This is a genomic window from Pseudonocardia zijingensis (assembly GCF_042657305.1).
Classification (GTDB): Bacteria; Actinomycetota; Actinomycetes; order Mycobacteriales; family Pseudonocardiaceae; genus Pseudonocardia; species Pseudonocardia zijingensis.
The window spans coordinates 1-56,364 of record NZ_JBHSKO010000005.1 but is presented as its reverse complement, the minus strand read 5'-3'; the positions used below and the strand labels follow the sequence as shown (position 1 = coordinate 56,364).

The window sequence follows — 56,364 nt, the reverse complement described above, 5'->3', positions numbered from 1 at the left end:
TGCCGCGCGGCGGCGTCCATCCGGCCGAAACCCAGCCCGACCTCCACGACCGGTCGCCGGGACGGCGCATCGGCGCGGGCGGACTGCGAGGTGTGCACGCACCCATAGTGCCCGGCGCTGGCTCTGGCCGGGGCCGGTGGTACTCCACCGGCCCCGGCCACGTTCGTGGTGCGGCCGCTCGTCGAGGGAGGAGTGCCCCCTCGGGCGCCGCACCACCGGCGCTCCCGGTGCCCCGGCGCGGCGCGACGAGCCGCGTCAACGGGGCGATCCGGTCGCCGGCAGGCGGTCCTACAGCAGCGAGGACCGCATTCCGACCGCCAGAGCACCGGCGGGCCGCTGGGCGCCCGGGTGCGGATTCCGGTCGGCGCGCCACCGCAGCGCATCGGCAGCGGCGTGGAGGATCGTGTCGGCTTCCGGGATCCGGTAGCCGGTGAGCGCGGGGGCCACCCGCCAGTGCACCCAGCCGTCGAGCACCTCCGACGGCGGGGCGAGGACGGCGGCACCGCCGGTGTGCAGGACGACACCCTCGACGTCGCGCAGCTCCAGGGGGAGCTGGGCGCCCGGGGTGACGGGGAACCACCACGAGCCGGTGGGGGTGGCCGCGACCGGCACCACCGACCCGGTGTCCCTCAGGTGCGCGCAGACCTGGCGGCCCACCGCGGCAGGCACCTCGACGACGTCCAGCGCGGTGCCGGTGACGAGCAGCAGCGTGGTGGGCGACGCCGCCACCACCGGCCATCCGTGGTCATCGAACTCGTGCGCTGCCGCGCGGAGCTCCGCGCCGTACACCACGCGGTAGCTGTCCCAGCCCGACATCGTGATGACCTCCGTACCGCTCGTTCTCGCGTGCTTCGTGCCGCACTCCTGTGAGGCACAACACCGAGCATGACGGGCCGGGAACGGGTATTGGGGCCTTCAGCGACGATCGAGCCGAGTGCCGAGACGAGCGGGGAGCAGCGCTGAGGATGTGCTCACTCACGCCCGGTGAACGGCGGGCGACCGGTTGGCGACCGGGGATCGACGGCCGGTGGCGACACCGTCACGGAGACGAGAACCGGTCGTCGCCGCCGCGGTCCGCCCAGCGGCACCCCCCGAACACAACGGTGCCGGTGCCCCGAGGGGACACCGGCACCGGTCGTGCAGGTACGGCTCGCTCAGATGGGGCGAACCGTGTCGGCCTGCGGACCCTTCGCGCCCTGGCTCGACTGGAACTCGACGCGCTGGTTCTCCTCGAGGGTGCGGAACCCGTCGGACTGGATCGCCGAGTAGTGGACGAAGACGTCCGGACCGTTGTCGTCCGTGGCGATGAAGCCGAAGCCCTTCTCGGCGTTGAACCACTTGACGGTGCCCTGCGGCATACCTGTTCTCCATACGTGTAGCGGACCCTGCCGGCTGTGTGCCGACCGGGGGATGCACGGGACCGCCGCTGGACGAAGAGGATGCCCTCGTACGTCTGCGAAGCCCACCGTCACTCTCCACGGACGCTTCACAACGATCGAGGAAGACACGACTGCAACCGCCGCAAAACCTACCACGACGCCTGCTCCGAACGCGGGAATCCAGGTCAGGACGGACGGTCATCCCCGCCGTTGTCGTACCGTTATCCGATCCGTCCGCCGGAGTCGCCGTCGAGGGAGTCCAGTGTCCACTGCCGCACCACACCGGCCCGCCCCGCTGGTCGAAGGCCGCAAGACCGCCGCCGAACAGGGCCTCGTGATCGCGTTCATGATCGTGCCGCTGCTCGCGCTGGCCGCGGCCGTGCCGCTGGCCTGGGGATGGGGCCTCACGTGGGTGGACGTGGTGCTGGCCGTGGTCTTCTACTTCCTCACCGGCCTCGGCGTCACGGTCGGCTTCCACCGCTACTTCACGCACGGGTCCTTCAAGGCGAACCGGCCGCTGCGCGTCGCGCTGGCGGTGATCGGTAGCACCGCCTTCCAGGGCGGCGTCATCGGCTGGGTGGCCGACCACCGCCGCCACCACGCGTTCTCCGACAAGGAGGGCGACCCGCACTCGCCGTGGCTGTTCGGCACCGGGCCCGCGGCGATGATCAAGGGCTTCTGGCACTCGCACATGGGCTGGATCCTCGGCCGCGACCGCACCAACGCCCGCCGCTTCGCCCCCGACCTGCTCGCCGACCGCGACATCGTGGCCGTCGACCGGCTCTTCCTCCCCCTCACGCTGGCCAGCCTCCTGGTGCCCGCGCTGATCGGCGGCCTCGTCTCCCTCTCGTGGTGGGGCGCGTTCACGGCGCTGTTCTGGGCCGGGCTGGTGCGGGTGGCCGTGCTGCACCACGTCACGTGGTCGATCAACTCGATCTGCCACATGTTCGGCGACCGCCCCTTCGCCGCCCGCGACCGCTCCGCGAACGTCTGGTGGCTCGCCGTGCTCTCGTTCGGCGAGTCGTGGCACAACCTCCACCACGCCGACCCGACCTGCGCCCGCCACGGCGTGCGTCGCGGGCAGGTGGACATCTCGGCCGGGGTCATCTGGGCGTTCGAACGGCTCGGCTGGGCGCACTCGGTGCGCTGGCCCACCACCCGCCGGCTGGAGCGCCTCGCCCGCTGACCGCACCACCGAGGGCACCCGCTGACGGAGCGTCACCGATGCGGGCGGATCGCTGCACGCCGTGTGACACCTGACCGGCCGGTGCGCCCGCGGCGCGTATTCCACGCGATCGAGCGGCGGAGCGCTCGGCGTGTCGACCAGCGGGTTCCCAACCGGCGCGACGCGTCCCCCGGTCGACTGTCCCGCCCCCCTGTCGGGTGCACCCGATCCGGTGCCCGCGATCACCGAGCGTCGGAGACCGCGGTCCACGGCCGGGGGTCGGTTCACTTCTTCCTCTGGTGTCACACCAGCCCCAGACGCATCATTCCGGGCGTTCTGTCCAACCGATCTGGGGAGACTCCGATGCCGAGTCGGAACGCAAGAACCCTGTCGATCGCCGCGATGACCGCCGGGATGCTCGCTGCCGGCCTCGGGACCTCGACGGCCTACGCAATGGCGCCGCTGCCGCCCGACGACACCGCGCCGGGCACCGTGGCCACCGCGCCGGCCCAGGGAGCACCCGTGCAGCCCGACGCCGCGGCACAGCTCCCGCTGCCGCCCCTCCCGGCACCGCTCCCGGAGCCACCCGCGCTCCCGCAGGCGCCGGGCGTCCCCGCGCTCCCCGGCGTCCCCGCCCCGCCCGAGGACCCCGCCCTGCCCACCCCGCCGCTCCCCCTGCCGAGCGCCCCTGCGCTCCCCGTGCCGCTCCCGAGCGCGCCACCCCTTCCCGCGGCGCCGCCCCTCCCGGCGACGCCGCCGCTCCCCCTCGGTGCCGTGAGCCCGCAGGGCGAACCGTCCACGGGGGAACCGACGACCGAGGAGCCGTCGGACGACAGCACCGACGAGCCCGACGACAGCGCCACGACCCCCGACCCGGACGACGACCCGGCGAGCTCGGCCACCGACGGCTGAGCCGCAGCGGCCGGCGTGGGGGCGGCGCGCGGCACCGCCCCCACGGGCCGGACTCAGGAGTGGTGGCGGCGCGGCGCGGGGCGCACGGCCCCGCTCGGCACGGCGTGCAGGCCCATGCGCACCGTGTTGCGCCCGGCCCGCTTCGCCGCGTACATGGCCGTGTCGGCCACCTCGAGCAGCTGGGAGAGGTCGGCGCCGTCGGCGGGGAAGGACGCCCCGCCGATCGAGACCGTGAGGTCGTCGACCACGACGGTGCCGTCGGCGTCGGGGACCTCCACCCGGATGCCGGCCACCCGCCCGCGGATCCGCTCCGCCACGGTGACCGCCGCGATCCGCCCGTCGTCGCCGTCGGTACTCGGCAGCAGCACGACGAACTCCTCGCCACCGAACCGCCCGACCAGGTCGTCGTCGCGCACCTCGGCGCGCACGGCCGCCGCCACCGCCGCGAGCACGTGGTCGCCCACGAGGTGGCCGTACCGGTCGTTGACGAGCTTGAAGTGGTCGAGGTCGAGAACGAGGAGCCCGGCGTGGTCGGCGGTGCGCTCGGCACGGCGCAGCGCCCGTGCCGCGCGCACGTGCCACGCCGCGGCGTTGAGCAGGCCCGTCTTCCCGTCGACGCTCGCGGCCTCCTCGAGCTGCCGCACCAGGACGGTGCGGTGCAGCACGATCAGCGGGGGCAGCACCAGCACTGCGTAGGCCGGACCGAGCGCGCCCATAGCGCCCGCGGCCAGCGCCCCCATGGACAGCGTGGCGAACTCCAGCACGGCTTCGTCGCCGCGGGTGAGGACGTGCAGGAACGTGGCGAGGTCGCGGTTGGGGCCGCTCAGCACGATGACGGCGACGACCAGCACCATGTTGACGGCCGCGTAGGCCAGCACCGCCGCCACCACGAGGGCGAGCCCCGGGAAGCTCTTGAACAGGGCATCCCGGTCGACCAGCCCGGTGACCGCCGACGCGGCCTGCACCGCGAGCACCACGGTGGCGGTGCTGAAGATCGCGCGGTGCGGGGGGATCCCGCCGCGCCAGACCCGGGCGTAGAGGTGCGCGTAGATGCCGAGCACCACGGCGCTCGCCGCCGCGCCGGGGAGCAGCGCGGCGGCCGCGAACGTCCAGACGGAACTGAGGTCGATGTGGGGTGACTCGTCGGACCGGTGCCGCATGCGCTCGACGCCCAGCGACGCCTCGGTGCTGAGGATCCCCGCCCCGATGAGCACGGCCATGACGAGCGCCCAGTCGTGCGGGAGCTGGGTGAGCCCCTGCGGGATGGAACTGGCCGTTGTGACCGCGGCGAGCAGCTCGACGACGAGGAGCACCGCGAGGACCGGGGCCGGGAGTGTCCAGACGGCCCATCGAGTCACCCCGCGTCGCGGCACTCGCATAACCCCCTGAAAGCCTTTCACCGCGGCCGTCGTCGCAGTCGGTTGTCCCCCATCCGGGCGGATGGTAGCCGGACGGCGACCCTACGTCATCGGTCGGCTGGCGTGCACCACCCGCCGGGCGATGGATGTCCACTCCGCGTGGCAGGCGGTGTGCTCCGCGGCGGGGACCCGCGCGGTGCGCACACCCACCGCTGAGGTGAGCCTAACCGAGTGGACCGGGCCGACCAGGGGGCGTGTGACGCCGGTCATAACCCGCACGGCCCAGTGTTCGGCGCCGCCCGGACAGGACCGGCCGCGGGGGCTAGGGTCGCCGCGTGATGAAGCCCGCGGGCGACGAACTCCGCCCCATCGGCGGCGGCGAGGCCACCGCCGGGTACCCACCACCGGAGCAGCTGATCGACGTCCGGCGGGTCGACCGGCCCGACGCCGTGGTGGTGGACGTCGACGGTGCGGTCGACGTCCTCACCGCACCCCGGCTGCGCACCGTGCTCGTGGCCGCACTGGACAGCCCTGGCGAACGCCCGGTGGTCGTGGACCTCACCCGGGTGCGGTTCTTCGGGTCGCCGGGCCTCCAGGTGCTCGCGGAGTCCGCCCGCGAAGCGTCCACGAGGGCGGGTTTCCAGCCGCTGCGCCTGGCGGTCGACAGCAACCGTCCGGTGCTGCGGCCGATCGAGCTCACCGGCTTCGACGCCATCCTCGCGCTGTACTCCGATGTCGAGGAGGCGGTGAGGGGTACGTCGCCCGGTTGACGGGTAGTGAACACGCGACCGCCGATCCCGGCCGAAGGACTGAATGACGTGAAGCCGCCGTCCGAGCAGGAGGAGCGGCCTGGTGGTACCTCTCGGCCCCATACCGGCGGAGCGGGTCCACCAGCAGCCGACGTACTCCGCTTCGAACTGGCCCCCGAGCTGGTGGCCCCGTCGATCGCGCGTGACCGGTTCGACCGGTGGCTGATCGCGCTGCGCTGGCCGGACGCGCAGCGCGACGACCTGGTCCTGGCGCTGAGCGAGGCGGTGAGCAACAGCATCGAGCACGGCTACGGGATCCGCGCCGACGCGCCCGGCCTCGGGGTCGGAGAGGTGGCGGTGACGGCACACGTGCTGGTGGAGGCCGACGGCCTGCGCCGCATCGTGCTCGTGGTGCGCGACAGCGGCGTCTGGCGCGAACCGGTCGTGCCGGCGCGGTTCCGCGGCCACGGGCTCAGCATCATCCGCGCCTGCGCCGACCGTTTGAGCATCGACGGCACCGACGACGGCACCACGCTCACGCTCACCACCCGCACCGCGCCGGCACCGCTCGACGCCGCCTGAGCCCCGGCCCCGGCCCCAAACGCCAGCAAGGTGGCTTTACTGGCCTATTGCGCCAGTAAAGCCACCTTGCCGGCTTCGGGTGATCGTGGTGGTGGCCAGGGGCGGGGTCGAACCGCCGACCTACCGCTTTTCAGGCGGTCGCTCGTACCAACTGAGCTACCTGGCCGAAGACCGGTGCAACCACACCGGGAGCGACGCGACCCAGACGGGACTCGAACCCGCGACCTTCGCCGTGACAGGGCGACGCGCTAACCAACTGCGCCACTGGGCCTTGCTGTTTCAGTTGTACCGCTGCCCAACCGTACCCCCAACGGGATTCGAACCCGCGCTGCCGCCTTGAAAGGGCGGAGTCCTAGGCCGCTAGACGATGGGGGCTTGGACCGAGGTCCCCGCCCGCAACGGCTGTCCGTTGGGAGCGGGACAAGCATAGGACAGGTCCGCCGCATCCCCGAACCCGGGGGGTGCACCACCCGTCCGGGACCGCTCCGATGCAGGTCGGAGCGGTCTCGGACGGTGGAGCTCAGCGCGTGACGGGCGGGGGCAGATCCGGGTTGGCCGAGATCAGCCCGAGCATGTCGAGGAGCTGGCGCAGATCCTCGGAGTCGGCCGAGTTGCGGGCCACCACGAGACGAGCGCGGTGCAGCTGCTCCTCGGAGACGCGGTACGCGTCGGCCGCAGTGCGCTGGTTGGGGATCGAGCCACTCGACGTGAACCGCTCCCCCTCGAGTTCCGTCCGTGCGCTACCGATGGTCATCGACGCCTCCCCGTGCGGTCGCCCAGCTCGATTCGACCGAGCGGGGGCGCGCATCCCGCGGACCGCACCGTCCACCGGAAACCGGTTGCCATCACCCGTCCCGGGATCCCCACCCGGAGCGGAACGCCCCGCAGCCACCCCCGTGGCCGTGACCGGCACGTTACCTAAACGGGGCACCCCGTGCACCCCTCTTCCCGGGTGAGGGTGCCCGATCCGACGTTCACGCAGCGCGAAGCGCCGCGCGTACGCTGCCGGGCATGCCGCCCCCCGATCGGTCCCGCTCCCGCCACCGCGCACCCGCGCCGCCGCGGCGCGAGCCCGCGCAGGAGCTGCCGGAGCCCGACCGCGAGCTCGACTCCTACCTCGCCGCCCTGAGCGGTGCGAACGACGAGCACTCCACCGAGCTCACCGGACGGTTCGGGTCCGCGCAGGTGTTCCAGCTCCGCCTGCCGGCGCTGCGGATCGAGCAGCTGCGCCGGATCGCGGCCGACCGCGGTGTCTCGCCGGGAGCGCTCGCCGTGGACTGGGTGATCGAACGGCTCGACCGCGAGGACACGCCGACCGGCCCGCTCCCCGTCGTCACCGACGACGACGAGCAGCCCAAGCGCCGCCTGCTGCCCCGGCTCGGGCGCCGCTGAGCCGCCAGGCGCTCAGCGGTTGGCCACCAGCACGCGGGCCGGCGGGTCACCCGCGAGGCACGGGCTGCCGGTGAGCTGCGTGGTGTCGACGACGGCGGCCAGCGCGTGGTACCCGGCGGCGGACAGGTGCAGCCCGTCGCCCGCGTCGAACTCGGGGGCGAGCCGGGCGGGGTTCGCGGGGTCGGCCACGGCCGCGGCGAAGTCGAAGACGCCGTCGGCGTAAGCGCCGCCGTGCTCGCGCACCCAGGCGTTGATCTCGGCGCGCGCGGCGACGGCGGCCGGGGTGCCGTGCGGGCCCGCCAGCGACGGGGTCACCGTGGTCAGGAACACCCGCTTGCCCGCCGCCCGGGCGTGCTCGGCGTAGCGCTGCAGCCCGGCGACGACGTCTGCGCCGCTGCGGCCCGCCGCGAGGTCGTTCGTGCCGATGTGCAGGACGACGTCGGTGGCGCCGCTCGCCGCGGTCACGTCGCGGTCGAACCTGCTGAGCGGCACGTCGCCCTGCTGCGGCCCGTCGTCGGCGAGGAGCCGGTTGCCGGAGATGCCTGCGCCCAGCACCGCCATCCGCGTGGCACCGCCCGCGTCGGCCAGGCGGCCCGAGAGGACGTCGGGCCAGGTCTGCCCGGGCAGCGCGCCCATGCCGTCGGTGATCGAGTCGCCGACGGCCACCACCGCGTTGACCGGTCGCGGCGCGAACACGTCGACGCCGGTGAGCACCACGGACGACGGCATCCGCTCACCGAAGGCGCCCGCGTCGCCGAAGGTGGCGTCGCCGCGCCCGGACAGGTAGGAGTTCTGCATCGCGACGTGCTGGGTGAGCACGGGCGGCACGACGGGCAGGAACAGGCTCACCGCGAGCGGCCCACCCGCCTCGGCCACCAGCGGGACGGCGTCGCTCACGACCTCGCCACCCGCGGGGATCACGACGGCCTGCTGCCCGCCGAACGGGACCGGCCGCGCCGTGCCGAGCACCAGCCCGGCTGCACCGTCGGAGCGGGCGGCGGTGACGGCACCGACGGCCAGCGGAGTGCTCCCGTGCGCGTTCGACAGCCGCAGCCGCACCTGCGATCCGGTGACCTGCGGGTGCACGACCATCCGCACCGTGGCCCCGCCGAGGCCGGGCAGAGCGGGCCCGGGCTGGGCGGCGGCCTGCCACGCGCTGATCCAGGTGGGCCGGCAACCGTCGGCCGCGGCGGCGACGGGCCGGTACGACTCACCGGTGGCGACCGCCAGGCCGACGGAGCAGCTCAGCGCCACGAGCACGGCGAGCACCGACGGCAGCCTCCCGGTGCCCCACCCGGGTCCGTTCCCGATCACCGTGTCCTCCTCCGTCGCGAGCCGTGATTGGCCGACTACGCAACGTGGAACGACCGGGACACACGAAAGGTAGTCGGCCGAACGGGTGGTCACGCTACGTTGCGTCCACCTCGGGGTACCCCGTCGTCCCCGATCGAGCGCGGCTCCGCCACCCGGCCAGGTGCCCCGCGCGCAGGCCTGCGATCCGCTCCGCGCGCGGCTTACTGTGACGGGCGAGTCGAGGCGAGGAGGCCATCGGATGGGTGAGTACGAGGACGTATTCCGGGCCAGCACGGACGACCCGGAGAAGTTCTGGCTGGACGCGGCGCAGGCGATCGACTGGCACGTGATGCCCACCCGCGCCCTCGACGCCTCCCGCGCGCCGTTCTACCGCTGGTTCCCCGACGGCGAGCTGAACGTCTGCCACAACGCCCTCGACCGGCACGTCGACGCGGGCCGCGGCGACCAGGCGGCCCTGATCTACGACTCGCCCGTCACCGGCACGCAGCGCACCTACACCTACGCGGCGCTGCGCGACGAGGTGGCGCGGTTCGCGGGCGTGCTCGCCGGCCTCGGCGTCGGGCGCGGCGACCGCGTGGTGATCTACATGCCGATGGTGCCGGAGGCCGCCATCGCCATGCTCGCGTGCGCGCGGATCGGCGCCGTGCACTCGGTGGTCTTCGGCGGGTTCGCCCCCAAGGAGCTGGCCGTGCGCATCGACGACGCGGCGCCCACCGTGATCGTGTCCGCGTCGTGCGGCATCGAGGGCAAGCGGGTGATCGAGTACAAGCCGCTGCTCGACGCCGCCGTCGAGCTCGCCGAGCGCAAGCCGGCGAAGCGGGTGATCCTGCAGCGCCCGCAGGCCGAGGCGGCCATGGGTCCCGACGACGTCGACTGGGCCGAGGCGATGGCGTCCGCCACCCCGGCCGATTGCGTGCCGGTCAAGGCCACCGACCCGCTCTACATCCTCTACACCTCGGGCACCACCGGGAAGCCGAAGGGCGTGGTGCGCGACAGCGGCGGCCACGCGGTGGCGCTGCGCTGGACGATGCCCCACGTCTACGACGTCGACGCGGGCGAGACGATGTTCACGGCGTCCGACGTCGGGTGGGTCGTCGGGCACTCCTACATCGTCTACGCGCCGCTCTTCACCGGGGCCACCACCGTGCTCTACGAGGGCAAACCGGTCGGCACCCCGGACGCGGGGCAGTTCTGGCGCGTGGTCTCCGAGCACGGCGTGAAGAGCCTGTTCACCGCACCGACCGCGTTCCGGGCGATCAAGAAGGAGGACCCGGACGGCGAGTTCACGCGCAAGTACGACATCTCCTGCCTGAAGTACCTGTTCCTCGCCGGTGAGCGCCTCGACCCGGAGACGCAGCGCTGGGCGTCCGACCTGCTCGGCATCCCGGTGATCGACCACTGGTGGCAGACCGAGACCGGGTGGCCGATCGTCGCCAACCCGGCGGGCATCGAGCTGCTGCCGATCAAGCCGGGCTCGCCCACGAAGCCGCTCCCGGGCTGGGACGTGCAGGTCCTCGACACCTCCGGCGCACAGGCGCCCGCAGGCACCGACGGCGCGATCGTCGTGAAGCTGCCGATGCCGCCGGGAGCGCTGCCCACGCTCTGGAACGACGACGACCGCTTCGTGGCCTCCTACCTGTCCGCGTTCGACGGCTACTACCTCACCGGCGACGGCGGGCGCCTCGACGAGGACGGCTACGTCTACGTGATGGGCCGCACCGACGACGTGATCAACGTGGCCGGGCACCGCCTGTCTACGGGCGGGATGGAGGAGGTGCTCGCCTCCCACCCGGACGTCGCCGAGTGCGCCGTCATCGGCGTGGCCGACGCCCTCAAGGGGCAGGTGCCCCGCGGTTTCGTCGTGCTCAAGGCCGGGGTCGAGCGGGACCAGGACGAGCTGCGCGCCGAGCTCGTGCAGCTGGTGCGCGAGCAGGTCGGCGCCGTGGCGAGCCTCCGCGACGTCGCGGTCGTGGCGGCCCTGCCCAAGACCCGCTCCGGGAAGATCCTGCGCAAGACGATGCGCGGGATCGCCGACGGGGCCGACGAGCCGGTCCCCAGCACGATCGACGACGCCTCGGTCCTCGACGCGCTGCGTCCGGTGCTGCGCCGCGAGTAGCAGCGGGCACCGCCGTTCGACGGCTGCGACAGGGCAAGATGGAGCAATTCGTAGTCGTTCGGTAACGCGGGGTGGCGACGCGGAGACAAGCGGGCAGGCCGACGCTCCCCCACGGCGGCCGCTCCCCGTCCCCGAGAGGACCGCTCCATGCCCGCTGCCCGCCGCGCCCGCCTGTCCGCCGTCGCCGCCGCGGGCAGCGGCGTGCTCGTCGTGGCGATGGCCGGCGCCGCGCTGGCCGCGGGCCCGCGGGTGGACGTGGACTGCGCCGACGTCGAGCGCTGCCCCGCGGCCACGCCGGCCGTGCGCCCCGTCGACGCGGGCGCCCCCGTCACCACCCCCGCCGTCGCCGACGAGGAGGACGGGCCCGGCTGCGCCGGCGGCGACGAGGCCGCCTGCGAGGACCGGGCCGGCACCGGGAGCCGGCAGGTCGCCGTGCACCCGGCGAGCGGGGCGGGCACCGCCGAGGCCGGCCGCCGGTGACCCGGTGGGCCCGCTGGTGAGGGTCGCCTGACTATCCACGGCCGCGGCGGTCGAGGACGATGGGGCGCATGAAGGTCGCCGTCGACTTCGATCTCTGCGAGTCCAACGCCGTCTGCATGGGCATCGTCCCCGAGGTGTTCGAGGTACGGGAGGACGACTTCCTCTACATCCTCGACGAGAACCCGCCGGAGTCCATGCGCCCCCGGCTCGAGCAGGCCGTGGCCTCCTGCCCCCGGGCGGCCATCAGCCTCGTGGAGGACGACTCCTAGCCGAGGGGTCAGGTCCTCGAGCCGCCGCCGTATCGGTGCCCATTGCTGCCGCAACAGCCATGGGCAACCGATGACGCGCGCGCGATCTGCCCACTCGCACGCCAGTGCCGACCCACCAACCCCGGTGTGCGGCTCAGACCGATCACCCGTCGCCAGACCGGCGTCGAGCTCGCCACCACTCGCCGAGCCGAACCACACGGTGGCGCCACGCGCAGCGACGTGCTGCTCAACCGCCCCTGACCAGCCCGAGCAGCACACCACAGCTCCCCGCACGACACAGGTGCGCTGCTCAGGTCGATCACGAGCGCCACCGGACCTCGAGCCGCACCACACGGTCGCCACCCCCGCAGCAACGTGCTGCTCGCGCCACCACACGCCCGACCTGGTACGCAGGAGCCAGGGTCGCCCGCCACTCCGATGTACGACTCGGACCGACCACCCGCCGCCGCCCCGGGGCCTCGCCCGCGATCACGACCGAGCCGCACCACACCGTCGCCGCACCCGCAGCAACGTGCTGATCAACCACCCCTGACCAGCCTGAGCAGCACACCACAGCTCCCCCATGGGCCCCGGTGTGCGGCTCGATCCGATCACGCGGGCGCACCGCGCCCACCGATCGGCTAGGGCTGAACCGCCCGCACGGAGAACATCAGCGGGAGGCGCGGGGCGCCGTTCGGCAGGCCGAACCAGCCGTCGCCGAGGTCGGTCATCCCGGGGAACCGGCGCCAGCAGCTGACGTCGTGCTCGACGAACGCGGTGAGCCGCAGCCCCGCCGACAGGACGGCGTCGAGCACCTCGTCGAGCCCGTGGGCCCACTCGTAGCTGACGGTGCTCCCGGACAGCGCCCCCCGGCCGGCGTAGGTGTCGGGTGAGTCGTAGCGCTCGGGGCCCGCGCCGAGGTAGTTGCCGTCCAGGAGCAGGCCGTGCTCCGGCTGGGGGTCGGCCGCGGCGAGCAGCAGCGGGTGGAAGTCGATCGCGTAGAGCACGCCGCCGGGGCGGAGCAGCTCGGCCACCACCCGCGCCCACCGGTGGAGGTCGGGCAGCCAGCACAGCGCGCCCTTGCCGGTGTAGACGACGTCGAACCGGCGGCCACCGAGTGCCTCGACCGCCGCGTACACGTCGCTCTCGACGTACTCGACGTCCACCCCGCACTCGGCGGCCAGCTCGCGGGCGGCGGCGACGGAGGCGCCGGACAGGTCGAGCCCGACGGCCCGCGCCCCGTGCCGCGCGAGGCAGATGGTGTCGGTGCCGATGTGGCACTGGAGGTGGAGCACGTCGCGGCCGGCCACGTCGATCGCGGCGTACTCGAAGCCGGCGAGGCGCTGCCCACCGCGGCGCAGGTGGTCGAGGTCGTAGCCGCGCAGGTGGACGGGCACCCGGGCGTCCCAGTTGGCCCGGTTCGCCTCGATCATCTCGGGGATGGACGCCACGATCGCCAGTATCGATCACCGCGAAACCGGGTTTCGGCGGTTGTCGTGCCGCCCGGCAGCACCGAGGATCTCCTACGACGCGCAAGGAGGCGAGATGACCGCCGTCTGGCACACCCCTTTGACTCCGCTGACGTTCCTGCAGCGCTCGGCGGAGGTGTTCCCCGACCGCACCGCCATCGTCCACGGCGACCGCAGGCACACCTACGCCGAGTTCGCCGCCGAGGCCACGCGGGTGGCGCACGCGCTGCGCGGTTCCGGGATCGGGCCCGGCGACCGGGTGGCCTACCTGCTGCCCAACATCCCCGAGATGCTGGTGGCCCACTTCGCGGTGCCGCTGGCGGGCGCCGTGCTCGTGGCGATCAACACCCGGCTGGCCACCGAGGAGATCCGCTACATCCTCGACCACTCGGGCGCGAAGCTGCTGGTGGTGGACGCCACGCTCTACCCGGCGGTGGCGCCGCTCGCGCGCACGCTGGAGACGGTCGACGAGATCATCACGGTGATCGATCCAGCGCAGCCGGGCGACGGCACCGGCAGCGGCGTCACCTACGACGACCTGCTGGCGCGCGGCAACGACGAGCCGCTGGCGTGGGAGGTCGCCGACGAGACGAGCTGCATCTCGATCAACTACACGTCGGGCACGACCGGGCGGCCAAAGGGCGTCCAGTACTCCCACCGCGGCGCGTACCTCAACTCGTTCGGCGAGGTGGTGCACTCGGGGCACACGTTCGACAGCGTCTACCTGTGGACGCTGCCGATGTTCCACTGCAACGGCTGGTGCACGCCGTGGGCGATCACGGCGGTGGGCGGCACGCACGTGTGCCTGCGCGAGGTGCGCGGCGACGTCATCTGGCAGCTGATCCGGGAGCACGGGGTCACGCACCTGAACGGGGCGCCCACCGTGGTCACCACGATCCTGCGCGCGCCGGAGGCGAGCGAGCTCGAACGGCCGATCACGATCACCACGGCGGGGGCGCCGCCGAGCCCCACCACGATCGGGCACGCCGAGCAGATGGGGTTCCGGATCGTGCACGTCTACGGGCTCACCGAGACCTACGGCCCGTACTCGGTGAACCAGTACCAGCGCGCGTGGGACGCGCTGTCGGTCGAGGAGCGCGCGGCGAAGCAGGCGCGCCAGGGCGTCGGGATGGTCTGTGCCGACAAGCTGCGCGTGGTGGACGAGCGGATGAACGACGTCCCCGCCGACGGCACCACGATGGGCGAGGTCGTGATGCGCGGCAACAACGTCATGCTCGGCTACTACCAGGACCCGGTGGCCACCGAGAAGGCGTTCGCGGGCGGCTGGTTCCACTCCGGTGACCTGGGGGTGCTGCACCCCGACGGCTACGTCGAGCTGCGCGACCGCGCCAAGGACGTGATCATCTCGGGTGGGGAGAACATCTCGACGATCGAGGTCGAGCAGGCCGTCGTGTCCCACCCCGCGGTGCTGGAGGCGGCCGTCATCGGGGTGCCGGACGAGCAGTGGGGCGAGCGGCCGAAGGCGTTCGTCGTACTCGCCGAAGGCAAGACCGCCACCCCCGACGAGCTGATCGAGCACGTGAGGTCCCGCATCGCCCGGTACAAGGCGCCGAAGGTCGTGGAGCTGGTGGAGCAGCTGCCGAAGACGTCCACGGGCAAGGTGCAGAAGTTCGAGCTGCGCGAGAAGGAGTGGTCCGGACACGCGTCCCGCATCCGCGGCTGATCGCGACGTCGTGATGCTCACAACGGGCGCGGGCACCCTAACCCCTTAGCATTGCTCATATGGCTCGTGCCGCGCGGGCGGCCGTCGGCGCCGTCACGACGACCACGGCATCCGTGCTGCCGGTGTTCCTCACCGGCGCGCTGACCGTGCAGATCTCGGCCGAGCTGGGGTTCGACCCGGCCGGTCTCGGCGTCGTCGTGGCGCTCTACTTCGGGATCAGCGCGGTGGCGTCGCTGCCGTGCGGCTGGCTGGTGGAGCGCTTCGGCGCCGGGCCGACGAGCAGGCTCGCGTTGCTCGGCACGGCGTGCGCGATGGGGTCGATCGCGCTGTTCGCCCGCTCCTACGCGGGGCTGGTGGTCATGCTGCTGTGCTGCGCCTGGTGCAACGTGCTGGCCCAGCTCTCGTCGAACCTGACGCTCGCGCGCCACGTGCCGGCCACGCGACTCGGGTTCTCCTTCGGGATCAAGCAGGCCGCCATCCCGATCGCCACGCTGCTCTCGGGCGCCGCGGTGCCCGGGATCGCCCTGACGATCGGCTGGCGGTGGGCCTACCTCATCGCCACGGGGTTGGCGCTCGGTGCGCTGCTGCTCACCCCGCGCGGGTCCGACGGGCGGGGACGGGCCTCCGCGGCGTCGGGCGAGCGGGCCACCGGGGCGCTGAGCGTCATCGGCCTCGCCGCCGGCCTGGGCGCGGGCGCCGCCTCCGCGCTCGGGATCTTCCTCGTGGCCGCCGCGGTCGACCGCGGCGTGGACGCGGGCCTCGCCGGGCTCACGCTCACGCTGGGCAGTGTCGTCGGGCTGACGTTGCGGCTCGTCAACGGGTGGCTCGCCGACCGGCGCTCGGGCGGGCACATCGCCGTGGTGGCAGGGAGCCTCATGGCCGGCGCGGTGGGGCTCGTGCTGCTGGCGGTGCCCGGCCCGCCCGCGCTGGTGGCCGGCACCGTGCTGGCGTTCGGGCTGGGCTGGTCGTGGCCGGGCCTGCTGCAGTTCGCGGTGGTGCGCCTGCACCCGGAGGCGCCCGCAGCGGCCACCTCGATCGTGCAGGTCGGGGTCTACGGCGGCGGGTTCGCCGGGCCCATCGCGTTCGGGTTCGTCGCCGCCCACGCCTCGTTCACCGCGGCGTGGCTCATGGGGGCGGCCTCGATGCTGGTGGCCGGGGTGCTCATGGTGGTGGGCAGGCGGATGCTCGTGGCCCACCGGGAGGCCGTCACAGCCGCGCGATGAGCGCGATGGCGTCGAACGGCGCGTGCACCTTGGCGTCGTTGTCGAAGTACACGTACACGTCCCGGCCCCCGGGGACGGTGGCCGCGGCAGGCGCCACGGTGAACTCGCCGGTGGGTGCTTCCCCGCCCCGCCACGCCCGCACCTTCGCGGCCCACTCGTCGAGCGCGTCCGCGGTGTAGCCGCTGGTGTAGAGCTCGGTGGCACCGTGTAGCCGGACGTAGACGAAGTCGGCGGTGACGTCCTCCAGGTGCGGCCACGTGCCTGCCGTGTCGGCCACCACGAGCGCCACGCCCTGCGCCCGCAACAGCTCCACGAACTCGGCCCGGCAGAACGACGGGTGGCGCACCTCGAGCGCGTGCCGCAGGGGGCGATCGGCGTCGACCTCGGTGTACGAGCGCCCGTCGAGGCGCTCGTCGTGCCCGGCTGCGAGCTGGGCCGCCGCGCCCGTGCTGCGCGGCAGCATCCGCAGGAAGGTTGCGACGCGGTCGGGGTCGAAGGCCGTGCGCGGCGACAGCTGCCACAGGACCGGCCCGAGCTTCGGCCCCAGCGCCAGCACCCCCGAGGCGAAGAAATTGGCCAGCGGCGTCTCGACGTCGCGCAGCTGCTTCATGTGCGTGATGAAGCGCCCGCCCTTCACCGAGAACACGAACCCGTCCGGGGTTGCGTCGGCCCACGCGCGATAGGACTCCGGGCGCTGCAACGAGTAGAAGGATCCGTTGATCTCGATGCTGGTGACCTGCCGGGACAGGTGCTCCAGCTCCCGGCGCTGCGCCAGGCCCGGCGGGTAGAACGTGCCCCGCCACGGCGGGTAGCGCCACCCCGACGTCCCGACCCAGACCCCAGCCACCCGCGCGAGCATTCCAGGACGAGGGCAGGATGGCCGCGTGGACGCACTGATCGTGACGGGGGCCGCGGGTGCGCTCGGGCACGCCGTGGTGGCGCAGTTCCGGGCCACCGGCCACCCGGTGGTGGCGCTGGGCCGGCCGGGCGAGCGGCTCGACGCGCTCGGCGCGCAGGACGGCGTGCACGCCGTGCCCGTCGACCTCGCCGACCGCGCGGCGGTGCAGGCCGCGTTCGCCGAGGTGGACGCCCTGCCCGTCACCCCGGAAGGGCTGGTCGCGCTCGCGGGCGGGTTCGTGCCGGGTTCCCTCGCGGAGGTCGACGAGGAGCAGCTCGAGGGCCTGTGGCGCTCCAACTTCAGCTCCGCCCTCTGGGCGGCGCAGGCCGCGGCCCCGCGGCTCGCGGCGCGCGGCGGCGGTTCGATCGTGCTGGCCGGGGCGCGCACCGCGCTGACCGGCGCCGCCCCCGTCGCCCACGCCACGAGCAAGGCCGCGGTCGTCCGGCTCGCCACGGTGCTGGCCGGGGAGCTGCGGGGCGACCGGATCCGGGTCAACGCCGTGCTGCCCTCCACGATCGACACGCCGGCCAACCGCACCTGGATGACCCCGAAGCAGGCCGAGCGCGCGGTCGCCCCGGAGGCGATCGCGAAGGTCATCGCCTTCCTCTGCAGCCCCGACGCCGCCCCGATCAGCGGCGCCGCGATCCCGGTGTACGGCGATGCCTGACCTGCGGACGGCCGTCGGTGCCGTGCTCGACTGGCCGGTCGGCCACGCGGCGGCCGCGGTCGTCGACGCCACGGGGGTGCGCGCCACCGCGGGCGAGACCGGCCGTGAGTTCCGGCTGGCCTCGGTCACCAAGCCGCTCGCGGCCTACGCCCTGCTCGTCGCCGTGGAGGAGGGGGCGGTCGAGTGGGACACGCCCGCGGGTCCCGAGGGCTCCACGGTGCGCCACCTCGCGGCCCACGCCTCCGGGCTCTCGTTCTCCGACGGGGTGCAGCAGGCGAAACCGGGCGCGCGCCGGATCTACTCGAACGTCGGGTTCGAGGTGCTCGGCGAGACCGTCGCCGCGGCCGCCGAGATGCCGTTCGAGCGCTACCTGCACGAAGCGGTGCTCGCCCCGCTCGGCATGGCGCAGACCAGGCTGGAGGGCTCCCCCGCGGCGGGCGGTGTCTCCACCGCCGACGACATGGCCCGGTTCGCGGCCGAGCTGCTGACGCCCACCCTCGTGCACCCGGACACCCTCGACGAGGCCACCACGGTGGCCTTCCCCGGCCTCGACGGCGTCCTGCCCGGCTTCGGCCGCCAGCAGCCCAACGACTGGGGGCTCGGGTTCGAGATCCGCGACGGGAAGTCGCCGCACTGGACCGGCGCGAACAGCTCGCCCCGCACCTTCGGCCACTTCGGCCAGTCCGGCACCTTCCTGTGGGTCGACCCGGACGTCGGCGCGGCGTGCGTGGTGCTGACCGACCGCAACTTCAGCGCGTGGGCGGCCGAGGCCTGGCCGCCGTACACCGACGCCGTCCTCGCGGCCCTCTGATTCGTCGTGACCGCTTCCGGGGGCCGTCCGGAACGGCATCTGGTCCTCGGGGCGCTCGAGCAGCACGTGGCTGTCGTACTGCCCGCTGGGACGCGCTTCTCGGTCCGATCGATCGGCCTGAGCAGTACCTCACGGCTGCGGCAACAGCCCCGGCGTGCGTCTCGCGCTGATCACATCCGGCACGAGCCGCGAGCTGGGGGCATGAGCCCCTGCTACGTCCACGGCCACCGGGCCGCACTAGCGAACGTGCACCGACCAGATCTCCTCGGCACGGGCACTGGCCTCCGGGGTGAAGTAGTCGCCGGTCCTGAGGTCCTCGAGCAGGGTCGCTTCCTCCGGGGACCAACCCAGCAGCGCCTGGGTGTGCGCGCTGGAGACGGGCACGTCGAGGGAGAAGAACCCGGCCAGGAACGGGTTCCCGAAGTGCGCGACGGCCTGCTCGGGGGTCTGGGAGACGAGCGGGACGTCGAGGATCTGTGCGACCTGCTCGGCGATGCTCCGGATCGGGACGGCGCTCTCGCCCACGCCGTGCACCACGCTGCCGGCGGGAGCTCCCTCCAGAGCGAGCCGGAAGAGGCGCGCGGCGTCGGCGCGGTGAACGGCGGGCCACCGGTTGGTGCCGTCGCCGGTGTGGGCCGAGACGCCCGCTCGGCGCGCGGCCGCGATCAGGGCCGGGATGAACCCGTGGTCGTGCGGGCCGTGCACGGTGGGCGCGAGCCGCACGACGCAGGCCCGGACCCCGCGTGCGGCGTAGCGCAGGCAGGCCTGCTCCCCGGGGATGCGGAAGGCCGCGACCGAGTCGGGGTCCGGCGCATCGTGCTCGGTGCTGACCCGGCCGGCCGGCATCACCAGCGTGCCCGACGTGCTGACGAACGGCTTTCCCGTTCCGGCCAGGGCGTCCCCGAGCGCCTCGATCGCGGCCGTGTCCCGGCGGACGAGGTCGTCGGGGTCGGCGAAGCTGCCGCCGAACCCCATGTGCAGGACGCCGTCGGCGGCCTCGGCGCCGCGGCGCAGGCCGTCGAGGTCGTCCAGGGATCCGCGGTGCGCCACGGCGCCCAGTGCCGCCAGCCGCGCAGCCGCGGCGTACGAGCGCGCCAGGCCGGTGACGGTGTGGCCGGCCGCGACGAGCTCGGCGACGACGGTGGGTCCGGTCTGCCCGGTACCGCCGGTGACGAAGACGTGCATGCGAATGCTCCCCGTTGTGTCAGTAACTGGCACTACGTAGCGCCAGTCGCTGACCTTACGCGTAGCGCCAGTGACTGACACAACGTGACGCCAGTCACTGGCACAACGCGGTAGCCTCGGCCGGTGCCACGGAGCGGAGCGGAAGCGCGGCGGCGCCTGCGGGAGGCGGCCCTGGAGCTCTACCTGGAACGGGGGTTCGACCAGACCACGGCGGCGGAGATCGCCGCCCGGGCCGGGGTCAACGAGCGCACCTTCTTCCGGCACTTCCCGGACAAGCGCGAGGTGCTCTTCGACGGCGATGGCGACCTGCGCGCCGCGCTGGCGCAAGCGGTCGCCGAGGCGCCCGACGGGCTGGAGCCGTTCGCGGTGCTGCTCCACGCATTCCGGAGGTCCGCCCAGGAGCTGGAGAACACCCGCCCGTACTCCGAACCGCGCTGGAAGGTCATCGCGGCCACGCCCGCATTGCGCGAACGCGAGCTGGCCAAGCACGCGTGGCTCGTCGAGGCCGTGGCGGAGGCACTGCGGCGGCGCGGGACCGCCGCCGGCGTGGCCGACCTCGCGGCCCGCACCGGCTGGGCCGCCTACCAGCACGCGGTGCAGGCCTGGGTCGACGAGCCCGCACAGGGCCTGTCGGTGCACCTCGAGCGGGCGTTCGACGAGCTGCGCGCCCTCTCCAGCACCGCGCCGCCCGGCCCGGATCGAACTCCCCCGAATTGATCTCCGCGGCCGGGAATCATCCGGCGGGGTCGCCCGTTGTACAGCGTGTCCGGGCCGGGCGACCTGTGTCCCCGGGTCTCACATATAAAGAGCCTTCACGGAATACCGTCCGGCTGGAGCCGTGTCGTGCCACGCGCCGCGAGGCGACCAGCGCTCGGTCCGGACACCCCTCTCGCGCCGGGAACAGAACCCGGCCCGGGATGGTTGCAGGAACTGTCCGACGCCGGGCGATCCGAGTCCCCGGGTCCCAACCACTCGCCACCCTGCGGGGTGTGCCTCGCGCCGTGAGGCGACCGGCGCCCGGCTTCGGACCGCTCCCGCCCCACAGACCTGCCGCGTCCGGCGTTCCCGCCGCCGTCGACGCGGCTGCCCGGGCGGCGCTGCCCCCGACAGCGCCGCCCCCCACATCCTCCGGTGTACGGCATCGTTGAGCTGGGAATTCAGCGCGGGAGCAGCACGTTGTACCCAGCGGACACTTCCTACTGCAAGGGCGGCGACCGTCATGAAGGGCGACCGGGTAGAGATCGTCATCGACGCCGGCAGCGGCACCACACGCACCTACGAGATCGAGGCCACGCGGGCGGGCCGGAAGGTCAACATCACCCACTCCCGAGGGGTCGTCGAGGTCAGCGAGACCACGCGCGGCGGCAGCACCGTGCGCACGGCGCGCTTCCTGGCCGGCCGCGTCCTGGCGCTGGTCGAGCACCCCGCGACCGACAACCCGGTCGCGGACGAGCTCGTGCCCGCCCTACGCTCGGTCTGACCCCCCACCGCGAGGCAGATTCCCGCACCGATGTCCCCTCCCCCGGCCCGAGCGGCTGACGCGCGCCCCGAACCGGGCGCCACCTCGGACACCACGCCCGCCGTCCCCTCCCGCGACGGCGGGCGTTCTCGGCGTCCCCGGCGCCGCAGGCCCCGCTCCCGGCAGGCAGGCGAGGGCCTGCCGGTACCGGCGGGCGACGCCCCTCCCGTCTCCGACGCGGAGCTCGACGCGCTCGCCGAGCGCCTGCCCGCGCTCTCGTTGCAGGACGAGCACGCGATTGCGCGGCGCCTGCACACCGTGCGCCGCACCCGTGACGCGGCGGCGCGCGCCCGTGCGGCGGCGGGGATCGCCGCCGCCGTCGACACCGCCGAGCAGCGGATGGCCGCGCGCCGGGCCGGCGAGTACACGATCCGCTACCCGGAGGCGCTGCCGGTCAGCGCGCGCAGGGACGACATCGCCGCGGCGATCCGCGACCACCAGGTCGTGATCGTCGCGGGCGAGACCGGGTCCGGCAAGACCACGCAGCTGCCGAAGATCTGCCTCGAGCTCGGCCGCGGGGTGCGCGGGCTGATCGGGCACACCCAGCCGCGCAGGCTCGCGGCCCGCACCGTCGCGGCGCGCATCGCCGAGGAGCTGGGCACCGAGCTGGGCCACACGGTGGGCTGGAAGGTGCGCTTCACCGATCACGTCGGCGAGAAGACGCAGGTCAAGCTCATGACCGACGGCATCCTGCTCGCGGAGCTCGCGGGCGACAAGATGCTGCGGCAGTACGACACGCTGATCATCGACGAGGCCCACGAGCGCAGCCTCAACATCGACTTCATCCTCGGCTACCTCACGCAGCTGCTGCCGCGCCGCCCGGACCTCAAGGTGATCATCACCTCGGCCACCATCGACGTGGAGCGCTTCGCGAAGCACTTCGACGCCCCGGTCGTCGAGGTCTCCGGCCGCAGCTACCCGGTCGAGATCCGGTACCGGCCCGTCGTCGACCTGGACGACCCCGACCACGACCCGGACCGCGACCAGCTCGACGCCATCGGCGACGCCGTGGCCGAGCTGCAGCGCGAGGGGGACGGCGACATCCTCGTGTTCCTGCCCGGCGAGCGGGAGATCCGCGACACCGCGGAGGCGCTCGCCAGGCGCGACTTCCGCAACACCGAGATCCTCCCGCTCTACGCGCGGCTGTCCACCGCCGAGCAGCACCGCGTCTTCGCCCCGCACCCCGGGCGGCGGGTCGTGCTCGCCACGAACGTCGCCGAGACGTCGCTCACGGTGCCGGGCATCCGCTACGTGATCGACACCGGCACCGCGCGCATCTCCCGGTACTCGCGCCGGCTCAAGGTGCAGCGGCTGCCGATCGAGAAGATCTCGCAGGCCAGCGCAAACCAGCGGGCGGGCCGATGCGGTCGCGTGGCCGACGGCATCTGCATCCGGCTCTACAGCGAGGACGACTTCGACGCGCGCCCGGAGTTCACCGACCCGGAGATCCTGCGCACCAACCTCGCGTCGGTCGTCCTGCAGATGATCTCGCTCGACCTCGGCGAGCTCACCGACTTCCCGTTCGTCGAGCCGCCCGACCCGCGCGCGGTCGCCGACGGCATCGCGCTGCTGCAGGAGCTCGGCGCGCTGGACGGCAAGAGGCTCACGGCCGTGGGCCGGGCGCTCGCCGCGCTGCCGGTGGACCCCCGGCTGGGCCGCATGCTCGTGGAGGCCGACCGCAACGGCTGCCTGCGCGAGGTGCTCGTCATCGCCGCGGCGCTGTCGGTGCAGGACCCGCGTGAGCGCCCGGCCGAGCAGCGCCAGGCCGCCGACGCCAAGCACGCCCGGTTCGCGGGCGAGTTCACCGCCGACGGCACCACCCTCGACGCGGGCGGCTCCGACTTCCTGGCGTTCCTCAACCTCTGGCGCTACGTCATCGAGCAGCGCCGGGAGCTGTCCGGCAACCGGTTCCGCCGGCTGCTGCGCGACGAGTTCCTGCACTTCCTGCGCATCCGCGAGTGGCAGGACCTGCACTCCCAGCTGCGCCAGGCCGCCCGCAACGCCGGCCTCACCCCCAACGAGACCGACGCCGACCCGGACCGCATCCACATGGCCGTGCTGTCCGGGCTGCTCTCGCAGATCGGGTTGCGCGACGACGGCCCGGAGCGCGGCGACCGCGGGAAGGATCGGCCCAAGGATCGGCGCGGCACCGGGCGGGAGTTCCTCGGCGCCCGCGGCGCCCGATTCATGATCTTCCCGGGCTCGCCGCTGGCCAAGAAGCCCCCGCGCTGGGTGATGGCGGCCGAGCTGGTGGAGACCTCCCGCCTCTTCGCCCGCACCGCCGCCCGCATCCAGCCGGAGTGGATCGAGCCGCTGGCCGGGCACCTGGTCAAGCGCACGTACTCCGAGCCGCACTGGTCACGCAAGCGCGCCGCCGCCGTGGCCACCGAGCGCGTCACGCTGTACGGGATCCCGATCGTCGTCGGCCGCACCGTCGACTTCGGGCGGATCGACCCCGAGACCTCCCGCGAGCTGTTCATCCGGCACGCCCTCGTCGAGGGCGACTGGGACACCCGCCACCGCTTCTTCCACGCCAACCGCGAGCTCCTCGAGGACGTCGAGGAGCTGGAGCACCGGGCCCGCCGCCGCGACCTCGTGGTGGACGAGGACACCCTCGTCGCGTTCTACGAGGAACGCATCCCGGCCCACGTCGTCTCCGGGCGCCACTTCGACTCGTGGTGGAAGAAGGAGTCGCGCCGCACCCCCGACCTGCTCGACTTCACCGAGGAGATGCTCCGCACAGCGCAGGCCGCGGGCGTCGACCGCTCCGCGTACCCCGACCACGTCGAGGCCGGTGGGCTCACGCTCCCGCTGTCCTACGCGTTCGAGCCGGGCGCGCGCAGCGACGGCGTCACCGTGGACGTGCCGGTGGCCGCGCTGCACCAGGTCGACCCCACGCCGTTCACCTGGCAGGTGCCCGGGCTGCGCGAGGAGCTGGTCACCGCGCTGATCCGCACGCTGCCCAAGCAGCTGCGCAGGCTCTTCTCCCCGGCCCCCGACCACGCCCGCGCCGTGCTCGCCCGCCTGCAGGCCGGGCGCGAACCGCTGCTCGACGGGCTGGAGCGCGAGCTCGGCCGGATGCGGGGCGTCGAGATCCCCCGTGAGGCCTGGGAGCTCGACCGGCTGCCCGAGCACCTCACCGTGACGTTCCGGGTGGTGGACGAAGCCGGGCGCGAGGTGGCGCGGGGCACCGACCTGGAGGCGCTGCGCCACGAGCTGGCCCCGAAGGTGCGCGCGGAGCTGGCGGCCGCGGGCGTCGACATCGAGACCACGGGCGCCACCACCTGGTCGTTCGGCACGCTGCCCCGCGAGCACCCGATCCGGCGCGGATCGCACACCGTCACCGGCTACCCGGGGCTGGTCGACCGGGGCACGAGCGTGGACGTGCGGGTGTTCCCCACCGCGCCCGAGCGCGATCCGGCCCACCACCGCGGGGTGCGGCGGCTCCTGCTGCTGGAGACCCCTTCACCGGTGCGGCAGGTGCAGCGCGACCTGGACAACGCCGCCAAGCTGGCCCTGTCGCGCAACCCGCACGGCTCGGTGGCCGCGCTGCTCGACGACTGCGTCACCGCCGCCGCGGACCACCTGATCGCCGCCGCGGGCGGCCCGGCGTGGGACGAGCGGGCCTACGCGCGCCTGCGCACGCTCTTCCGCGACAAGCTGCCGGCCACCACCCTGCAGGTGCTGCAGGCCGTGCGCGGCGTGCTCGTGGTGTGGCACCGGGTGCAGGCGCAGCTGGCCGACCTGCGTGCCCCCGTGCTGGCCGCGGGCGTCGCCGACGTCACCGCGCAGGTCAACGCGCTGGTCGGCCCCGGCTTCGCCACGGCGGCAGGCGCCACCCGGCTCGCCGACGTCGCCCGCTACCTGGAGGCCGTGGAGCGGCGGATCGAGAAGCTGCGCGCCGACCCGGCCCGCGACGCCGAGTGGACGGCGCAGGTCCGCGTGGTGGCCGACGAGTACGCCGCCGAGCTGGCGGCGCTCCCACCGGGTGTGGAGCCCGGCCCGGCGCTGCGCGAGATCCGCTGGATGATCGAGGAGCTGCGCGTCGGGCTGTACGCCCACCCGATGCGCACCCGGTACCCGGTGTCGATCAAGCGGATCCAGAAGGCGATCGACGACCTACCGTGAGTGGATACGAGTGCTGGAGCACTCGTATCCACTCACGGGTTCTGAGCTGGGCGGACGGCGAGGAAGTTCATCGCCCGGAAGGAGATCGGCGCGCCGTCGTCCTGGTTGAGCAGCTCCACCTGCGTCACGACGATGCCGCGGTCGGGCTTCGAGCGCGACACCCGCGACTCGAGCACCGTGGCGCGCAGCCGGAGCTGGTCGCCGGGCCGCAGCGGCACCTTCCAGCGCAGCTCGTCGACGCCGGGTGAGGCGAGGCTCGCGACCTTCGACAGGTAGTGGTCGGCCAGCAGGCGCATCGCGAGCCCCGCCGAGTGCCAGCCGCTCCCGATCAGGCCGCCGAACGGCCCGCTCACGGCGAAGCCGGGGTCGATGTGGATCGGCTGGGGGTCGAACTGCTCGGCGTACCGGAGGATCTCCTCCTCGCTCACAGTGAGGAGGCCGTACTCGTACTGCGCGCCTTCGACGTAGTCGTCGAACCAGCGGTCGTCGATCGGGGCGGTGAAGTCGGTGGCACCGAGGGAGCGGGTCATGCCCCCATGATCTGCCGGGATCGGGCGATCGGCGATGACTTCCGCCGCCGTCCGTGGTCTGTCCTGTCACACCCTCTCGGACCGCGCACGAGGAGAACCCGTGACCGCCACGTACACGTTCGACGTCTTCACCAGCCTCGACGGCTTCGGCGCCGCGAGCGGCGACTGGACCGGCTACTGGGGCAAGCAGGGCCCCGAGCTGCTCGAACACCGCTTCGCGGTGTACGGCGAGGAGCAGCGGATGGTCTTCGGGGCCACCACGTACCGCGCCTTCACGCAGATGCTGGCCGCGAGCACCGAGGACTCCGACGTCCGCGACCCGTGGGTCACGCGGATGGTGGACCTGCCCGCCACCGTGGTGTCGACCACCCTGGACGGCCCCCTCGACTGGCCGGACGCCACCCTCGCCAAGGGCGACGCCGTCGACGTCGTCGCCCGGCTCAAGGAGGAGTCCCCCGTGCCGTTGCGCTCGCACGGCAGCCTGTCGATGAACCGGGCGCTGCTGGCCGCCGGCCTGGTCGACCGGATCCAGGTCACGGTCTTCCCCGTGATCACCGGCCGGTCCGGGCTGGACCCGATCTTCGCGGGTGCGGAGGACTTCGATCTCGAGCTGATCGAGACCCGCACGCTCGACGGCCGCACCCAGGAGCTCGTCTACCGGCCGACGCTGCACCCCGTGCCCTGACGATCAGAACGGCGCGACGGGCGGCGCCTGCGGCTCACGCGGGTTAAGGTCCCGATCATGCGGGAGCCCGATCCGACCAGGCCGTCGCCGCCCGACGACAGCTACCTGCGGTCGCTCACCGCGGCCACCGAACGCGCCGTGCGCGCCGCGGAGCCGATCACCTCGGAGCACGCGGGTGCGCCGGAGGAGATCCGCTCGGCCGTGCTCGCCGCGGTCCGGGAGTGCGGCGACGACCTCGTCGCGCTCAGCCATGACCTGCACGCCCACCCGGAGGAGGGGTACGCCGAGCACCGCTCCGTCCGGGCGGTGGCGCAGCTGCTGGAGCGCCGTGGGCACACCGCCGAGGTCGGTGTCGGCGGGCTCGACACCGCTCTGGTGGCCACGCGCGGCACCGAGGGCCCGCACATCGGGGTGCTCGCGGAGTACGACGCACTACCCGGGATCGGCCACGCGTGCGGGCACAACATCATCTGCGCCACCGCGGTGGGCGCCTTCCTCGCCGCGGCAGGTGCGCAGGAGCGGCTCGGCGGCAGGCTGTCGCTGATCGGCACGCCGGCCGAGGAGGGCGGCGGCGGCAAGGAGGCGCTGGCCAGGGCCGGCGTCTTCGACGACGTCGACGCCGTGATCATGCTGCACCCCTTCACCCACGACATCGCCCTGCACCCGTTCCTCGGCCGCCGCCAGGTCGAGATGGTGTTCCACGGGGTGGCCTCGCACGCGTCGGCGCAGCCGTTCATGGGCCGCAACGCCCTCGACGCCGCGGTGGCCGCCTACCAGGGCGTGGCCGCGCTGCGCCAGCACCTGCCGGGCAGCGACCGGGTGCACGGGATCTTCACCGACGGAGGCGCCCGGCCGAACGTCGTGCCCGAGCGCGCCGCCGTGCAGTTCTACGCCCGGTCGGCGGCACCGGAGACGCTGCGGGACCTGGCGGTGCGGCTCACGGAGATCGCGCACGGTGCCGCGGCGATGACCGGCTGCGGCGTCGAGTTGCGCTGGGACGACCAGCCGGCGTACCTGCCGATCCGCTTCAACCACGCCCTCGCCGCCCGCTGGGCGGTGAACCAGGAGCCGGTGGGGCGCAAGCCGCTGCCGCCCGGCGTGGTGCCCGATTTCCTCACCGGGTCCACCGACCTCGGCAACCTCAGCTACCGGATGCCCGCGCTCCACCCGATGATCGCGGTTTCCGATCCCACGGTCGCCCTGCACACCACGGACTTCGCGGAAGCGGCAGGCAGCGCGGCGGGCGACCGCGCGGTGCTCGACGGCGCGGTCGGCCTCGCCCTCACCGCGGCCGACTACCTGGCCGATCTCGCACTGCGCGACGCCGTCCGCGCCGAGTTCGCGGCGGCGGGCGGACCGATCGACGTGCCGACCTACTTCGACTGACCCCGGAACGAACCGCGAGGAGGCCGCGTGAGCACCGTCAGCCAGTCCGCCCCACCCGGCCGCCTCGACCGCGCGCTGGACTGGATCGAACGCGCCGGCAACCGGCTGCCCGAACCCTTCATGCTGTTCGTGCTGCTCACGCTCGTGGTGGCCGTGCTGTCGTCGGTGATGGCGGCGTTCGGGGTGTCCGTCATGATCCCCGACGACGACGAGGTCACCCCGGTGCGGGGGGCGTTCAGCGGGGCAGGCCTGGAGTTCTTCTTCACCGGGCTGGCGGAGAACTTCATCGGGTTCCCGCCGCTGCGCACCGTCGTGACGATCATGCTCGCGGTCGGCCTCGCGGAGCGGTGCGGGATGCTCGCGGCGCTCATCCGGCTCGCGTTCTCGGGTGCTCCGCGCTGGATGCTGCCCTACGCACTCGGGTTCATCGGCGTGAGCGGCAGCGTCATGGCCGACTCGGCGTTCATCATCATCCCGCCGCTCGCCGCCATCGTGTTCAAGGCGGCGGGCCGGCACCCGGTGGCCGGGCTGATCGGCGGGTTCGCCGCCGTGGGTGCGGGCTACTCGACGTCGCTGCTGGTCACGAGCCTGGACGCACTGCTCGCCGGCATCACGAACGGGGTGGCGGCCACCCTCCCCGTCACCGGCACGCCCGTCACGCCGATCTCGAACTACTTCTACAACGTCGTCTCCGCGGTCGTGCTCAGCCTGATCGCGGGCCTGATCATCGACCGGGTCGTGGAGCCGGGGCTCGTGCGCTCCGCCTTCCCGGACACCGAGGTCGAGGAGGACGACCGGCCGGCTCCCACGCCGGACGACCCGACGGCCGAACCGACGAGCTCCACCGTCACCACGGCCGAGCGGCGCGGGCTGCGCCTCGCCGGGGTCGCGCTGCTCGTGCTCACGGCGGCGGTGCTCGTGCTGGTGCTCGTACCGGGTTCCCCGCTGCGCAACGAGACCGGCGGCTACCTGCCGAAGTCCCCGCTGCTGGACTCGGTGGTCACGCTCGTGTTCCTGGCGTTCTTCGTGCCCGCGCTCGCCTACGGCATCGCTGCGGGCACCATCCGCCGGGGCTCGGACGTGCCGGCGCTGATGGGCCGGGCGTTGAAGGACCTCTCCGGGTTCATCGTGCTGGCGTTCATCCTCGGCCAGTTCATCGCGCTCTTCGCCTGGACGAACATCGGCGCGTGGCTCGCGGTCTCGGGTGCCGACCTGCTGCGGGCGATCGGCCTCACCGGCTACCCGGCGATCCTCGGGTTCGTCGTGCTGGCCTCGCTGCTCAACCTGTTCGTCGTGTCCGGCTCCAGCCTGTGGACGCTGATGGCGAGCGTGTTCGTGCCGATGTTCCTGCTCCTGGGCTACGAGCCCGCGTTCATCCAGGGCGCGTTCCGCGTGGGCGACGCGGCTACGCAGGTGATGACCCCGCTCAACCCGTACATGATCGTGCTGCTGACCTTCGTGCGGCGCTACCAGCCGAACGCCGGGCTGGGCACGGTGATCGCGAAGATGGTGCCCTTCGTGGTGCCGTTCTGGGTGGCGTGGGTGCTGGTCCTGACCGTGTTCTACGCGTTCGGCATCCCGCTCGGGCCGGGCGTCGGCGTGCACGTGCAGCCCTGACGACTCGAGCCCGTCCGGTCAGCGCGGGGAAGTCGTTGGGGTACGGCGCGCTGCGGGCCACGACCGGTGGGGCCCCGAGCAACCGCGCGGCGTCGGCGGCCGGGGTCAGCCGCCGGAGATGTCGAGCACGATCAGGCGGCCCGAGGCCCGATCGCTGACGTACGCGTGGGTGTCGGTCACCGCGATGTCGGCCGCGGTGACGGCGCTGTCGGGATCCGACGCGCGCGTGACCGTCCGGGTGCCGGCATCGATCTCGATCACGCGGCCGCCGCCGCGCGTCACGGCGAAGACCCGGCGTCCGTCGGGCGTGACGGCGACGGCCTGCACGACGTCCCCGCCCGGGACGGGGATGGTCGTGAACGCGGGTGTGGTGCCGTCGGTGGCGAAGACCCCGACCGCCGACGCCTGGGCGACGTAACCGGTGGGGCTGGTCGGGCTGAGCGCGACGTCGAGGGTGAAGGGACCGGTCGCGATGGTGCGCTCCGAGGTCGCGGTGGCGGGGTCGATCACCGAGACCAGGTCGTGGTCGGCGTTCGCCACGTAGATCCGCGCCCCGTCCGGGCTGACCTCCAGCCCGGGCTTCCGTCCTGCTCCGTCGTCGATCGGGGTGACGGCGCCGGTCCGCACGTCCACGGCGGTCACTCCCGACGGCGTCGTGGCGTACACGCGGTCCCCGTCGGGTGCGGCCACCACGCTCTGGACCTCTTCGCCCTCGAGCGCGACGCCGAGGACCTGAGGCGTCGAGGGGTTCGAATCGAGCACGACCAGGCCCTCGTCCGTCGCGACACAGGTTCGGCTGTTCCCCAGCGCGACCGCGATGTCGGCACCCCGACTCTCGAGGTCGAGGGTCTCGTCCACGACGTTGTTGCCGGTGTCCACGAGCGTGAACCCGACGCCGACCGCGACGGCGGCACGCCGCCCGCCGTCGCGGTCGTTGAAGAAGTCGATCCCCCCGGGGTCGGGGCCGACCGTGATCGCGCCGATGGTGCCGATGGTGCCGATGGCCGGCTCGCCGGCCGGCGGGGGTTCGTTCCCGCCACCGGCGGCACCGTCCGGGACGAGTGTGGAGGCGATGATCAGCCCGGTCGCAGTGCCGAGCGCCAGAGCGCCTGCGACCAGGGCCGGACGTCGCCGCGACCGGCCCGGTTCCGGCGCCGGTTCGACGCCCGGCGCGTCACCGCGCGGCTGCGGACTCCCGGGCGGGGCAGGCGGCCGGGCCGTCCAGGCCACGTTGCGGGCGATGACGATGTGCCCCTGGACGTCGCTCTTCTTCTTGGGCCGCTGCCGGGGCATCTCCTCCACGACGCGGTCGTGGACGTAGCTGTAGAGCTCGTCGACGGTGATGTCCCCGTCCCCGTCGAGGTCGGCGGTGCCCTCGCGGAGCCCGTCGACGAGGTGCCGGGTGAACACCGACTGCGTCGCGCTGCCGTGCACCCGGTCGCCCTCGAACGAGTACTGCGCCGCGTCCGACGCCGTGAGCACCACACGGCCCGTGCCCTGCAACCTCTCGAGCACGTGGACGTCGCCGGCCGCCTTGATCCCGCGACCGGCCGGGAACGCGCCGCTGTAGCAGCAGTCGAGCACGACGACCTTCTGCCGCGACGCGCAGCCCTCCAGCGCCTGGTCGAGCTGCGCGGCGGGCAGCGAGGTGAACAGCAGGCTGTCCCGGCGGGTGTTGGACGTCGCGAGGTACAGCCTGCCGTCGTCGTCCTTGAGGCCGTGGCCGGTGAAGTACAGCAGGGTGAGGTCGTCGCGGCGGCGGTCGCGGTACAGCTCGCCGATCGCCTCGCCCACCCGGTGGTGCGGTTCGTCTATCAGCACGTCGACCTCGAACCCCGCGATCCGCGGGTCCCGCAGCACGGCGGCGAGCGCCTCCACGTCCGCGGCCGGGGCGGTGAGCCGGCGCAGCGCGGGGTCGTCGTGCTCCTGCGTGGCGATCAGCAACGCCAGGCGCCTGCCCACCGGGTCAGTGCGCGGAGTGGCGGCGGACGAACGCCTCGACCAGCGTCTCGCGCTCCTCCGCGGTGGCGCGCGCCAGCTCGATGGTGTCACCGTCGACCGTGAGCGTGATCCGGTGGCGGTCCGCCTGGCGGTTCAGCCAGTCCTTGATCGTCTCCACGACCGCGGCGAAGACACCGCCGGAGGCGCTCATCGCCAGGACGATCGCGCCGATGGTGACCGGGTCGGCCGCCTTCGAACCCGGCGGGACGGCAGGCGCGCCGCCCGTCCGCACGACGTCGAGGTCGGTGTCGAGGTCGATCTCGGACAGCTCGCGGCGCAGCCGCCGGACGGCCAGCTCCCGTTCCTCCGGGCTCGACTCCGGGTCGGGCTGCAGCTCGAGCCTGACGTCGACGGTCCGCTGAGCCGGCCCTGCGTCGGTCATCTGTCTCCGTCCATCACGGCCTGCGGGTGATCCGTCACATGATGGAGTGATCATCGATCACTGGCAACACCGCTCGGGAGGACCTGGCGGGCCAGGTGGGCGAGGGCCGCGGTGATCTGCTCCGGCGTCACCCCGTTCGTGCGCTGGTGGCGGAACACCTCCGGGGCGAGGGGCGCCAACAGCACGTCCACCAGCGCGTCCGGTTCCGGGGCGGCCGCCTCCACCAGCAGCGCCCGCACGTGCGCGCGCCAGAAACCGTAGGAACCGACCGTGAACCGCGCCGCCCCGGCGTCCTCGGCGAGCAGCAGGGGCAGGTGCCGCTCGAGGTGCTCGACCATCGCCGCGTAGAACGCCGCCAGCCGCTCGGCGGGCGCGGCGCCGGGCCCCAGCGGCGGCTCACCCCGCAGCAACTCCTCCTGCACCACCCGCTCGTGCTCGCCGAGCAACGCGGCGGCCACCGACGAGACGTCCGGGTAGCGCCGGTACAGCGTGGCCCGGCCGACGCCCGCGGCGCGGGCGATGTCGTCCATCGTGACGGAGCGCGGGTCCTCGGTGCGGCGGAAGATCTCCGCGGCGGCCGCGAGGACGCGGGCCCGGTTGCGGGCGGCGTCGGCGCGCTCGGTGGGCGGCGCGCCCACGCGCGGGTACTCGACGGCCTCCACCGGCTCAGGTTAGTCCCGGCCAGGACGCGCTCGCGTGGGCGAGCAGCACACCGCCCGTGATGAGCGCCAGCGCGCCGAGCCGAGCCGGCGTGAGCGGGTCGTGGTGCACCGCGAGCCCGAGCAGTACCGCACCGGCCGCCCCCATCCCGGTGAAGACGATGTAGGCCGTGCTGACCGGCACGCCGTCGAGCGTGGCCCGGGCCAGCAGCACGATGATCGCCACGCACAGCGCGACGCACAGCACGCTCGGCCAGAACCGGGTGAGCCCCTTCGTCGGCGGGATGCTCTGCGCCCAGGCGATCTCGACCACCCCCGCGGCGAGCAGCCACAGCCAGCCGTTCACACGCGTCCCCGTCGCACCGCTCGTTCCCCCGCTCACGCCGCGACGACGGCGCGGGCCGCCAGGCGGTCGACCTCGGCCTCGGCCGCCACCAGCGACGCCTCGTGCTCGGCCCGCCGGTCCGCGAGCCGGGGGTCGACGAGGGAGTTGACCAGCTCGGCCGCCACGACGTCGACCTCGGTCACCGCGAAGTGTCCGTCGAAGAAGTCGCGCAGGTAGGTGGTGGCGTGCTCGACGGCCGCTCGGGGCGTGCCCGGCTGGTAGGCGCCACCCCGCGCGCAGACCACGATGAACCTGGTGCCGGCGAGCGACATCCGCGGGAACGTGACCTGGTCGATCCAGGCCTTGAGCGCGGCGGGGACCGAGAAGTTGTACATCGGGGTCGCCACCAGCACGACGTCCGCGGCGAGCAGCTCGTCGAGCAACGGCGCCACCACGGCCCAGGCCGCGCGCTGCGCCGGCGTGCCGACGACCTCGGCGTACCGGCGGGGCTCTGTGAGGCCCCGCCGCATCACCTCGTCGCACAGTTCCGTCCACGCCTCGCCGATGAACGGGACGGGGTCGGCGGCGAGGTCGCGGTGGACGTAGGGCGCGTCCGGGTGGGCGGCGCGCCAGCGGTCGGCGAAACGTGCGCCGAGGCGGCGGGACAGCGAGCGGGAACGCGCGCTGGCGTCCAGGTGCAGCAGGCCGGGCACGGCAGCCTCCAGGAGTAGAAGTGGACACTACGACCACTTCTACTCCTGAACCGGACGTGATGTCCAGTTACTTGATGGCGCCCAGCGACAACCCCTGCACGAGCTTGTCCTGCGCCGCGAACCCGGCGATGAGCACCGGCAGCGACACCACGACCGACGCCGCGCACACCGTGGCCAGGAACAGGCCCTGACTGGTGACGAAGCCGGTGAGGAACACCGGTGCGGTCTGCGCCACCGTCGCGGTGAGCACCCGGGCGAACAGCAGCTCGTTCCAGCTGAAGATGAAGCAGATCAGCGACGTGGCCGCGATCCCCGGCAGCACCATCGGCACGACGACCGTGCGCAGCGTGCGGGTCAGGCTGCACCCGTCGATCGACGCCGCCTCGAGCACCTCCACCGGCACCTCGGCGAGGAACGACCGCATCATCCACACCGCGATCGGCAGGTTCATCGACGTGTACAGGATGATCAGCAACCAGATGTTGTCGAGCATCCCGATGCTCTGCGCGATCAGGTAGACGGGCAGCAGGCCCGCCACCACCGGCAGCATCTTGGTGGACAGGAAGAAGAACAGCACGTCCGTCCACTTGCGCACCGGCCGGATCGACAGCGCGTACGCCGCCGGGATCGCGAGCACCAGCACCAGCGCCGTGGACAGCACGCTCGCGGTGAGCGAGTTCAGCAGCGACGGCCACGGGCTCGTGCCGGTCTCGGCGCCGAAGAAGTTCGCGTAGCCCTCGAGCGTGAGCGGCGCGAACAGCGACGGCGGGTTGGTGGCCGCGTTCTCCTCGCTGTGCAGCGAGGTGAGGAGCATCCACAGCACCGGCAGCACGAACAGCACGCCGACGACCCAGGCCAGGATCGTGAGCAGGCTGCCCACGGGGTTGCGGGCCGGCGGGTTGACCCGCGGGGCCGCGGTGGGCGGCGCTTCCAGGGTGGCGGTCATCGGGCCCCCTCCTCGCGGAACAGCGACGACACGGTGCGCAGCGCGAACGTGGCGATGATGATCGTGCCGATCACCACGATGACGCCGGCGGCCGAGGCGCGGCCGTAGTCGTGCGCGTTGTAGAAGATCTGGTAGATCGTGTAGGGCAGGTTCGCCGTGCCCAGGCCACCCGAGGTGATCGTGAAGACGGCGTCGAAGTTCTGCACGATGTAGATCGACCCGAGCAGGGCACCCAGCTCCAGGTACTGGCGCAGGTGCGGCAGTGTCATGTGGCGGAAGATCTGCCACGACGTGCAGCCGTCGATCTTCGCCGCCTCGATCACGTCGAGCGGCTTGCTCTGCAACCCCGCCAGCAGGATCAGCATCATGAACGGCGTCCACTGCCAGACCAGGGAGGCCACCACGGCCGTGAGCGGCATCGTGGAGATCCAGTCCGGCTGCGGGGCGTTCTCTCCGAAGATCCAGGTCAGCACGCCGTTGAAGAGGCCGTACTCCGGGTTGTAGAGCGCGTGCTTCCACACGAGCGCCGCGGCCACGGGCACGATCAGGAACGGCGTGATCATCATCGTGCGGACGACCCCGCGGCCACGGAACGCGCGGTCCAGCAGCAGCGCGATCGCGAGGCCCAGGATGAGGCTGACCAGCACCACCGACACCGTGAGCACGATCGTGGTGACGATCGAGTCGCGGGTGGTGACGTCGGTGAGCACCCGCCGGTAGTTGTCGAACCCGGCGAACCCCACCTCGTCGGGGTAGTAGGCGTTCCAGTTCATGAACGAGATGACCAGCGTGCCGACGAACGGCAGCTGCGTCACGATGATCAGGAAGATCAGCGCGGGCAGGAGCGGGGCGCGACGCGCCCAGTCACCCGCGTGACGCAGCGCGGCCTTCTCCTCCTTCGACCGGTTCCACGAGGGCCCGGTACGCGGTTCCACCGCTGTACTCATGACTGCCCCTCCGCCCGGGAGCGGTACCGCTCCGCAACGTCGTCGGCCAGTTCCTGACCCCGCTCGAGGGCCTCGTCCACCGTCACCAGCCCGGCGATCGCCGAGCTCACCTCCTGCGACACCTGCGTGCCCAGGTCGGGGAACTCCGGGATCCCGACGAACTGGATGCCGAGCGCCGGCCGCGGCTGCACGCCGGGGTTGCGCGGGTCGGCGGTCTCGATGGCGTGCTTCGTCTGCTCGGCGAAGGCGCCCGCCTCGGCCACGTACTGCGGGTTCTCGTAGGTGGACGCCCGCTTGCCCGCGGGCACGTCGGACCAGCCGACCTGCTCGCCGACCAGCTGCTCGTACTCCTTGCTCGACGCCCACGAGATGAACTTCCACGCGGCGTCCTGCTTCTCGCTGGCGGCCTGGATGCCCCACGACCACGCGTACAGCCAGCCCGCGCTGTCGGTCTCGACCACGGGCGCCGGGGCGTAGCCCATCTTGCCGCGCACCGGCGAGTCGGCGGCCTCCAACGAGCCCGCCGCGGAGGTGGCGTCGTACCACATGGCGGCGTTGCCCTGGATCATGTTGTTCAGGCACTCGGTGAACCCGGCCTGCGGGGCGCCCGCCTCGCCGTGCTCGCGCACCAGGTCGACGTAGAACTGCACGGCCTCGCGGAACTCCGGCGCGTTCACCTGCGCTTGCCAGTCCTGCGTGAACCAGGTGCCGCCGAACGTGTTGACCACCGTGGTGAGCGGCGCGAAGACCTGGCCCCAACCCGGCTGGCCGCGCAGGCAGATCCCGGCCATGCCCGGCTGCACACCGTCGAGCCGGGCCGCGATGTCGGCCACCTCCGGCCACGTGGGCTGCTCGGGCATCGTGATCCCCGCGGCCTGGAGCACGTCGGCGCGGTACATCAGGAACGACGACTCGCCATAGAAGGGCTGGCCGTAGATCTGGCCGTCGGGCCCCTTCAGGGACTCGGTCATCGACGGCAGTATGTCGGCCTGGTCGAACGCCGGGTCGTTCGCGATGAAGGGGTCCATCGGCGCGATCCAGCCGCTGCGGGCGTAGATCGGGATCTCGAAGTTGGACAGCGACGCCACGTCGTACTGGCCCGCCTGGCTGGAGAACTCCTGGCTGATCTTGTCGCGCACGTCGTTCTCGGGCAGCACCGTGAAGTTGACGTGGATGCCCGTCTGCTCGGTGAAGTGCTCGGCCGTCAACCTCTGCAGGTCCACCATCTGCGGGTTGTTGACCATCAGCACGTTGATGCTGTTCGCCCCACCGCCCCCGACGCTGCCGCCCCACCCGGCGCAGGCAGTGCTCGTCAGCAGCACGATGAGGGAGAGCAGTGCTGTTCGCACGCTCGATCGCTTCATTGCGTCCCTCCGGCTTTGGTGCTCAGATGAGCACAGCCCCGATCACACGATCAGAGTGTGGCAACGAGCCGACCGCAACTCAATGGCTTGTGGAAGAATGGGCGAAGTTCCGCTCATATGAGCGACAGTTGCGGGCGGCGCTGTCTTGCGGGGGAGGCGCGCAGGGAGCGAGGAACGAGCGACCGAGCACCGGAGGAACAAGACGGGGCCCGAGGGCCCGCAAGTCCGCCGGAGCGCAGCGGAGGCAAGCAACACGGAGGCGGAAGTGGCGATCGACAGCGGGGCGCGCGGGCCGGCCCAGCTCGTGCTCACGGCATCGGTCGCACGCCGGTACTACCTCGACGGCCGCTCCAAGGTCGAGATCGCCCAGGAGTTCGCACTCAGCCGGTTCAAGGTCGCCCGCCTGCTCGAGGACGCACGCAGCAGCGGCCTCGTCCGCATCGAGATCGGCCACCCCGGATCCGTCGACGTCGAGCTGTCCGACCGGCTGATGTCCACGCTAGGCCTGCAGCACTGCGTGGTCACCGACACGCCCGACGACCTGCCCGCCACGATGCGCGCCCACCTCGGCGCGGCCGCGGCCGACCTGCTCACCGAGATCGTCACGCCCGACGACGTGCTCGGGCTGTCCTGGGCCCGGTCGGTCAGCTCGATGGCCACCGCGCTGCAACGGCTCGCGCCCGTGCCCGTCGTGCAGCTCACCGGTGCGCTGGCCCGACCCGGGGTGGACGACAGCTCGATCGACGTCGTCCGTGACGTGGCCCGGGTGGCGGGTGGGCCCGCCTACTTCTTCTACGCCCCGATGTCGGTGCCCGACGCCGCCACCGCGCAGGCCCTGCGGCGCCAGCCCGAGGTCGCGCAGGCCTTCTCCCGCATCGGGTCGGTCACCCGGGCCGTCGCGGGCGTCGGCGCGTGGGAACCCGAGCAGTCCACACTCTTCGACGCCACCGGCGAGGCCGAGCGTCGCGAGCTGGCGCGCCAAGGCGTGTGCGCCGAGATCTCCGGCGTGCTCGTCGACGCCGACGGCAACCCCGTGCGCTCCGACCTCACCGAGCGGATGATCGGCATCACCGCCGACCAGATGCGGGCGGTACCCGAGGTGATCGCGATCGTGTACGGACGCGCCAAGGTGCACGCCGTGCTCGCGGCCGTGCGGGGTGGGATGGTCAACAGCCTGGTGACGCATTCGACCCTGGCCGAGCTGCTGATCGCCGCCGCGTCGTCGTGAGAGCGGGGGCCTGACGATGGAGGTGCCGCTCCTGGGCGGCACGGCCAACCGCGGCCGTGTCCACCGGGTCGGCGACACGGTGCGCCGTCCGCTGCGCCCCACCAGCAGCGCCACCCACGCGTTGCTGCGCCACCTCGAGGACGTCGGGTTCGACGGGGCGCCGCGCGTGCTCGGCGTCGACGACGCGGGCCGGGAGGTGCTCAGCTACGTGCCCGGCCACGCCGTCACCGCCCCGGCACCGGCCTGGGGTCTCACCGACCACGCCCTGCGCAGCGTCGGGCGGCTCCTGCGCCGCTTCCACGACGCCGTGGCTGCGTTCGACCCCGCGCCCTACCACTGGTCGCACCCGGCGCCCGCACCGTTCGACGGCCGCGGCATCGCCCACAACGATCCGAACCTCGACAACGTGGTGTTCCGCGCGGGAGAGGCCGTCGCGTTGATCGACTTCGACCTCGCAGGGCCGGGCTCGCCGGTCTGGGACGTCGCGGCCGCCGCCCGGCTGTGGGCGCCGCTGCGCGACCCGGTCGACACCGACGACTCCCGGCGCGGCCGCGAACTCGAGCGCACCCGGATCCTGGTGGACTCCTACGGGCTCGACGACGCGGGCCGGGAGGCGTTCCTGCCCGCGCTGCGCGACTCCCACGTCTGGATGCAGGAGATCGTGCGCGACGGCGCCGCCCGCGGCGTGCCCGGCTTCGCGGCCTATTGGACCCCGGAGGCCGCCGCGCGCCAGGAGCGGGCCATGGCGTGGTTCGACCGCAACGCCGCCGCGATCGAGGAGGCGCTGCGCGCCCCGTGAGGCCCTCATCATGATCGCCGGCTTGGCGCGTTTTCCGACTCCTCGTGTCGGGTTTTGCGCCGGAACAACGATCCTGCCTCCTTTTTGCGGGGCCGGCCTCCCCCGGAGGGGCGGAGTCGGAGGTCTCACGGCGATCAGAGGGCAAGTGGTCGCTCCCAGAGATCATCTAGCGACCATTTCCCCTTGATCGACGCCCGCAGGTCCACCTGCGGGCCCCCGCCGCTAGGCGCGCACGCCGACCTGCCCGACGGCGCCGCGCAGGCCCACGCAGCCCACGCACCCGACGCAGCCCACGCAGTCGACGCACCCGACGCAGGCCACGCAGCGGCGGCAGGCCACGCAGCCCAGGCACGCGATGCACGCGGCCAGCGCCACGCTGAGCAGCGTCAGCACCGAGCCGGCGATCGCGACGCTGCCCGCGGTGGCCACACTCCCGGCCACCGCGGCGCTCCCGGACGTCGCGACGCTGCCCGCCACCCCGACGCTGCCGGCCGTCGCGACGCTCCCGGCCACGGCCACACTCCCCGCGGTGGCCACGCTCCCGGCCACGGCCACGCTGCTGTCGGTCGCGGTGCTCCCGGCGACCGAGCGCTCCAGCTCACCCATGCCCGCGGACGTTACCCGGGAATGATCCGCCGCTTGCGCAGGTCGTCGAACAGTCCGAGCAGCATGGCCTCGGTGTCGACGTAGCGGTGGAAGCCGAACCGCCGTGACTTCGAGGTGTCGGCGAACATGTCGTAGCCCCAGGAGAAGACGAAGTCGCCGAACGCCCACGACGACACGTCCGCGTACGGGGTGGGGGCGAGCCCGTGCCGCGCGACCATCGCGTCCCACACCGGCTCCTTGTCCGCCATCACGTCCTGCAGCGACATCGGCAGCGGCGGCGCGAGCTCGAGTCCGAACGCGTCGGCGACGACCGGCCACATCCGGTTCCAGCGGAACAGGTCGCCGTTGGCGATGTTGAACGCCTCGTTCGCGCACGCCGGGTCGGTGGCGGCCCACACCGTGGCCTCGGCGAGCAGGCCCGCGTCGGTCAGCTCCAGCAGCGCGTCGTACGCGCCCGGCTTCCCCGGGAACCGCAGCGGGACGCCGAGCTCCTTGCTGATCGACGCGTACACCGCGAGCACGACACCGAGGTTCATCGGGTTGCCCAGCCCGAAGCCCGCCACCACCGACGGCCGGATCGCCGACCACGTCCACCCGGCGGCGGCCGCGCGCTCCTCCACGAGCCGCTGCTGGTCGACGTTGAACTCCGGCGGCATGTGCGGCGGGTCGCTCTCCTTCGCGGGCGTCGAGAACGGGCCGAGGTGCGCGCCGTAGACCTTGTAGCCCTGCATCAGGCTGACGTGCTGCAGCTCCGGGAGCTCGGCGTCGAGGACGGTGCGCAGCATCGTCACGTTCGGCTCGACCAGCTCCGACCAGGTCGGCCGGTCCTGGTAGGCGGCGTAGAACACGTGCGTGATGCCGGGGTGGGTGCGAAGGGCGTCCCGCACCGACGCGGGGTCGAACAGGTCGGCGGCCACGTGGCGCACCGGCCCGTCGGCGGGCCCGCCGCGGCGCGAGAGGCCGACGACCTCCCAGCCGGGCAGGCCGGCGAGGTGCTCGGCGAGCGTGCCGCCGATGACGCCGCGGGCGCCGACGACGAGCGCGGTTCCGGTCATGGGTGTTCTCCTCAGACGGTGACGGGGACGCGGCGCCGGTCGAGCACCACGGAGACGACGGCGACCGCGACCCCGCCGGCGGCCATGGCCGCGCCGACGAGGTTGGCCGCGGGGAACCCGAACCCGGCGCCGATCACGAGGCCGCCGAGCGCGGCGCCGACGGCGTTGCCGAGGTTGAACGCCCCGATGTTGGCGGCGGAGGCCATGGTGCCCGCGGTGCCCGCGGCGTCGATCACCCTGGTCTGCAGGCCGGGTGCGGTCGCGAACGCGGCGGCGCCCACCAGGAACAGCGTGATCGCGGCCGGGATCGGCGAATGCACGGTGACGGTGAAGACCGTCAGGGCAACGGCGAGGGCGGCGGTCGTACCGATGATCGCGGGCATGAGTGCGCGGTCGGCCAACCTGGCGCCGACGAAGTTCCCGACGACCAGGCCCGCGCCGAACAGCAGCACCAGCCACGTGAGCGCGCTCGCCGGGAAGCCGGCGACGTCGACCATGAGCGGCGCGACGTAGGTGAACGACGCGAACACGCCGCCGAAGCCGAGCGCGGTCATCCCCAGGGCCAGCCACACCTGGGGACGGCGGAACGCCGACAGCTCGGCGCGCAGGCTCGCCGCGGGGTCGGCCGGGCGGTCGGGCACGAGCGCGAGCACGCCGACGGCGCCGAGCACGCCGAGCGCGGCCACCACCCAGAACGTGCTGCGCCAGCCGAACGCCTGGCCGAGCAGCGTGCCGAGCGGCACGCCGACCACGTTGGCGAGGGTGATCCCGGTGAACATCATCGCGATCGCGGCGGCCCGGCGCTGCGGCGCGACGAGCCCTGCGGCAACGACCGAGCCGACGCCGAAGAACGCGCCGTGGCACAGCGAGGCGACCACGCGGCTGACCATCATCAGCGCGTAGTCGGGCGCGAGCGCGGACCCGATGTTGCCGATGACGAACAGGCCGAGCAGCGCGAGCAGCACGGGCTTGCGCCGGAGCGGGGCGGCGGCCGCCGAGAGCAGCGGAGCCCCGACGAACACGCCCAGCGCGTAGCCGGAGACGAGCAGGCCTGCGGCGGGGATGTCCACGTGGAAGTCGGCGGCGATCTCGGGGAGCAGGCCGGTCGGCACGAACTCCGTGGTGCCGATGGCGAAGGCGCTGATGGCGAGGGCCAGCAGAGCGAGCGGCATGAGAAGACGACCTCCAAGATGGCATGCGCCGGTATAGCGCGTTCGCAACAGTTGCACACGCGGGCTATTGCTGCAAGCGGGTATGGTGGTGCGCACAAGGGAGGTGGCGCATGGCGATCGCCGACGACGCGGTCGAGGTGCGGGCGCAGGGCTGGCGCACGCTCGCCGCACTCCACGGCCGGTTGGAGGAGGCGCTCGAGAAGGCGCTACAGGCCGAGTTCGGCCTGTCCGTCGTCGAGTACACGGTGCTCGACACCCTCGCCCGCCAGGACGGCTGGCACATGCGGATGCAGCAGGTGTCCCGGGCCGCCGCGCTCTCGCAGAGCGCCACCACCCGGCTCGTCACCCGGCTGGAGAACCGCGGCCTGCTCAGCAGGTTCCTCTGCCCCGACGACCGCCGCGGCATCTACAGCCAGATCACCGACCAGGGCCGCGACCTGCTCGAACGCGCCCGGCCGGTGCACGACGCCACGCTCAAGGAAGCGCTCGACACCGCCGCCGCCGTACCGGAGCTCGCCCGGCTCGTCGAGGCGCTGCACGAGACCGCAAGCCAGGAGAAGCCACGGGAGGCCGTGCGCTCGTAGCGTCGGCGCATGGTCAGCGTGCGGTACATCGTCGACGACGTGGACAAGGCCGTCGACTTCTACACCAACCACCTCGGCTTCGAGCAGAAGATGCGGCCGGCGCCCGGCTTCGCGATGCTCGCCCGCGAGTCGCTCACGCTCCTGCTCAACGCGCCGGGAGCGGGTGGCGCCGGGCAGGCGATGGCCGACGGGAGCGTGCCCGCGCCGGGCGGCTGGAACAGGTTCCAGATCGAGGTCGACGACCTCGACGGCACCGTCGAGAAGCTGCGGAAGGCCGGGGCGTCCTTCCGCAGCGACATCATCGCCGGGCGGGGCGGGCGGCAAGCCCTGCTGCAGGACCCGGCCGGCAACCTGGTGGAGCTCTTCGAGCCGTAGGCCCCGGCGCCCACGCCCCCGCCTCGCGATGCCGGCATGGTGGCTTTACTGGCGTAATACGCCAGCATGGCCACCTTGCTGGCACTCCGCTGGGGCGCGGCGGCCACGGCTGGGCGCGAGGCCTAGCCGAAGGTCGCCTTCCAGGCCTTGTAGCCGCCGTCCAGGTCCGTGGCGTTGCGCAGGCCGAGGTCCTGCAGGGACGCGGCGGCGAGGCTCGAGCTGTACCCCTCGGAGCACACGACGATCCAGGTGACGTCGTGGTCGACCGCCTCCGGGATGCGGGCGTCCGAGGCCGGGTCGAGCCGCCACTCGAGGTGGTTGCGCTCGATCACGAGCGCGCCCGGCAGCTCACCCTCGTCGGCGCGCTGCCAGCCCGGGCGGGTGTCGACGAGGAAGGCGCCACCCCGCACCAGTTCGGCGGCGCGCCGCGGGTCGGGCCGGTCGAGCCGGACCCGGGCCGCCGCCAGCAGGTCGTGGACCGTGGTCATCCCACTCCCTCCGAGGAACCGGACTCGACGAGCACGCTACGCGTCCGCCGCAGCCGTGCGCCCGGCTCCACCGCGTAGTACGACATCGCCGTCAGCGGCGGTGAGTACGCGTGCACCGACACCGCGGGCGTCTCCTCGGTGTTGCGCACGTCGTGCACGTGGCCCAGCGGGAAGCCGAGGCTCCGCCCGGCCCGCACCTGCCGCTCGCGCAGTTCGTGGCCCGTCCAACGCTGCTCCACGAGGCTGCCGGACACCACCGTGAGCGCCCCGAGAGACCCGGCGTGGTCGTGCAGCTCGGCGTTCTGCTCGGTGGCCCAGCTGATCAGCCACACGTCCACGTAGGCGTCGCTGCGCAGCAGGCGGTACCAGCGGCGGTCGGGGTCGACGTGCACGGGGTGCAGGCCCGCGCGCACCTCGGCGGCGATGTCGCGGGTCAGTGCGCTGAGGTCGCCGAGGGCGATGGGCGTGGGGGCGTGCAGGAGCACCGGGTTTCTCCAGTGGTCGACGTGCGAGCGGACGGGGACGGTCAGCTCGGGCGACAGCACTGGTCGAACGCGTCCGCGCGACGTGAACCCCAGATCTCTCCGAGGACGGCGGCGGGCGACATGCGCGTATGTGACCACAACCCGCCGCGCGATTTCCACTCGCTCCCACGGCCCGGGACCGGGCGCCGGAATGTCCGGGCAGTTGCGATCATTCCGAGATCCGCCGGAGGGCCCTCGGTAGGGCGACGACGCCGATCTCGCAGTGATCGATCGATCCGAGATCGGGGTCATCGCCCTCGGGAGGGCGGTGGGGCCGATCTCGGAACGATCAGGTCGGCCGCGCGGCCCGGCGAAGCGCGTCCCGCACGTCGGCGGCGATCCGCCAGGGTCGGCCCAGCACCACCGCAGCGCGGAACCGGAGCACGGTCCACCCACGACGCCCGAGGTAGGTGGCGCGGTGCAGGTCACGGAGAGCCCGATCGGGGTCCAGGTGCTCGCGGCCGTCGTACTCCACGGCCACCATCAGCTCCGGGTAGGCCATGTCGAGCCGGTACGGGCCGACCGGGTGCTGCAACACGGGCGGCGGCAGCCCGGCGACGTGCAGCGCCATCCGGATGCGCGACTCCATGGGCGACTCGGCGAGCCTGGTCGACAACGCCACCACCTCCGGAAGCCGGGCGCTCCCGCGGCTGCCCAGGTGGCGGCGCGCCAACACCAGGACGTCCGCGGGAGCGAACCTCTTGGCGTACGCCAGCGCGTCCAGCGCCACCACGGCCTCGACCAGCGGCAGCCGGCGCGCCAGGTCGTAGGCCGTGCGCGCCGGACCGGTCACGGCGCACCCGTGCGCTTCGGCGACCTCGTCCGCCGCGAGCTCGTCGTGCCGCACGACGAGACCCCGGCGTGTCGCGAGCGAGCGGGGCGTCACGACCTCGGCGGGGGCACCGACCGGTTCGCACGACGCTCCGAGCAGCTCCGCCGCGGAGAACCCGCCGAGCGCGCCGCGGCCGTCGAGGAGCAGGTACGCCCCACGTGAGCGGACCTCGAAGGTGATCGGGACCTCGGCGTGGACGTAGATCCCGGTGAACAGCCGGTGGAACCTCGGGCCGCGCAACACCTTGGGCGTGACGAGCCCGACGGCGACGGCCTCGGTTCCGCGGAACGGTTCGCGCACGTTGATCGACATGACCTGCACCGACGCCGGCCACGGCGACCCGGTTCCCTCCCCGGCGCAGATCGTTCCGAGATCCGCCGCACCGCCCTCCCGAGGGCGGGGACCCCCGACCTCGGAGCGATCGATCATTCCGAGATCCGGCTGCGCGCCGTCGCGAGGGCGATCAGGAGGATCTCGCGTGGGCGGCGAGCCACTGGCGCAGGTCCCCGAGCGGGAGGTCGCGCTCGGGTTCGTTGTAGATCTCGTGCCACAGGCCCTCGTACCAGTGCACGGTGAGGTCCGGGGAGCCGCAGGCGGCCTCCAGCCGCCGGAAGCCGGAGGGATCCACGAGCGAGTCCAGCGCGCCCTGCTGCAGGAGCACCGGGATCCGCAGGTCACGGGCCCGGTCGGGGAGCACCTCGAACTGCCCGACGAGCGCGCTCGACAGGCGCAGCGTGGGCCGGCCGTGGTGTACGAGCGGGTCGTCCCGGTAGGCGGCGTAGACCGCGGGGTCCTTGCTGATCTTCGTGGCGTCGATGCCGACGGGTCGCCACGTCGGCACCACCTTCCCCATCGTCCGGAGCACCCCGACCACCGGCTTCGGCACGCTGCTGTTCGCGAGCGCGGGCGCGGAGAGGACCAGGCCGGCGAGGTCGGCCTGGTGGTCGAGCGCGTAGGCCAGCGCGATCTGGCCGCCCATGCTGTGGCCGAGCAGGAACACCGGCAGCCCGGGGTGGCGGGCGACGACGGTGCGGCGGAAGGCGTCGAGGTCGTCCAGCCAGTCGGCGTAGCGCCGCAGGTGGGCCCGCCGCCCGCCGGACCGGCCGTGCCCGCGGTGGTCGACGCCGTACACGGCCCAGCCGTCGGGGACGAGCGCCTCCACCACGGTGTCGTAACGCCCGGAATGCTCGCCGAGGCCGTGGCAGATCAGCACGACCCCGCGCGCGTCGCCCGCGGGGAGCCAGCCCTGCCAGAACAGCTCCACGCCACCCGCACCGGGGAGGCGGCCCTCGATCCGCTGGTGCGCCATGACCGGGAGGTCAACGCAAGCCGGTCAGGGCGTCGTCGTCGACCATGTCGGAGTCTGCGATCGGCGCTGCCGGCCGGAGCTCGACGTCGTGGCGCACCTCGGCCTCCTCCGGCACCTCGAGCACCGCCGTGACCGGCTCGCGCCCCGGCGCGGCCACCGACAGCCCGTACTCGCCGGCCCCGATGTCCTTGATCCGGTACGTCCCGTCGGCGCCGGTGTCCACCGCGTCGACGGCCTCGCCGTCCTGCACGAGCGTGACCCGGGCACCCGCGACCGGCCCGTCCTCGGCGCGGACCGCTCCGGTGACGGACGCCGAGCGCGCGATGAGCACATCGGTCTCGGTGGCGGCGCCGCCCACGGTGATCGCCACGGCACCGGGCTGGTGGCCCGCCGCGGTGGACACGAGCACGTACCCGCCGGGCCCGGGGGCGAGCACCTCGCCCCTCCCCTCGGCGTCGGCGGCACCCGCGGCCACGTCGCCGCCGCGGTCGTCCAGCAACGTGATGGTGGCGCCGCTGACCACGGTGCCGTCGCGGCGCACCACCCGGTACCGCACCGGCTGCGCCGCCCCGGCCCGGCCGTCCTGCTGCTCGTCCGCGGGGCGCTCCATCGCGATCACGGGCGTGCTCTCCGGGCTCAGCTCGCGGTCGGCGACCCCGAACGTCCGCAGCAGGGCGAGATCTGCGGCGGCCTGCTCCGCCGCCCGCTCGTCCGGCGTCTGCCGGCCGCGGCGGGGCGCGTCCTGCTCGATCGGTGCACCCGCTTCCTCGGCGAACCGCTCCGGCACCGCCGAGGCCGGAACGCCGTCGACCTCCGCGCCGCGCACCCTGGCGGCGCCCGCGGCGAGCGCGGCGCCTCCCAGCGCGGCCGCGGTGAGACCGCCGACCACGGCGCCGCCCCCGCCGCCGGACTCGGGCGCGGGGTTCTCGGCCTCGGGCTCGGCCGGCACCGCTTCCGGGGCGACCCACACCGCGCCGGTGTTCACCGCGGGCGTCGCATTCGCACCGGGCTCCACGACGCCCGGCTGTTCGTCGTCCGCCTCGGAGTCTGCCCCGACCGCCGCACCGTTCACCGAGGGCACCGACTCCGCGGCAGCAGGCTCCGAGTCCACCCCGGACTCGTCCGGAGCCTCCGGCTCAGGGCCGACCCCGACCGCCGCACCGTTCACCGAGGGCGCCGGACCCGTCTCCGCGACACCCTGCCCCGCCACCTCGGGCGCGAGCCACACCGCGTCCCGGTTCACCGCCGGCCCTGCCTTCGTTCCAGGAGCCGCCGGGTCAGCGATCTCCGCCTGCGACTCCGGGCCGCCCTCCACGGGCAACGCCGCACCTTCCGAACCGGGCTCCGTGGCGTCCTCCCCCGGCGCTGCCGCGTGCGACGCCGACTCCGCGTCACCCGGCACCGGGTCAGGAACCTGGGAGCCGACTCCCGCCGCCGCAGCACCCATCGCGAGCAGCGGCGCCGCCGACGCCACGGCACCCGGCTCCACGCCTGCGGACTCGGGCTCGACCGGGGCCGCATCCGACGGGGCACCCGACTCCGGCGCCTCCTCGGCGTCGGCTGCGGGGGCGTTGTCGTCCGGCGCCGCTGCCGCGGTCTCCGCTTCCTCCGACTCGGCCGGCGCCGCGGGCACGAGCCGCACGCCCGCCTGCTCGGGGGCCTCGGGTTCAGCCGGCTCGGCCGCGGACGGGACGAGCCGCACCGGCCCGGACGCTGCGGGCCGCTGCGTCGGCGTCGTGGCGGCCTCCTCGTCGCCGGGGTCGGCCGGCACGACGCGCAGGGGCGTCGGAGGTGCGGGCGGTTCCCGCCACGGCTGCCCGCCGCCCAGTCCGACGGCCATGCGCGCGCCGCGCTGCCACGGCGAGTTGTCCCCGTCGAGGGGAGCCGAGGGCGGCTCGGCCGCCTCCCGCCGCACCCGTCCCGCGACCGGGGTGGGACGCGGGGGCGGGGGCACGAACGCGGGCGCGGGCTGCTCCGGCTCGGCGGGCGGCGCGGCCGGCTCGGGCTGGGCCGCCTGCGGCGCAGGCGCTGGTGCAGGTGCGGGGTCCGGCGCAGGTGCGGAACGGCTCGGCGCGGCGGCCTGTGCAGGGGCCGGGGTGGCTGCCGCGGCGTTCTCCTGCCGCAGGCGGACGAGGTCGGCGACCGTGCGCGGCTGGGTGGGCGTGGGCGCGAACTGCCGGCGCACGCGCGGCGCCAACCGCACGGCGAGCAGCACGAACCCGGCGGCGACGAGCGCCAGCCCGATCAGAACGAGCGTGTTCATCGCACTCCCCCGCCCGGTGCGGCGCACGGGGACGCGGTGGGCCTTCGGGTGGATGATCCGCCCGCCAGCTGTGTCATGTCCCGGCGCTCTCCGCTCCGCATCAGCATTCGCCCGCGGCGGGCGTCCGGCGCCTGGAGGACGGTGGTGGACCGCCCTGCGTTGCGGGAGCCCGCCGCAGGGAACCTAGCACCTGATCCTGATCTGGGCGGTGAGCAATGGGGAGCGTGTTGCCGCAGGTCACGGGCCAAAGAGTGATCATCCGTCGGTGCCGGTGTGCATGGGCGCGGATTCCCGGGGAAGGGTAGCGGTGTGGACAGCGAGCTGAGCGAACTTGCGGCGGCGCACGGGGTGGCCACGAGCTACCGCGACGGGGACCGGCGCCCCGTGCAGGTGGACCCCGATGTGGTGGTGCGGGTCCTGGGTCTGCTCGACGTCGACGCAGGCAGCCCCGAGGCGCGGCGCGCCGCGCTCGCGGCAGCGCGGGAGCGGGCGGCGGCCGGCCGGCTCCCCGGCACCATCGCCGTTCGCACCGACCACTCCCGGCCCCTCCCCGAACCCGGCGTGCTGGTCGACGCCGGGGGCGGGCGGCGGGAGTTCACCGAGGTCCCGGCGGGCCTGGAGCCCGGCTGGTACCGGTTGGAGCTGCCGTCCCAGGAGGTGGTGGTGGTCGTGGCGCCGCCCGCGCTGCCCCGGCCCGAGCGGGGCTGGGGGTGGATGCTGCAGCTCTACGCGCTGCGCTCGGCGGACTCCTGGGGCATCGGTGACCTCGGCGACCTGCGCGCGTTCACCTCCTGGACCGGCGCCGAGCACGGCGCGGGGGCGGTGCTGCTCAACCCGCTGCACGCGATCACGCCCGTGCCACCGGTGCAGCCGTCGCCGTACACGCCGTCCAGCAGGCGCTTCGGCACCCCGATGGCGCTGCGGATCAGCGACCTGACCGCCTACGCGCGCGCCGACGGCACGAGCCGGGCGGAGGTCGACGCTCTGCGGCCGGATCTCACGGGCGGGCGGATCGAGCACGACCGGGTGTGGGCCGCGAAGCGCTCGGCGCTGGAGCTGCTGTGGCGGGCCGAGGGCAGGCCGCGACCGCCGGGCATCGAGGCCGACCTGGAGGAGTTCGCCATGTACTGCGCGCTGGCCGAGCGCTACGGCGCGCGGTGGAGCCGGTGGCCGGAGGGACTGCGCAGGCCGGACGGGCCCGACGTCGCTGCGGCCAAGGCGCAGCTGGCCCCGCGGATCGCGTTCCACGCCTGGGTGCAGCTGCAGGTGCAGGACCAGCTCGCTGCGGTGCGGGACGCGGCACGCGCCGTCGGGGTGCGGGTGGTGCACGACCTCGCCGTGGGCTGCGACCCGGAGGGCGCGGACGGCTGGGCGTTGCAGGACGTCCTCGCGCAGGGGGTGCGGGTGGGTGCGCCGCCCGACGCGTTCAGCCAGCAGGGCCAGGACTGGGGCCTGCCGCCGTGGCGCCCGGACCGGCTCGACGCCACCGGCTACGCGGCCTACCGCGACCTGTTGCGCGCCCTGCTGCGCCAGGCCGACGGGCTGCGCATCGACCACGTCGCCGGGCTGTGGCGGCTGTGGTGGGTGCCGCCCGGTGAGAGCCCCGACCGCGGCACGTACGTGCACTACGACTCCGAGGTCATGCTCGCCGTGCTCACGCTGGAGGCCCACCGGGCCGGGGCGCTCGTGATCGGGGAGGACCTCGGCACGGTCGAACCCGAGGTCACCGAGGGCCTGGCCGAGCGGAACGTGCTGGGTTCGTCGGTGCTGTGGTTCACCCGCGATCTCGACGCTCCGGGCGAGCCGTTGCTGGCGCCGCAGGACTGGCCGGAGCAGTCGGTGGCCACGGTCTCCACCCACGACCTCCCGACGGCCACCGGCTTCCTGCGCGGCGAGCACGTGCGGGTGCGCGCCGAGCTCGGGCTGCTCGACGACGTGCCCGCGGAGGAGGAGAAGGCCGCGCGCGAGCGGCAGGAGCTGGTGGACCACCTCCGGGCGCAGGGCCTGGTGGACGGGCCGGATCCGGGCGAGGACCAGATCGTGGTCGCCCTGCATGCGCTGCTGGCGCGCAGCCGGTCGCGCCTGGTGCTGGTGTCGCCCTACGACGTGGTCGGCGAGGTGCGCCAGCCGAACCTGCCCGGCACCGTGGACGAGTACCCGAACTGGCGGCTCCCGCTGCCGGTCACGCTGGAGGAGCTGCGCGACGACCCGCGGGTGCGCGTGGTGGTCGACCAGCTGCGGCTGCATCGCGGCGGGGCGCCGGGCAACGGCTGATCACCCCGCGTGCGGCGCGGGTTCCAGCACAGCGGTGAAGTGGCGCAGCGCGGGTGAGTCGCCCACGATCCGGTAACCGGGGAGCTCGTCGGCGATGCGACCGACCGCGACCGCCGTGTCCACGACGTACTCGAGGTGGGACCGGGTGTAGACGCGGCGCGGCAGCGCCAGCCGCACCAGCTCGTGCGGCGCCGACCCACCACCGGACCCCAGCAGGAGGCTGCCGAACTCCACGGCCCGGATGCCCCCTTCGAGGTAGAGCGCGCACGACCACGCGTGACCGGGGAACCGGTGCGCGGGGATGTGCGGGAGGATCTCGCCGGCCCGGACGTAGACCGCGTGGCAGCCGGCCGGCCGGACCACCGGCACCCCGGCCTTGTGCAGGGAGTCGGCGAACCAGCGCGCGGTGTCGGCGCGGTCGGCAAGGTACCGGGGATCGGTGACCTCGCTCAGGCCCTGGGCCAGCGCCTCCAGGTCGCGCCCCGCGAGGCCGCCGTAGGTGGAGAACCCCTCGTCGAGGATCACTCGCTGGCGGAACCGCCGGGCGAGTTCGGGGTCGTCGCGCACGCCGATGACCCCGCCGATGTTGGCCAACCCGTCCTTCTTGAGGCTGGCCCAGAAGACGTCGGCCAGGTCGAACGTGGCCCGGGCCACCTCGACCGGCTCGCGGTACCCGTGCCCGCGTTCCCGCTGCAGGACCAGCCAGGAGTTCTCCGCGAACCGCGACGCGTCGAGCAGGAACACGAGGCCGTGCTCGTCGCACACCGCGCGGACCCGGCGCAGGTTCTCCAGCGAGACCGGCTGCCCGCCGCCACCGTTGTTGGTGACGGTCATGACGACGGCCTTCACCCGGTGGCCGTCCGGCCCGGCCAGCAGGTCGGTCAGCGCCCCGAGATCGATGTTCCCCTTGAACGGGTGGTCGGAGTCCAGATCGGCGGCCTCCGGGCTGGGGAGGTCGAGCGCCTGAGATCCCGTTGCCTCCACGTGCGCCCGGGTGGTGTCGAAATGGGTGTTGGAAACGACGATGTCGCCCGGACCCAACAGGGTCGAGAACACCACACGCTCCGCCGCCCGCCCCTGGTGCACGGGCATGATCTCGGGAAACCCGGTGATACCTCGCAGGACCGCGTCGAATCGCTCGTAGGACGTCGAGCAGGCGTACGCCTCGTCGCCGATCATCATGGCGGCCCACTGGGCCGCGGACATCGAGCCGGTGCCGGAGTCGGTCAGCAGATCGATGGTGACCTGTGCGGACGGCACCCGGAACAGGTTGTACCCGGACCTGGTCAGCGCCTGTTCACGGTCGCCCCTCGAAGGGAAGGGAATCGGTTCGACGGCTTTGATCCGGTACGGCTCCATCAGGGAACTCCAGGGAATGGCAAGGCGCGGGGGAATGCGCCTCACCCTATCGGGAACGATCACCACCGCGCGGTGTGACGTGAACCATATTATTGGCACCTGAATTCGGGCAGGGGTCAGCGCGCCGAGTGCCACACATATGCATCGGCGCGATGAACCGCGGTTTTCAGTTGGGTGTCCGGATCACCCCCGCGAATTCGGTGGATTCAGGGGGTGGGTCAGCTGCTCGTCGACATGCCGAGGCGGTCGGCGATCCGGGCGCGGATGACGTCCGCGAAGGCTGCGGCGTCACGCACCGGCACGACGAGCGTGTCGTCGCGGTGCCGGATCTCCAGGACCTCGCCGCCCGCGGGCACGTACCACCCGCCGTCGCCGAGCTGCACCCACGGGTTGTCGGCGGGCCGCCCCGGCCGCGCCGACACGGCCTCCACGTCGGCGAGCCGAACCGCGATCCCGAACGCGGACGTCGGCCCCGGGCGCAGGACGGCGACGACCTCCCCGTCGGTGAGGCGCAGTTCGTCCTGCAGCGCCCAGCCCGGGGTGTCCGCCTGGTGCGCCGACCGGATCTTGCGGCTCACCTCGAACGCCATCTCGCCGAGCTCCGGCGTCAGCGGGTGCCGCAGGGCGCGGCCCGCCAGCGCGACGCCGGCCAGCTCCAGTGCGGCGAGCCCCACCACCGCGAGCGCGGCGCGGAACCCGCCCACGACGACGGCGGCCACCAGCCCGGCGGCGCAGGCGTGCGCCGCCACCGGGAACAGCGCCCGCCGCAGCCAGCGGTCGGGACGGTGGCCCACCGGGTCCCGCCGCTCCAGCCAGAGGGCCGCGAGCGGCGCGCCGATCACGAGAGCGGCGGCGGGCGCCGCCACGCCGACCGGGGCGACCCGGCCGCCGACGACCACCGTGAGCACGGCGACCACCACGGCCATGTGCACCGTCGACGTCAGGCCCAGCCAGACCCACTGCCTGCCGATGCGGCGAGAGATCAGTTCTTCCTTGGAGTTGCTCACTCCGGTTCCTCCACGATGTGAGATGTCCTGCCGGTCGATGGGGTCGAGCGGCAGGTGTGGAGGTCCTCGCGCCCGCGCCGCGGGCACACGTCCGCGCGTCACGACGCGCCCCCGTCCGGCGGCGGGCCGCGGTTGCGCAGCTCGATCACGGCCCGGCGCGCAGCGGCACGGACGGCCCGCGCCACGTCGAGCGCCCACCGCAAGGGGCCCGGGCGCGAGTCGTCCAGATCGCCGTCGACGGGCGACCGGGGATCACCACCGCCGCCGGCCACGTCCCGGAGTGCGGCACGCAGCAGGTCCGCCTGCCGGCCCTCGATGCCGAGGCTCGCCAGCCGCGCCGCGCGGGCCCGCAGTCGCAGCGCGCCGGCGACGCGGGGCCGCCACCCGTCGGAGAGGTAGAGGGCGGCGGCCGACCCCACGTCCCGCACCCCGTGCCGGGTCAGCTCCGTGATGATCAGGCCCGCCTCGTCGGCGGTGGCGCCCACCCGGACCAGTGCCGCCTCGAGCTCGTCGGCTGTGCCGATCCGCAACCTGCCCACCACTCGGCCCACCAGGACCAACACCACCATGGCGGGGACGGCGAGCAGCAGGATCCGCCCGTGTGCGGTGTCCACCAGGTGCGCGTAGGGCGCACCGGCCGCCGCGAGTTCGGCGACATCGGGAGCGAACCCACCCAGCAGCGGGACGGTCAGCGCCGCGCCCACCGCGACGCTCCCCGCCTTGCCGACGTTGATCAGCGAGGCTCCGGTGCCACCTTCCATCCAGCGGGGAAGCGGGGCCTGCATCCACGCCGTGGCCGCCGCCGCCACCGCCTGCATGACGAGGAGGGGCACCAGACCCGGGGACAGGAACAACCAGAGCGCAGGCAGCACCTGCACGAGTGCGAGCGCGGTCCCGACCCGGATGACGCGCGCCTCGCTCATCGGTGCGGGCGCGGCGCGGTGCAGGACCTTCGCGCCGAGCAGCCCCCGCCTGCCCAGCAGCTGCTTGATCCCCGGCCAGCCCTTCCGCACCGCCAGTGCGGCGAGGCGGCTGACCACCAGCAGCACGCTCACCACCTGGGCGGTGGCCCCGAACTGCGATGTCGGGTCGTTGAGCAGCACCATCTGGTCGGCGATCGCCCCACCGAGGGCGAAGGGGAGCATCCCGGTGAGCACGGTCAGCACGGGGATCGAGATGGTCAGCCGCAGCAGCCCGTGCGGCGTGCCGAGGACCTGCAGCACCATTCCGCGCACGGACTCCCGGACCGCGGGCGGCGCCCCGAACCGGACGACCGGGTTCTCCCCGCGCACCGCAGCCCACACGACCGCCGTCAGCACGATCATCAGTCCCGACAGGACGAGCATGCTCACCGGCACCCCGACCAGCGCGATGCCGTTGACGATCAGAATCGGCAGCACGAGCTGCGCGACCGTGAAGCCGGACTCGTAGTCGGAGTCCCTGACGTCCTTCTGCTCCGGCGGCAGCGGGTGGTGGATCGCCATGTAGCCCCGGACGAACCCCGCGGCCATGCCCGACACGCCGATCGCGATGAGCGACGGTAGGAACAGGGCCGCGTGGTCGACCAGCCCGACGAGCGCCAGCCCGGCCGACCCGATCGCCCCCAGCACGACGGTGGCCACCATGTTCTTGATCAGCCGGTCGCCGAGTCCGGCCATCGCGAGGCTGATGGTCGCCGTGGTCGAGGTCGCGATCGAACCCTGCGTGGTCACCCAGTCCGGCGACGGCTGGTCGTAGTGGTCGGCGAACTCCTGCGACGCGTTCATCTGCGCACCGGCCGCCTGGCCGGGCAGGGCGCCCGCCGACCCGGCGATGCTCGCCATGTGCCGCTTCCAGCCCCATCGGGCCACGTCGCGGGCGTGCCGCACGTCGCGCCGCCCGAACCCGGCGAGCACCCCCTCGGCCACGGCTGCCCGCACGGCCTCCTGCTCGGCACGCCGTGCCCGGACGAGCGCCTCGCCCCGCTCCTCGAGCAGCGCCGGAAGGTCCTGCGCGCCGCGCAGGTCGCGGGGGGTCCGCCGGTGCGCCCACCACCGCTGCAGGCGGTTGCCCGCCCGTTCGGCGCGTTCGGTCGCGTGCGCCGCGCGCTGCACGGCGAGCACCCGGCGGCGGGCCCGCTCCACGTCGGCGACCGCCTCGCGAACCGGGTCGAACGCCGCGCGCAGCCGCGAGCCGCCGCGCCACGACAGCGGCAGCAGCCGCGGGCGCCACCCCGGCACCTCGCCCACCCCGGTCACGCCGGCGGCGCGCACCGCGGCCGCGATGTCGGCGATCAACCGCGCGGAGGCCCGGCCGTGCTCCCCGGCTTCCCAGCCCGTCTCGTCGAGGTGCCGGACCTCGTGCTCCCGCACCTGCGGCCACAGCCCGGACGCCCGCACCGCGGGCACCCGCTCCGCGACGACGACGAACAGCGGACGACCACGCCCGTCCCGCATCGAGGCCGCCCACACCCGGCCGGCCACGACGTCCGCGCTCTGGCGGTCCAGCCCGCCGCGGCGCAGCCACCGTGCCAGCCGCGCCCGCGGCACCGTCCACAACCCCTCGTCCCCGTGCACCGCGAGCGGGGGACCCCGGATCCGCACCACCGCCGACACCCACCGGGCCCCCCGGAGCCGGCGCGCCTGCCGGACCAGCACCCCGTGCACCTGCCGCTCGAGCGCCGGGCTCAGGCCGTCGGCCAGCAGGTCGCCGTTGCGGTCCGTGCCGGTGGCGTGCTCGTCCGGAGCGCTGTGGTACAGGCGCGCCGTGGTCGTGGTGGGGTCGCCGAGGAGCCATTCGACGCGCACCACGAGGGTCGCGCGCGTGGGGAAGGGCGCCGCCCACCCGAGCTCGGCGAAACGCCGGTTGGTGTCGTTCTCGATCCCCGTCGCGATGTCGGCTTCGCCCGCGTTGAAGTCGTAGTGGTCCTCGGCGGTGACGAGCAGGCGCATCGCCGCCCGCACCCCGTCGGTGCTGACCTCCGCGCGCACCCACACGGAGTGGTCACCGAGGGCTTTCTGCCAGTTCTCCGAGGCGGGCTCCACCATGACCCGGCCACCGGTCATGCGGAACGAGCGCTCGCCGCGCCGGGCGTAGCGCTGCGCCCACACCTGCGCCGTGGCGATCTGCGCGTCCACGGCACCCCGCACGGCGGCGTCCTCGCGGTAGCCCTCGGCGTAGTCGAGGACGACCGGCTCGCCGCTGCCGGCCCGGTAGTGCCGGTACAGCGACACCGCGTCGTCGAGGGCGGGGTCGAACGCACCGGCCCGAGCGACCACCCCCCATTTCGCCAGCTCGACGAGATCCGCGGTCGTGGCCCCGGGCGCGAGGCCGCCCCCCTCGGCGTCGTCGAACCCGAGGTCCGGACGGTCGAGGCCGTCGTCGTCGTACCGGGTGCGGACCGGCCGGGCCGCCACCTCGATCGGCTCCCACCGCGCGGGGCCCCCGGCCACGCCCCCGCGCAGCAGCATGGCCGAGACGACCACGGCAGCGATGGCGGCGCGCACGCGGCGCGCGTCCCGGCCGCGGGGCTCGGCCGCGGTCGACGCGCGGGCGGAGCGTGCGAGCAGCGCAGCCCGGATCCCGGCGGCGACGAGCACCACGGCGCCTCCGGCGGCCCACGCGACCGCGGGCGCCCACGCGAGCGCCGCGCCGGCAGCCAGGCCGGCGGCGGGCA

52 protein-coding genes and 3 tRNA genes (1 of these 55 only partly in view) are annotated in these 56,364 nt (G+C 73.6%); 23 read left to right on the top strand and 32 right to left on the bottom strand.

Translation table 11 applies throughout. The features are described 5' to 3' along the window. The 3 genes from ACFPL3_RS12390 to ACFPL3_RS12380 form a co-directional block, all read right to left on the bottom strand. Window positions 1-20: the start of a DUF445 domain-containing protein gene (locus tag ACFPL3_RS12390; protein ID WP_343940950.1), read on the bottom strand. 1,231 nt of this gene lie to the left of the window's left edge; only the first 20 of its 1,251 coding nucleotides appear in the window; the start codon lies at window positions 18-20; its stop codon lies beyond the left edge, outside the window. 268 nt (window positions 21-288) lie between these two features. Further along, entirely contained in the window at window positions 289-816 is a 528-nt protein-coding gene (locus ACFPL3_RS12385; protein ID WP_343940940.1) for a bifunctional DNA primase/polymerase, read from the bottom strand. A gap of 338 nt (window positions 817-1,154) precedes the next feature. Continuing rightward, a complete protein-coding gene (locus tag ACFPL3_RS12380; protein WP_075951945.1) occupies window positions 1,155-1,358 on the bottom strand; it encodes a cold-shock protein in 204 nt (67 codons plus the stop codon). A 367-nt stretch (window positions 1,359-1,725) separates the two neighbouring features. Here ACFPL3_RS12380 and ACFPL3_RS12375 point away from each other — a divergent pair, with 367 nt between their 5' ends. Continuing rightward, window positions 1,726-2,565, top strand: coding sequence for an acyl-CoA desaturase (locus tag ACFPL3_RS12375; RefSeq protein ID WP_343940951.1), 840 nt, complete (start codon window positions 1,726-1,728; stop codon window positions 2,563-2,565). Between the two features lie 342 nt (window positions 2,566-2,907). Beyond that, window positions 2,908-3,456, top strand: a complete 549-nt coding sequence (locus ACFPL3_RS12370) for a hypothetical protein (RefSeq protein ID WP_343940941.1) — start codon at window positions 2,908-2,910, stop codon at window positions 3,454-3,456. Between the two features lie 53 nt (window positions 3,457-3,509). Here the strand turns inward: ACFPL3_RS12370 and ACFPL3_RS12365 are convergent, their stop codons facing one another. Next, complete coding sequence (locus tag ACFPL3_RS12365) at window positions 3,510-4,769, bottom strand: GGDEF domain-containing protein (protein ID WP_343940942.1); 1,260 nt, start codon at window positions 4,767-4,769, stop codon at window positions 3,510-3,512. Window positions 4,770-5,152: 383 nt separating this feature from the next. Between ACFPL3_RS12365 and ACFPL3_RS12360 the strand changes: the two genes are divergently transcribed. Beyond that, window positions 5,153-5,584, top strand: coding sequence for an anti-sigma factor antagonist (locus tag ACFPL3_RS12360; RefSeq protein ID WP_343940952.1), 432 nt, complete (start codon window positions 5,153-5,155; stop codon window positions 5,582-5,584). A gap of 162 nt (window positions 5,585-5,746) precedes the next feature. Further along, window positions 5,747-6,145, top strand: a complete 399-nt coding sequence (locus ACFPL3_RS12355; protein WP_343940943.1) for an ATP-binding protein — start codon at window positions 5,747-5,749, stop codon at window positions 6,143-6,145. Between the two features lie 89 nt (window positions 6,146-6,234). Here ACFPL3_RS12355 and ACFPL3_RS12350 read toward each other — a convergent pair. From ACFPL3_RS12350 to ACFPL3_RS12335, 4 genes are all read right to left on the bottom strand, one after another. Further along, window positions 6,235-6,311 (bottom strand) — tRNA-Phe (locus tag ACFPL3_RS12350). Between the two features lie 31 nt (window positions 6,312-6,342). Further along, a tRNA-Asp gene (locus ACFPL3_RS12345) sits at window positions 6,343-6,416 on the bottom strand. Between the two features lie 31 nt (window positions 6,417-6,447). After that, window positions 6,448-6,520 (bottom strand) — tRNA-Glu (locus tag ACFPL3_RS12340). 145 nt (window positions 6,521-6,665) lie between these two features. After that, window positions 6,666-6,899, bottom strand: coding sequence for a hypothetical protein (locus ACFPL3_RS12335; RefSeq protein WP_343940944.1), 234 nt, complete (start codon window positions 6,897-6,899; stop codon window positions 6,666-6,668). 257 nt (window positions 6,900-7,156) lie between these two features. Here ACFPL3_RS12335 and ACFPL3_RS12330 point away from each other — a divergent pair, with 257 nt between their 5' ends. Beyond that, entirely contained in the window at window positions 7,157-7,537 is a 381-nt protein-coding gene (locus tag ACFPL3_RS12330; protein WP_343940945.1) for a hypothetical protein, read from the top strand. Window positions 7,538-7,549: 12 nt separating this feature from the next. Here the strand turns inward: ACFPL3_RS12330 and ACFPL3_RS12325 are convergent, their stop codons facing one another. Next, window positions 7,550-8,851, bottom strand: a complete 1,302-nt coding sequence (locus ACFPL3_RS12325; protein WP_343940946.1) for a GDSL-type esterase/lipase family protein — start codon at window positions 8,849-8,851, stop codon at window positions 7,550-7,552. Between the two features lie 238 nt (window positions 8,852-9,089). Here ACFPL3_RS12325 and ACFPL3_RS12320 point away from each other — a divergent pair, with 238 nt between their 5' ends. The 3 genes from ACFPL3_RS12320 to ACFPL3_RS12310 all read left to right on the top strand — a co-directional run bounded on the left by ACFPL3_RS12320 (window position 9,090) and on the right by ACFPL3_RS12310 (window position 11,716). After that, window positions 9,090-10,967, top strand: coding sequence for a propionyl-CoA synthetase (locus ACFPL3_RS12320; RefSeq protein WP_343940947.1), 1,878 nt, complete (start codon window positions 9,090-9,092; stop codon window positions 10,965-10,967). Between the two features lie 147 nt (window positions 10,968-11,114). Beyond that, entirely contained in the window at window positions 11,115-11,447 is a 333-nt protein-coding gene (locus ACFPL3_RS12315; RefSeq protein ID WP_379588956.1) for a hypothetical protein, read from the top strand. 68 nt (window positions 11,448-11,515) lie between these two features. Beyond that, complete coding sequence (locus ACFPL3_RS12310; protein ID WP_343944368.1) at window positions 11,516-11,716, top strand: ferredoxin; 201 nt, start codon at window positions 11,516-11,518, stop codon at window positions 11,714-11,716. Between the two features lie 620 nt (window positions 11,717-12,336). On the opposite strand, the gene ACFPL3_RS12305 is transcribed toward ACFPL3_RS12310, so the two are convergent. Beyond that, window positions 12,337-13,146 (bottom strand): class I SAM-dependent methyltransferase, encoded by an 810-nt coding sequence (locus ACFPL3_RS12305; RefSeq protein ID WP_343944369.1) that lies wholly within the window; start codon window positions 13,144-13,146, stop codon window positions 12,337-12,339. Between the two features lie 94 nt (window positions 13,147-13,240). Between ACFPL3_RS12305 and ACFPL3_RS12300 the strand changes: the two genes are divergently transcribed. After that, window positions 13,241-14,848 (top strand): acyl--CoA ligase family protein, encoded by a 1,608-nt coding sequence (locus ACFPL3_RS12300; protein WP_343944370.1) that lies wholly within the window; start codon window positions 13,241-13,243, stop codon window positions 14,846-14,848. A 59-nt stretch (window positions 14,849-14,907) separates the two neighbouring features. Then, on the top strand, window positions 14,908-16,071 hold the full coding sequence (locus ACFPL3_RS12295) for an MFS transporter (protein ID WP_343944371.1): 1,164 nt from the start codon (window positions 14,908-14,910) through the stop codon (window positions 16,069-16,071). Here ACFPL3_RS12295 and ACFPL3_RS12290 read toward each other — a convergent pair. Beyond that, window positions 16,055-16,930, bottom strand: coding sequence for a DUF72 domain-containing protein (locus ACFPL3_RS12290; RefSeq protein ID WP_343944372.1), 876 nt, complete (start codon window positions 16,928-16,930; stop codon window positions 16,055-16,057). The genes ACFPL3_RS12295 and ACFPL3_RS12290 overlap by 17 nt on opposite strands. 25 nt (window positions 16,931-16,955) lie before the next feature. Here ACFPL3_RS12290 and ACFPL3_RS12285 point away from each other — a divergent pair, with 25 nt between their 5' ends. Together ACFPL3_RS12285 and ACFPL3_RS12280 are read left to right on the top strand one after the other, a co-directional pair. Then, window positions 16,956-17,636 (top strand): SDR family oxidoreductase, encoded by a 681-nt coding sequence (locus tag ACFPL3_RS12285; protein ID WP_379588955.1) that lies wholly within the window; start codon window positions 16,956-16,958, stop codon window positions 17,634-17,636. After that, complete coding sequence (locus ACFPL3_RS12280; protein WP_343944375.1) at window positions 17,629-18,447, top strand: serine hydrolase domain-containing protein; 819 nt, start codon at window positions 17,629-17,631, stop codon at window positions 18,445-18,447. The genes ACFPL3_RS12285 and ACFPL3_RS12280 overlap by 8 nt, the downstream gene beginning before the upstream one ends. Window positions 18,448-18,684: 237 nt before the next feature. Here the strand turns inward: ACFPL3_RS12280 and ACFPL3_RS12275 are convergent, their stop codons facing one another. Then, window positions 18,685-19,632 carry an SDR family oxidoreductase gene (locus ACFPL3_RS12275; protein WP_343944376.1) on the bottom strand — a complete coding sequence of 316 codons (948 nt, stop codon included), beginning with the start codon at window positions 19,630-19,632 and terminating at the stop codon, window positions 18,685-18,687. Between the two features lie 123 nt (window positions 19,633-19,755). Here ACFPL3_RS12275 and ACFPL3_RS12270 point away from each other — a divergent pair, with 123 nt between their 5' ends. From ACFPL3_RS12270 to hrpA, 3 genes are all read left to right on the top strand, one after another. Further along, entirely contained in the window at window positions 19,756-20,349 is a 594-nt protein-coding gene (locus ACFPL3_RS12270; RefSeq protein ID WP_343944377.1) for a TetR/AcrR family transcriptional regulator, read from the top strand. 502 nt (window positions 20,350-20,851) lie between these two features. Beyond that, window positions 20,852-21,112 carry a hypothetical protein gene (locus tag ACFPL3_RS12265; RefSeq protein WP_343944378.1) on the top strand — a complete coding sequence of 87 codons (261 nt, stop codon included), beginning with the start codon at window positions 20,852-20,854 and terminating at the stop codon, window positions 21,110-21,112. 30 nt (window positions 21,113-21,142) lie between these two features. Next, window positions 21,143-25,279 (top strand): ATP-dependent RNA helicase HrpA, encoded by a 4,137-nt coding sequence (hrpA, locus tag ACFPL3_RS12260; protein ID WP_343944379.1) that lies wholly within the window; start codon window positions 21,143-21,145, stop codon window positions 25,277-25,279. Between the two features lie 32 nt (window positions 25,280-25,311). Here the strand turns inward: hrpA and ACFPL3_RS12255 are convergent, their stop codons facing one another. Next, a complete protein-coding gene (locus ACFPL3_RS12255) occupies window positions 25,312-25,809 on the bottom strand; it encodes a MaoC family dehydratase (protein WP_343944380.1) in 498 nt (165 codons plus the stop codon). A gap of 100 nt (window positions 25,810-25,909) precedes the next feature. On the opposite strand from ACFPL3_RS12255, the gene ACFPL3_RS12250 reads away from it, so the two are divergent. From ACFPL3_RS12250 to ACFPL3_RS12240, 3 genes are read left to right on the top strand one after another with little or no spacing between them, the layout of a single operon-like run. Then, on the top strand, window positions 25,910-26,494 hold the full coding sequence (locus tag ACFPL3_RS12250) for a dihydrofolate reductase family protein (protein ID WP_343944381.1): 585 nt from the start codon (window positions 25,910-25,912) through the stop codon (window positions 26,492-26,494). 57 nt (window positions 26,495-26,551) lie between these two features. Then, window positions 26,552-27,880, top strand: coding sequence for a M20 family metallopeptidase (locus ACFPL3_RS12245; RefSeq protein ID WP_343944382.1), 1,329 nt, complete (start codon window positions 26,552-26,554; stop codon window positions 27,878-27,880). 27 nt (window positions 27,881-27,907) lie between these two features. Continuing rightward, window positions 27,908-29,497: an AbgT family transporter gene (locus tag ACFPL3_RS12240; RefSeq protein ID WP_343944383.1), complete on the top strand. Its 1,590-nt coding sequence runs from the start codon at window positions 27,908-27,910 to the stop codon at window positions 29,495-29,497. A 105-nt stretch (window positions 29,498-29,602) separates the two neighbouring features. On the opposite strand, the gene ACFPL3_RS12235 is transcribed toward ACFPL3_RS12240, so the two are convergent. The 8 genes from ACFPL3_RS12235 to ACFPL3_RS12200 form a co-directional block, all read right to left on the bottom strand. After that, window positions 29,603-31,459: a caspase, EACC1-associated type gene (locus ACFPL3_RS12235; protein ID WP_343944384.1), complete on the bottom strand. Its 1,857-nt coding sequence runs from the start codon at window positions 31,457-31,459 to the stop codon at window positions 29,603-29,605. Window positions 31,460-31,463: 4 nt separating this feature from the next. Further along, on the bottom strand, window positions 31,464-31,880 hold the full coding sequence (locus tag ACFPL3_RS12230; protein ID WP_343944385.1) for an effector-associated constant component EACC1: 417 nt from the start codon (window positions 31,878-31,880) through the stop codon (window positions 31,464-31,466). Window positions 31,881-31,930: 50 nt separating this feature from the next. Further along, window positions 31,931-32,542, bottom strand: coding sequence for a TetR/AcrR family transcriptional regulator (locus tag ACFPL3_RS12225; RefSeq protein WP_343944386.1), 612 nt, complete (start codon window positions 32,540-32,542; stop codon window positions 31,931-31,933). A 4-nt stretch (window positions 32,543-32,546) separates the two neighbouring features. Beyond that, window positions 32,547-32,885 carry a DMT family transporter gene (locus ACFPL3_RS12220; protein ID WP_343944387.1) on the bottom strand — a complete coding sequence of 113 codons (339 nt, stop codon included), beginning with the start codon at window positions 32,883-32,885 and terminating at the stop codon, window positions 32,547-32,549. Between the two features lie 32 nt (window positions 32,886-32,917). Beyond that, entirely contained in the window at window positions 32,918-33,577 is a 660-nt protein-coding gene (locus tag ACFPL3_RS12215) for an FMN-dependent NADH-azoreductase (protein WP_343944388.1), read from the bottom strand. 67 nt (window positions 33,578-33,644) lie between these two features. Continuing rightward, a complete protein-coding gene (locus ACFPL3_RS12210) occupies window positions 33,645-34,523 on the bottom strand; it encodes a carbohydrate ABC transporter permease (RefSeq protein ID WP_343944389.1) in 879 nt (292 codons plus the stop codon). After that, window positions 34,520-35,470, bottom strand: coding sequence for a carbohydrate ABC transporter permease (locus tag ACFPL3_RS12205; protein ID WP_343944390.1), 951 nt, complete (start codon window positions 35,468-35,470; stop codon window positions 34,520-34,522). The genes ACFPL3_RS12210 and ACFPL3_RS12205 overlap by 4 nt, the downstream gene beginning before the upstream one ends. Continuing rightward, window positions 35,467-36,819 carry an ABC transporter substrate-binding protein gene (locus tag ACFPL3_RS12200; RefSeq protein WP_343944391.1) on the bottom strand — a complete coding sequence of 451 codons (1,353 nt, stop codon included), beginning with the start codon at window positions 36,817-36,819 and terminating at the stop codon, window positions 35,467-35,469. Before ACFPL3_RS12200 ends, ACFPL3_RS12205 begins: the two co-directional genes overlap by 4 nt. Before the next feature lie 280 nt (window positions 36,820-37,099). Here ACFPL3_RS12200 and ACFPL3_RS12195 point away from each other — a divergent pair, with 280 nt between their 5' ends. Next, window positions 37,100-38,062 (top strand): sugar-binding transcriptional regulator, encoded by a 963-nt coding sequence (locus ACFPL3_RS12195; RefSeq protein WP_343944392.1) that lies wholly within the window; start codon window positions 37,100-37,102, stop codon window positions 38,060-38,062. A 16-nt stretch (window positions 38,063-38,078) separates the two neighbouring features. Then, window positions 38,079-38,861: a phosphotransferase gene (locus tag ACFPL3_RS12190; protein WP_343944393.1), complete on the top strand. Its 783-nt coding sequence runs from the start codon at window positions 38,079-38,081 to the stop codon at window positions 38,859-38,861. Between the two features lie 222 nt (window positions 38,862-39,083). Here the strand turns inward: ACFPL3_RS12190 and ACFPL3_RS12185 are convergent, their stop codons facing one another. Genes ACFPL3_RS12185 through ACFPL3_RS12175 form a run of 3 tightly spaced genes read right to left on the bottom strand, consistent with a single transcriptional unit; the run spans window position 39,084 to window position 41,694 of the window. Beyond that, the gene (locus ACFPL3_RS12185) at window positions 39,084-39,467 is read right to left on the bottom strand and encodes a hypothetical protein (RefSeq protein WP_343944394.1); all 384 of its coding nucleotides are present in this window, start codon (window positions 39,465-39,467) and stop codon (window positions 39,084-39,086) included. A gap of 11 nt (window positions 39,468-39,478) precedes the next feature. Continuing rightward, entirely contained in the window at window positions 39,479-40,522 is a 1,044-nt protein-coding gene (locus ACFPL3_RS12180; protein ID WP_343944395.1) for an SDR family oxidoreductase, read from the bottom strand. Between the two features lie 11 nt (window positions 40,523-40,533). Next, entirely contained in the window at window positions 40,534-41,694 is a 1,161-nt protein-coding gene (locus tag ACFPL3_RS12175; RefSeq protein WP_343944396.1) for an MFS transporter, read from the bottom strand. Between the two features lie 110 nt (window positions 41,695-41,804). Between ACFPL3_RS12175 and ACFPL3_RS12170 the strand changes: the two genes are divergently transcribed. Together ACFPL3_RS12170 and ACFPL3_RS12165 are read left to right on the top strand one after the other, a co-directional pair. Next, the gene (locus ACFPL3_RS12170) at window positions 41,805-42,278 is read left to right on the top strand and encodes a MarR family winged helix-turn-helix transcriptional regulator (protein WP_343944397.1); all 474 of its coding nucleotides are present in this window, start codon (window positions 41,805-41,807) and stop codon (window positions 42,276-42,278) included. Window positions 42,279-42,287: 9 nt separating this feature from the next. After that, on the top strand, window positions 42,288-42,653 hold the full coding sequence (locus tag ACFPL3_RS12165; RefSeq protein ID WP_343944398.1) for a VOC family protein: 366 nt from the start codon (window positions 42,288-42,290) through the stop codon (window positions 42,651-42,653). A 122-nt stretch (window positions 42,654-42,775) separates the two neighbouring features. Here ACFPL3_RS12165 and ACFPL3_RS12160 read toward each other — a convergent pair whose 3' ends face one another. From ACFPL3_RS12160 to ACFPL3_RS12140, 5 genes are all read right to left on the bottom strand, one after another. Further along, window positions 42,776-43,141: a rhodanese-like domain-containing protein gene (locus ACFPL3_RS12160; protein ID WP_343944399.1), complete on the bottom strand. Its 366-nt coding sequence runs from the start codon at window positions 43,139-43,141 to the stop codon at window positions 42,776-42,778. Further along, a complete protein-coding gene (locus ACFPL3_RS12155) occupies window positions 43,138-43,626 on the bottom strand; it encodes a cysteine dioxygenase (protein ID WP_379588948.1) in 489 nt (162 codons plus the stop codon). The genes ACFPL3_RS12160 and ACFPL3_RS12155 overlap by 4 nt, the downstream gene beginning before the upstream one ends. Before the next feature lie 328 nt (window positions 43,627-43,954). Then, window positions 43,955-44,809 carry an endonuclease domain-containing protein gene (locus ACFPL3_RS12150; RefSeq protein WP_343944401.1) on the bottom strand — a complete coding sequence of 285 codons (855 nt, stop codon included), beginning with the start codon at window positions 44,807-44,809 and terminating at the stop codon, window positions 43,955-43,957. Between the two features lie 151 nt (window positions 44,810-44,960). Further along, on the bottom strand, window positions 44,961-45,806 hold the full coding sequence (locus ACFPL3_RS12145; RefSeq protein WP_343944402.1) for an alpha/beta hydrolase: 846 nt from the start codon (window positions 45,804-45,806) through the stop codon (window positions 44,961-44,963). Window positions 45,807-45,816: 10 nt separating this feature from the next. Beyond that, the gene (locus tag ACFPL3_RS12140; protein ID WP_379588947.1) at window positions 45,817-48,069 is read right to left on the bottom strand and encodes a carboxypeptidase regulatory-like domain-containing protein; all 2,253 of its coding nucleotides are present in this window, start codon (window positions 48,067-48,069) and stop codon (window positions 45,817-45,819) included. A 309-nt stretch (window positions 48,070-48,378) separates the two neighbouring features. Between ACFPL3_RS12140 and malQ the strand changes: the two genes are divergently transcribed. After that, on the top strand, window positions 48,379-50,343 hold the full coding sequence (gene malQ / locus ACFPL3_RS12135; protein WP_343944755.1) for a 4-alpha-glucanotransferase: 1,965 nt from the start codon (window positions 48,379-48,381) through the stop codon (window positions 50,341-50,343). On the opposite strand, the gene ACFPL3_RS12130 is transcribed toward malQ, so the two are convergent. The 3 genes from ACFPL3_RS12130 to ACFPL3_RS12120 all read right to left on the bottom strand — a co-directional run. Further along, on the bottom strand, window positions 50,344-51,702 hold the full coding sequence (locus tag ACFPL3_RS12130) for a tryptophanase (protein WP_343944757.1): 1,359 nt from the start codon (window positions 51,700-51,702) through the stop codon (window positions 50,344-50,346). A 218-nt stretch (window positions 51,703-51,920) separates the two neighbouring features. Then, the gene (locus ACFPL3_RS12125) at window positions 51,921-52,709 is read right to left on the bottom strand and encodes a hypothetical protein (RefSeq protein ID WP_343944754.1); all 789 of its coding nucleotides are present in this window, start codon (window positions 52,707-52,709) and stop codon (window positions 51,921-51,923) included. 98 nt (window positions 52,710-52,807) lie between these two features. After that, on the bottom strand, window positions 52,808-56,364 hold a 3,557-nt coding region (locus tag ACFPL3_RS12120; RefSeq protein WP_379588945.1), incomplete at its 5' end, for a hypothetical protein.

Coding starts and splice junctions, on each gene's coding strand:
- ACFPL3_RS12385 (WP_343940940.1), bottom strand. CDS start 816: ATGTCGGGCTGGGACAGCTACCGCGTGGTGTACGGCGCGGAGCTCCGC.
- ACFPL3_RS12380 (WP_075951945.1), bottom strand. CDS start 1,358: ATGCCGCAGGGCACCGTCAAGTGGTTCAACGCCGAGAAGGGCTTCGGC.
- ACFPL3_RS12375 (WP_343940951.1), top strand. CDS start 1,726: ATGATCGTGCCGCTGCTCGCGCTGGCCGCGGCCGTGCCGCTGGCCTGG.
- ACFPL3_RS12370 (WP_343940941.1), top strand. CDS start 2,908: ATGCCGAGTCGGAACGCAAGAACCCTGTCGATCGCCGCGATGACCGCC.
- ACFPL3_RS12360 (WP_343940952.1), top strand. CDS start 5,153: ATGAAGCCCGCGGGCGACGAACTCCGCCCCATCGGCGGCGGCGAGGCC.
- ACFPL3_RS12335 (WP_343940944.1), bottom strand. CDS start 6,899: ATGACCATCGGTAGCGCACGGACGGAACTCGAGGGGGAGCGGTTCACG.
- ACFPL3_RS12330 (WP_343940945.1), top strand. CDS start 7,157: ATGCCGCCCCCCGATCGGTCCCGCTCCCGCCACCGCGCACCCGCGCCG.
- ACFPL3_RS12320 (WP_343940947.1), top strand. CDS start 9,090: ATGGGTGAGTACGAGGACGTATTCCGGGCCAGCACGGACGACCCGGAG.
- ACFPL3_RS12315 (WP_379588956.1), top strand. CDS start 11,115: ATGCCCGCTGCCCGCCGCGCCCGCCTGTCCGCCGTCGCCGCCGCGGGC.
- ACFPL3_RS12310 (WP_343944368.1), top strand. CDS start 11,516: ATGAAGGTCGCCGTCGACTTCGATCTCTGCGAGTCCAACGCCGTCTGC.
- ACFPL3_RS12300 (WP_343944370.1), top strand. CDS start 13,241: ATGACCGCCGTCTGGCACACCCCTTTGACTCCGCTGACGTTCCTGCAG.
- ACFPL3_RS12295 (WP_343944371.1), top strand. CDS start 14,908: ATGGCTCGTGCCGCGCGGGCGGCCGTCGGCGCCGTCACGACGACCACG.
- ACFPL3_RS12290 (WP_343944372.1), bottom strand. CDS start 16,930: ATGCTCGCGCGGGTGGCTGGGGTCTGGGTCGGGACGTCGGGGTGGCGC.
- ACFPL3_RS12280 (WP_343944375.1), top strand. CDS start 17,629: ATGCCTGACCTGCGGACGGCCGTCGGTGCCGTGCTCGACTGGCCGGTC.
- ACFPL3_RS12275 (WP_343944376.1), bottom strand. CDS start 19,632: ATGCACGTCTTCGTCACCGGCGGTACCGGGCAGACCGGACCCACCGTC.
- ACFPL3_RS12265 (WP_343944378.1), top strand. CDS start 20,852: ATGAAGGGCGACCGGGTAGAGATCGTCATCGACGCCGGCAGCGGCACC.
- hrpA (WP_343944379.1), top strand. CDS start 21,143: ATGTCCCCTCCCCCGGCCCGAGCGGCTGACGCGCGCCCCGAACCGGGC.
- ACFPL3_RS12255 (WP_343944380.1), bottom strand. CDS start 25,809: ATGACCCGCTCCCTCGGTGCCACCGACTTCACCGCCCCGATCGACGAC.
- ACFPL3_RS12245 (WP_343944382.1), top strand. CDS start 26,552: ATGCGGGAGCCCGATCCGACCAGGCCGTCGCCGCCCGACGACAGCTAC.
- ACFPL3_RS12230 (WP_343944385.1), bottom strand. CDS start 31,880: ATGACCGACGCAGGGCCGGCTCAGCGGACCGTCGACGTCAGGCTCGAG.
- ACFPL3_RS12210 (WP_343944389.1), bottom strand. CDS start 34,523: ATGACCGCCACCCTGGAAGCGCCGCCCACCGCGGCCCCGCGGGTCAAC.
- ACFPL3_RS12205 (WP_343944390.1), bottom strand. CDS start 35,470: ATGAGTACAGCGGTGGAACCGCGTACCGGGCCCTCGTGGAACCGGTCG.
- ACFPL3_RS12190 (WP_343944393.1), top strand. CDS start 38,079: ATGGAGGTGCCGCTCCTGGGCGGCACGGCCAACCGCGGCCGTGTCCAC.
- ACFPL3_RS12185 (WP_343944394.1), bottom strand. CDS start 39,467: ATGGGTGAGCTGGAGCGCTCGGTCGCCGGGAGCACCGCGACCGACAGC.
- ACFPL3_RS12180 (WP_343944395.1), bottom strand. CDS start 40,522: ATGACCGGAACCGCGCTCGTCGTCGGCGCCCGCGGCGTCATCGGCGGC.
- ACFPL3_RS12175 (WP_343944396.1), bottom strand. CDS start 41,694: ATGCCGCTCGCTCTGCTGGCCCTCGCCATCAGCGCCTTCGCCATCGGC.
- ACFPL3_RS12170 (WP_343944397.1), top strand. CDS start 41,805: ATGGCGATCGCCGACGACGCGGTCGAGGTGCGGGCGCAGGGCTGGCGC.
- ACFPL3_RS12165 (WP_343944398.1), top strand. CDS start 42,288: ATGGTCAGCGTGCGGTACATCGTCGACGACGTGGACAAGGCCGTCGAC.
- ACFPL3_RS12160 (WP_343944399.1), bottom strand. CDS start 43,141: ATGACCACGGTCCACGACCTGCTGGCGGCGGCCCGGGTCCGGCTCGAC.
- ACFPL3_RS12150 (WP_343944401.1), bottom strand. CDS start 44,809: ATGTCGATCAACGTGCGCGAACCGTTCCGCGGAACCGAGGCCGTCGCC.
- ACFPL3_RS12145 (WP_343944402.1), bottom strand. CDS start 45,806: ATGGCGCACCAGCGGATCGAGGGCCGCCTCCCCGGTGCGGGTGGCGTG.
- ACFPL3_RS12140 (WP_379588947.1), bottom strand. CDS start 48,069: ATGAACACGCTCGTTCTGATCGGGCTGGCGCTCGTCGCCGCCGGGTTC.
- ACFPL3_RS12130 (WP_343944757.1), bottom strand. CDS start 51,702: ATGGAGCCGTACCGGATCAAAGCCGTCGAACCGATTCCCTTCCCTTCG.